Genomic DNA, 56196 nt, shown 5'->3' with positions numbered 1-56196 from the left:
CGTCGAGGTATTTGGTGCGCGCGGCGATGTAGGCGGTCATCGTGTTCAGCCGGGCCGTCACCTGCTCGTCGGCCTTGCCGATGTGGGCCAGCGTCTCCTCGGTGAACGGTGGCTGCCAGCCGGCATCGAGCGCCGCCTCGACGAAGAAGTGCGCGTAAGGGTCGGTGTAGAGCGGACATTCGGCGTCGGATTCTGCGGCCCGCGCCCGCGCCACGGTCAGTGCGGTGGCGCCGACCCCCTCGGTGATATCCCAGGTGTCGTTTTCGCTGCGGCTCACGAGTTGTTCTCCGCCCCTTCGCTGTTGTCCCGCATCTCGTCTGTGGTCAGCAGGTCGTCGCGGATGTTCTGTTCACGGTATGCCAGCTGGCCCACCCGGTGCGCCACCACGGGTGCGGTGATGAGGGTGAAGATCGCGGTCAGGATGATCATGCCGATGTCGACGTTGCCGCGAAGCCGGATCGCCGCGCCGCCGAGAACCAGCAGCAGCCCGAGCACCTGAGGTTTGGTGGCGGCGTGCATGCGGGTCAACGTGTCCGGGAAGCGCACCACGCCGATGGCTGCAGTGAGTGCCAGCGCCGAGCCACCGAGCACCAGAACCGCGGTCACTACGTCCAGAAGTGTGGTCATCGGTTCGGCCGATCCACGTCGGGCACGCGGAAGCGGGCCACGCTCACCGATCCGACGAAGCTGATCAGGGCCAGCGCAGCCAGGCTGTAGGTGACGGTGGTGTCCAGGGTGTAGGCCGCCCAGGTGCCGATACCGCACATCGTGACCGCCACCATCGTGTCGACGGCGACCAGTCGGTCCAGCGTGCTGGGCCCGGCCAGCAGCCGGATCATCGTCACCGCGGCGGCCGCGACCAGCATCGTGCCCGCCAGTACCCACACGATCGTCATGACTGGGCCTCCTCGGATTCGATTGCGGCCGGGCGCCATTCGGAGTCGCGTTCGAATGCCGACACCAGAAGCCGCTCCAGCTTGGCTGCCTGCCCGTAGAAGCGATCTACCGAGCGTTGCGAACCGACGTCGAGCACATGGACGTACAGCAGCCGGCGGGTCTGGTCGATCTCGAGCACGATCGTGCCCGGCGTCAGGTTCATGATGTTGACGCCCAGTGCCAGAACCAGATCCGACTTGCACGCCAATCGAACCCGCAGCACCGCCGACAGCGGCGGGCGTCCCGGCCGCAGCGCCAGCCATGCCACCTGAGTCGAGGACACCACCAGCCACCAGCCGACGTTGGCCGCCAGCCACAGCAGTGACAGCGGATGCAGCCGGCCCTGTACCGGCACCGCGGGCAGCGGCAACAGCACCGTGATCAGCGTCGCCACGGCAAGCCCGGAGAGCACATTGGCCAACGAGATGGTGCCCCACAGCAGAAGCCACACCAGGGTCAGCCAGACCAGCACCCAGATCCGCAGCAGCCACGTCTTCATAGGCGCGTCCCCAATACTGCGGTGACGTACTGGCCGCGGTCCAGGACTTCGTCGGCGGCGCGGTCGCTGTAGCCGAAGATCGGCCCGGCCAGCACCGTCAACGCCAGGCCGACGGCGATCAACGCCATTGTCGGAACGACCATTCCGATAGGCATCCGGCCGACGTCGTCACGATCGACGAAGGCGACGTCCTGCGAGTAGTCATCGAGCAGTGCCGACGGCGCAGAGTCGGCCATATCGCCCTCGGGTGCGTCGACGCGGGCACGCCAGAACGCCTTGGTCCACACCCGGGCCACGACGTAGAGCGTCAGCAGGCTGGTCACCACCGAGCCGCCGACCAGTAGCCAGGCCAGCACCGAGCCGCCCTGCGTGCCGGCTTCGAGAAGGGCGACCTTTCCGATGAAGCCGGAAAACGGCGGTATACCACCGAGATTGAGCGCGGGCACGATGAAGACGAACGCCAGCAGTGGGCTGGCGGCCGCCAAGCCGCCGAGCCTGTGCAGGGTGGACGCGCCGGCCTGCCGTTCGATCAGTCCGACGACGAGGAACAGGGTGGTCTGCACGATGATGTGGTGGGCCACGTAGTAGATCGCCCCCGACATTCCCAGCCGGCTCGACAGCGCGATCCCGAACACCATGTATCCGATGTGGCTGACGAGGGTGAACGACAGCAGACGTTTGATGTCGCTCTGGGCGATCGCGCCGAGGATGCCCACCAGCATGGTGAGCAGCGCCGCGACCAGCAGGACGTTGTCCAGGCCGCCGGCCGGGAACAGCAGCGAATGGGCCCGGATGATCGCGTACACACCGACTTTGGTCAGCAACCCGGCGAACACCGCGGTCACCGGGGCCGGCGCGGTGGGGTAGGAGTCGGGCAACCAGGCCGACAACGGGAACACCGCGGCCTTGATGCCGAACGCCACCAGCAGCACCGCGAACAGGGCGCTGCGGGTACCGCTGCTGATGCCTTCCAGCCGCAGTGAGAGCTCGGCCATGTTCAGGGTTCCGGTGGCGGCGTAGATCAGCGCCAGGCCGATCAGGAAGATCAGCGACGACACCATGGAGACCATCACGTAGGAGATGCCTGCGCGCACCCGCTCCTTGCTGGCACCGATGGTGAGCAGCACGAAACTTGCCGACAGCAGGACTTCGAAGCCGACGTAGAGGTTGAACAGGTCACCGGCCAGGAACGCCGTACACACACCGGCGGACAGCACCAGATAGGTGGGCAGGAAGATCGACACCGGCTGGCGGTCGTCACCGTCGCGAATACCCTGCCCGATGGCGTAGAACACCACCGCCAACAGCACGATCGAGGACACCACGAGCATCAGCGCGGAGAGCCGGTCGGCCACCAGCGTGATTCCCAGCGGCCCCAGGCCGGCGTCGGTCGGACCCCAGCCGCCGACGTGCAGGGCCTGGGTGCCGTCTCGGTCGGTGAGGTAGACCAGCACCGCGCAGACCGCCACCACCGCGCTGAGCGCGACGACGGTGATCAATCGCTGCAGCCGTGGCCTGCGCCCGGCGACCAGCGTCGAGGCCGCGGCCAGCAGCGGGATCAGCACCGGCAGCGGCATGAGGACACCCGAGAGGGTCATCGCGACCCCTGATGGCCGGGCAGCGCGTCGAGCTCGTCGGGCTCGTCGGTGTCGCGGGCCGGCTCGGCGACGGGAACGTCGTCGTCGATCGAGGAGGCCTCCTCGCCGGACAGCTTCGACACCCTGGTGTCTTCGGGGTCGTTCTCGACGTCCTCTTCGGTGGTCAACCGGAACGAGCGGTAGGTCAGGGCGAGCACGAACGCGGCGATGCCCATGGCGATGACGATGGCGGTCAGGATCATGCCCTGCGCCAACGGATCAGCCGTCGTGGTCTTCGACCCGCTGGTGCGCCCGCGCACCGGAGGGTTGCCCGACGGTCCTCCCACGGTGAGGATCAGAAGGTTGACGGCGTTGCCGACGAGCAACAGGCCCAACAACATTCGGGTCAGATTGCGCGACAGCAGAAGGTATACCCCGCAGCTGGTGAGCCCACCGATGATGACGAGTGGAACGAGGTAGGTGTTCACCGCGCCCCCACTTTCGTCGCCGGCGGCGGTGATTCGGCCATCTCGACATCGATGCGCGCACCCAGGCTGCGCAGCACGTCGAGCACCAGCCCCACGACGATCAGGTACACCCCGAGGTCGAAGAACAGGGCGGTGACGAGCTTGACGGTGCCGAGCAACGGCACGTCCAGGGTGATGACCGCCGACGACAATGCGGGCGCGCCCAGCAGCATCGAGCCCACCGCGGTGCCCGCCGACAGCACCAGGCCGAAGCCGAGAATCTTGCCGGCGTCCAGCGGCAGCGTCTCGCCGAGCTCGTAGCGGCCGCCGGCCAGGTAGCGCAGCACCAGGGCCAGCCCGGCGGTGAGCCCGCCCGCGAAGCCACCGCCGGGGGTGTTGTGGCCGGTGAAGAAGAAGTACACCGACAGCACCATTATGAGCGGGAAGATCAGCCGGGTTGCGACTTCCAACACCAGCGAGCGGTAGCGCGGGTCGCGCAGCTCGCTACCCCGCAGCCAGGTGGTGTCGCTGACCGCCGGGCTGTACGGAACTGTCTGCAGCACAGCGACATCGGGCTGGCCCACATCGGAAACCCTTGGCGCCGAACCGAACCGGCGGTTGCGGAACACCAGGGAGGCCACCCCGGTGGCGGCCACCACCAGCACCGAGATCTCGCCGAGGGTGTCCCAGGCGCGGATGTCGACGAGCAGCACGTTGACGGTGTTGGCGCCGTGGCCGCGGAGATAGGCGGCGTCGGGCAGCAGGTCGGCGATCGGGGTGGTGGTGCGGGCCGCCTTGGCGAACACCGCCAGCGTGGTCACCGTCGCCCCGACCGCCAGTGCGAGCAGCACCTTGGGCAGGCGATGGCGCTTGACGTTGGTCTCCTCGGCCTCGGCGGGCAGTGTCCGCAGCACCAGCACGAAGATGACCAACGTCAGGGTCTCCACCAGGAACTGGGTCAGCGCCAGATCCGGGGCGCCGTGCAACGCGAAGATGACACCGCTGCCGTACCCGGTGATGCCAACGAGAAGGACCGCGGCAAGCCGGTTGCGCATCACGGTCGCGGCCACCGCGGCGGCCAGGATCAGCAGGCCGACGACCGGTTGCACCAGCGAGTCCCACAGCCGGAAATCCGGCCGGTCGCGCGACCCGAGGACCAGCACCGCGATCGGTAGCAGCACCAGCGTGGCCAGGATCACCGACTGGGTGACCGGGATCGACCCGCGCTGGGTGGCGGCCGTCAGCCGGACCGACACCACGTCGGCGCCGCGGATGACCGCGTCATAGACCCGGTCGGCGTTGCCCAGCGGCTGATAGCGGCCGATCCGGGCCCGCTGCAACCGGTCGCGGCTGAAGAACGCCGCGGTGCCCGCCGCCAGCACGATCGCCGACAGCAGCACCGGCAGGCCGAACCCGTGCCACAGCTCCAGGGTGTAGGCGCCGTCGGCGACACCCGCGGGGGGAAGGGTGTCGGCGTAGTTGTCGAGGGTGTGGTCCAACGGGCTGGGCACCAGGCCGAAGAACAGCCCGGCCGCGGCGAGGATGGCCGGTGCGACCAGGAACACCGCCGACGGCCGGTGCAGGTTGGCCACCAGAACGGTCGGGCCGTGAGAACCCTTGCGCGCGAAGGCTCCCCACAGGAAGCGCAGGCTGTAGATCGTGGTGAACACCGACCCGGTGACCACGCCGGCCAGAACGACGGGCGCCCAAGGCCCCAGCGATTCGCTGTGCGCGAGGGTTTCGAAATCGGCCTCCTTGGCGACGAAGCCGAGGAACGGCGGCAGGGCCGCCATGCTGGCGGTCGCCCCGGCCGCGATGACGAACAGCGCGGGCATCCGGCGGCCCAGCCAGGCCAGCCTGCGGATATCGCGGGTGCCGGTGGAGTGGTCGATGACGCCGACCACCATGAACAGCGTGGCCTTGAACAGTGCGTGCGCGCAGAGCATGGCCAGCCCGGCCAGCATCATGTCCTGGCCGCCGCCGCCGACCATCACGGTGATGAAGCCGAGCTGGCTGACCGTGCCGAACGCCAGGATCAGCTTGAGGTCGTACTCGCGCACCGCGCGCCATCCCGCGAGCAGCATGGTGACCAGCCCCAGAGTGATGACGGTCGGGCGCCAGCCGGGCGAATCGGCGAAGCCGGGGGTGAGCCGGGCGATCAGGTAGACACCTGCCTTGACCATGGCCGCGGCGTGCAGGTAGGCGCTGACGGGGGTGGGCGCGGCCATGGCACCGGGCAGCCAGAAGTGGAAGGGCACCAGAGCCGACTTGGACACCGCGCCGACGAGCACCAGCACCACGCCGACCCCGACGGCGACCCCGTGGGGTGGGGCGGCCACCAGTTCGGAGAGCAGATAGGTCCCGGAGTAGTGGCCGAGGATGATGATGCCGGCCAGCATCGCCAGCCCACCCGCGGTGGTGACGAGCAGGGCCTGCATGGCGGCGCGGCGGCTGGTGGCCCGCTCCGCGTAGTGGCCGACGAGCAGGAACGACAACACCGTCGTCAGCTCCCAGAAGGTGTAGAGCAGCAGCATGTTGTCGGCGACGACCAGGCCGAACATCGCACCGGAGAACGCCACGAGTTCGGCGGCGAAGCTGGGCAGCCGGTTCTCGGTGTGGCCGTCGCGGTGATGGAAGTACTCGCCGCAGTAGAACAGCACCAGGGCGCCGATGCCGAGTACCAGCACGCTCATGACCGCCGAGAGCGTGTCGAACCGCAGCGTGATGTTCATCGACAGTTCCGGCACCCAGGGCACATCGACTGTCGGGGCGGGCCGGCCAGGTTGCGGCCAGTTCAGCGCCACCCAGGTCAGCGAGGCGGCGGGCACCAGGGCCAGCGGGTAGAAAGCTAGCCGTCCCCAGCGGTGCACGAGGACCGGCGCCAGGGCGGCGGCGATCGCATGCGCGACCAGGATGACGAGCATGGCACTCCGGTCTGTAGGACGCGCGGGCGCGTCGTGATCTATTCCACGCGCCAGCGCGTCGGTGATCTACCGGTCGGTCGGGGTGTCAGCCAAGGTTTTCGGCTAGGTCTTGCCCGTCAGTCTACGTTGTTGACCCGGACCCATACATCTCACCCGGAGGGCGGTTACCGTCAGTCCTTCGGTATCGACGCTGAATCAGGCTGTGCAGCAATCTTTCTCAGCATCCTGCCGACCGTCTAGCGGCAGAAGGTCCGGACCGGGAGGGCGTGGCCGACGACGCCGACGGCCCCGCCGAGGATCGGCCAGATCGGCCAGAAGTACCAGGCGCCTGCGGTGAGTGCGACGGCCAGCCAGACGGTCAGCACGATCGCGACCATGGCCGCGTAGGTGCCCAGGTGCAGACGCACCGAGGCGCGGGCCGCGCTCTTGCGGGCGGCGATCCGGCGCGGGTCGCTACGGCGCAGTTGGGCAACCGGCAGGTCGGCGAGGATGCGGCGCAGGTCGTCGGCGGTCTGTGCGGCGAATGCCGACTGGACGCGGGTCTCGTATTCGGCGAGATCGACGTAGCCCTCGGCGAGGGCCTGGGACAGCAGTTCAGCGGTGGCGGTGCGGTCGTGATCTCCGACGCGGGTGGTGGTGGTGTTCATACCGTCCAACTTTGACATGTCACTATAGGACTGTCAATGGTTGTTGGTTGAATGATCGAGTGTCCGAACAACGAGTGGTCAGTGCCAGCCGTGAGATCGCCGCACCCGCGGCCACGATCTTCGAACTCATCGCCGATCCCGCGCGACAACCGGAGTGGGACGGTAACGACAACCTCGGCCACGCTCCGGCGGGCCAGCGCGTCCGCTCCGCCGGTGCGGTCTTCACCATGACGCTCAACCACGGCGCGGTCCGGGAGAACCACGTGGAGGAGTTCGAGGAGGGGCGGCTGATCGCCTGGCGGCCGTCCGAGGCCGGGGCGACGCCGCCCGGTCACCTGTGGCGCTGGGAACTGCGGCCCATCGACACCGGGCACACCCTGGTCACCCACACCTACGACTGGACCCGGCTGGCCGATCCAGTGCGGCTCGAGCGCGCCCGCAACACCACCGCGGACAATCTGCGGGCCTCGATCGACCGGCTGGCCGACATCGCCGAACGCGCCTAGCGCGCCCCGCCTCCCGAACGCCGAGTGTGCGGTTTCATCCGCAACACGCCGCGTGCAGCGGATGGGGGCGCACACTCGCCGAACGCGCCTAGTGCCCCGCGGCGAACTCCCGAAGCGACGCCACCTGCGCGGGATCCAATGAGGGGCGGACATTCTCGCGGGCCTTGGCCACGTCGGCGGCGGTGACGTCGGCGGCGTCGATGGAGCGGCGCATCGCGGTCAGGGCCGCCTCGCGCAGCAGGGCCACGCAATCGGCGGCGCTGTAGCCGTCGAGTTCGCCCGCCAGCGCTTCGAGGTCGACCTCCTTGGACAGCGGTACCGACTTCCCGGCGGTGCGCAGAATCTCCTTGCGGGCGTCGGCATCCGGCGGCTCGACGAAGACCAGCTTCTCCAGCCGGCCCGGCCGCAGCAACGCGGGGTCGATCAGATCGGGGCGGTTGGTGGCGCCGAGCACCACGACATCGCGCAGCGGCTCGATACCGTCGAGCTCGGTCAGCAGCGCGGCCACCACCCGGTCGGTCACCCCGGAGTCGAAGCTCTGCCCGCGCCGTGGGGCCAACGCGTCGATTTCGTCAAGGAACACCAGTGACGGCGCGGAATCCCTTGCCCGCCGGAACAATTCGCGGACCGCCTTCTCCGAGGAGCCCACCCACTTGTCCATCAGTTCGGCGCCCTTGACGGCATGCACGCTCAGCCGGCCGGAGCTCGCCAGGGCCCGCACCACATACGTCTTGCCGCAGCCGGGCGGGCCGTAGAGCAGAACACCCTTCGGCGGCTCGACACCGAGGCGGGCGAAGGTGTCCGGGTGCTGCAGCGGCCAGAGCACGGCCTCGGTCAGTGCCTGCTTGGTGGCGATCATGTCGCCGACGTCCTCGAGTGTCACCGAGCCGACCGACACCTCTTCGGTCGCCGAGCGTGACAGCGGCCGGATGACGCTGAGCGCGCCCTTGAGGTCGTCCTGGATCAGCGCGGGCGGCTTGCCGTCCTCACTGGCTCGCGCCGCCGCCCGCAGTGCGGCCTCGCGCACCAGCGCCGCCAGATCAGCCCGGACGAATCCCGGTGTGCGCTCGGCGATTTCGTCGAGATTGAGGTCGGCGGCGGGGACGTTGCGCAGCAGCACTTCCAGTAGTGCCTTACGGGTGGCGCCGTCGGGAAGGCTCAGGCCCAGTTCCCGGTCGCAAAGGTCGGGTGCACGCAGCCGGGGGTCCAGGGCGTCTGGCTGCTGGGAGGTCGCCACCAGAGCCACCCCGGGCGCGGCCACCGCTTTGCGCAACTCGGCGAGAACCATCGTCGCGACCGGTTCGGGCGGGGTGGGAAGCAGGGCGTCGATATCAGTGACCAGCAGCACGCCGCCGCCGTCGCACACCGTGGCCACCGCCTCGGCGACCGCCCGCTGGCGATCCTGGGCGGCCAGCGCCCCGGTGTCCGGGCCGTCGAGTTCCACCAGCCGCCGGCCCGCGCACACGGCGCGCACCAGCGTCGCCTTGCCGACACCGGCGGGCCCGGTGACCAGCACGCCCAGATTCGGTTTGGCGCCAAGCTTTTCCAGCAGGGCCGGCTCGTCGAGAGCGAGCTTGAGCCATTCGGTGAGCCGACCGGCCTGCACATGCTGGCCCTTGAGGTCGTCCATCGACACCGGTGGCGCCTCCGGCCACACCATTGGCGGGCTCACCGCGGCAGCATGGCCCGCGGGAACCGGGCCCGGCGTCACTCCGTCGCCCCACGTCACCGACGAATTGGGTTGTACGCTCACCGGTCCCGCGGGATCGGTGCCGGTGACGGTCAGCAACTCCGAGGTCCAGGTGATCCCCACCGACGACGCCAGCGCCGAACTGGCCTCCGAGGTCGACGTGCCGGGCCCCAGGTCGCGGGGCAGCAGCGACACCGTGTCACCGACCGTCATGACCTTGCCCAGCAGCGCCTGGCGCAGCGTCGCCGAGGACACCGACTGGGTGGCCAGCGTCGAGCCCCGCAACGTGACCGACCGCGCCCCGTACACCGTCACCGCCGACACCAACACCGTGGAGTTCTCGCGCAGGCCCGCGTTGGACAGCGTCACGTCATCGAGAAGAGCGGTCCCCGCGGGGGTGTCCGGTGCGGCGACGCCAGCGACCGCAGCGGTGGTGCGAGAACCCGTCAGCGACACCGCATCCCACTCCCGGATACCCAGCGCGGCGATGGCCTCCGGATGCAGGCGCACCACGCCGCGGCGGGAGTCCAGCGCCGAGGTGTTCAGCCGCGCTGTCAGAGCCAGGCTGGAAGCCGGCGGTGGTGGGCCGGTCTCGTCGAGAGTGGACACCGGGTTCAGCCTCCTGGTTTACGCAGGCCGAGTCGGCTGACGGACCGGCGGCGGTTGGGATGCTCCGCGCGGCGAATGGCCCGCCGCGCCGCGCGCCGCTGCCCGGGTTTGGCATCCCAGGTTTCCGGGCGCGCGGCCACCCAGCGCTGGCTGCGCACGGTGAACGGAATGATGATCAGGTACCCGACGATGATCAGCAGGACCAGCACGTAGGGGAACAGCAGCAGCCCGGCGGCGACGATCGCTACCAGCACCAGCAGGATCGGTGCGGCATTGGCAGGCACCGACACGGATTTCAGCGCCAGGGTGGGCACGCGGCTCACCAACAGAATCGAGTTGGCCGCCAGCCACGCGCAGATGAACCATGTCGACGTCCACCAGCCGTGGCCGAACTGCAGCATCGCGGCGAGCGGGCCGATCGCGCCCACCGCACCACACGGTGCTGGCATGCCGACGAAGTACTGCCGGGTGTAAGCCGGGCGGGTGTCGTCGTCGAGGAGTGCGTTGAATCGCGCCAGCCGCAGCACCACGCATACCGCGTAGAGCAATACGAAGATCCAGCCGATCGGCGAGGTCGGAAGCAGCGTCACGTAGACGACCAGCGCCGGCGCGACACCGAAGTTCACCGCATCGGCCAGCGAATCGATCTCGGCGCCCATCGGGGACTGCGCCTGCAGGGCCCGGGCGATGCCACCGTCGATGCCGTCGAGCACAGCCGCCGCGCCGATCAGCGCCAGCGCGACATGCGGGCGCCCGTCGAGGGCGAACTTGATCGACGTCAGCCCGGCGCAGATGGCGAGCACGGTCGTCGCGCTGGGCAGGATGCGCAGTCCCCGGCGGGACTTGATGCGCGGCGTGATCACGGCAGCTGCGCCAATACCGTCTCGCCGGCCAGCGCCCGCTGACCCGGTTCGACCAGAATCTGTGAGCCGGCGGGGAAGTAGGTGTCCAGGCGGGAGCCGAACCGGATCAGCCCGTAGGTGTCGCCGATGGCCACCTTGTCTCCGGGGTGGACGTCGCACACGATGCGGCGTGCCACCAGCCCGGCGATCTGCACGACCACCACGTCCCGTCCTTCCGGCGTGCGGATCAGCACGCTGTTGCGCTCATTGTCCTCACTGGCCGCCGCCAGGTCGGCTGAATGAAATCTGCCGGGTCGGTACTGCACGTCGATGACCTCGCCGCCGACGGGTGTGCGCTGGACGTGTGCGTCCAGCAGCGACAAGAAGATGCTGACGCGCGGGACCGGTCCGGCGGGCAGGCCCAGCTCGGCCGGCGGCTCGGCTTCCTCGACCAGACAGATGAGGCCGTCGGCGGGGGCGACGACCACACCGGCGCGGCTCGGTGGCTGCCGCGCGGGGTGACGGAAGAACCCGGCGTTTGCGGCGGCGGCGGCCAGGCCGGCCCGGCGCAGCCAGCGGTTCTTGCGGCCCAGCGCCGCCACAGCCAGGCCGGCCGAGATGAAGGGCAGGCCGGCGGGATGGACGGGAGGAACTGAGGAACGGACCAGCGCGACCAGCCGTTGCGGGCCGGACTTGTTGGTGTCGTCCGCTGTGCGGGGGCGTCTGGCCATCGGCGTGATTCTACTGATGCGGCAGCAGGTCCGGAGCTAGGTGAGGTCCCAGAGCTGGACCTGCTCGCCTGCGGCCATCTCGGTGACGTCCTCGGCGATCTCCAGTAGGCAGTTGGCCGAGGCCAGCCAGCGCAGGTGATGCGACGCCGGCGGACCGTAGGTGGTGACCGTACCGGCCGCCGCGTCGTACACGCCGCGGCGGAACTGCCGCTTGCCCTTCGGTGAGGTCAACCCCTCGGTCAGCACGGCGTTGCGACGCGGGCGATGCGGATTGGGTAGGCCCATAGCGGCGCGCAATGCGGGGCGAACGAACACCTCGAACGACACCAGCGCACTGACCGGGTTGCCCGGCAGCGTGATGATCGGCGTGCCCAGCCCTGATGTCGCCGGCCTTCCGGCTCCGTTCAGGCGGCCCGCGCCCTGCGGCATGCCCGGCTGCATCGCAACCTTGACGAACTCGACGGCGCTGGAGCCGCTGGGCCGGCGACCGTCGGCCGAGCCTCCGAAGGCGTCCTTGACCACTTCGTAGGCGCCTGCGCTGACCCCACCGGAGGTGATGATCAGATCGGCTTGGCCGGCGTAGCCCTCCAGTACGGCGCTGAACTGGACGACGTCGTCGCTTGAGGTCGGGCTGGCCACCACCTCGCCGCCCGCCTCGCGCACCGCGGCGGCCAGCATGATGGCGTTGGACTCGTAGATCTGGCCGGGCTTGAGGTCGGTGCCCGCCGACACCAGTTCCGAGCCGGTCGACATCACCAGCACCCGCTGGCGCGGCACCACCGTCAGACTGCCCAGTCCCAGCGCCGCAGCCAGTCCGAGGGCGGCCGGGGTCACCACGTGCCCGGCACGCAGCACCGTCGCCCCGGCGGTCACGTCCTCGCCCGCGCGCCGGATGTGCTGCCCCTCCCTGGCCGACGACCGGATCTCCACCGTCTCGGTTCCGCCGTCGGTCAGTTCCACCGCGACGACGGCCGTCGCACCGGCAGGCAGCGGAGCGCCGGTCATGATGCGGTGCGCGGTTCCTGGGGCTAATGTCAGCGGATCGGTGCGGCCAGCCGGAATGTCTTCGGCGACAGGAAGTTTCACCGGATTGTCGGCATCGGCTCCCGTGACGTCCTCGGCGCGCACGGCGTAGCCGTCCATGGCGGAGTTGTCGAAGACCGGCAGCGACAGCGGCGCTGCGACATCGTCGGAGAGCACGCGGCCCTCCGCCTCGGCCAGCCCAACGGTCACCGGTCGTCCCGCCGCGATCAGGTCGGCGACGACGCGTTGATGTTCTTCGACGGTGCGCATCAGATCGGGAACCTTACGCCGGTGAGCTCTTCGGACACCGCCCACAGCCGACGCTGTAGGTCGACGTCGTGGGAGCGGGAACTGGACTCGACGACGACCGGGTGGCCGCGCCGCTCGCCGTTGCCGTCGGGGCCGTAGTACTGGCCGCCGCTGACACCGGGATCGGTGGCGGCACGCAGCAGCACCAGCGCGCCCATCGTGGCGCTCTGCAGGATCAGCGGGCCCACGATCCGGGTGACCGGTTGCAGGATCACCGGAAGGTTGCGACCCAGCTCCGTGAAGGACACCCCGGGGTGCGCCGCCACGGCGATCGTGCTGGAACCGGCCTGTCCGAGCCGGCGCTGCAGCTCGTAGGTGAACAGCAGATTGGCCAGTTTGGAGCGGGCGTAGGCGGCGATGCGGCTGTAGTGGCGGTCGCACTGCAGGTCGCTGAAATCGATGTCCGCCAAGGTGCCGTGGGCGAGGCTGGACACCGTCACCACCCGGGCGGCCGGGGCCGCGAGCACGCTGTCGAGCAGCAGCCCGGTCAACGCGAAGTGCCCCAGATGGTTGGTGCCGAACTGCAGCTCGAACCCGTCCTTGGTGGTCTGCTTCGGCGTCCACGCCACACCGGCGTTGTTGATCAGCAGATCGATTCGCGGATAGTCCGACTGCAGCGCCTGCGCCGCGCGGCGAATCGACTCCAGCGACGTCAGATCCAACTCCTGCACACCGACGTCGGCGCTCGGGCTTGCCGCCAGGATCTGCGCTCTGGCCGCCCGCCCCTTGTCGAGATTGCGCACCGCCAAGACGACTTTGGCGCCGCGGCCGGCGAGCACTGCTGCGGTCTGGTAGCCGATACCGGTGTTCGAACCGGTGATCACCGCGACGCGACCGTTCTGATCGGGTACGTCGGCCGCGGTCCATCTGCTGCCGCTCATGTGTCAGACGATACGTCGGCCCAACTTGCATCCAAGCTGCGGCCGTTTACTGTCGCGGTATGGCGATCGGTGGTGTGTTGTTCGACATCGACGGCGTCCTGGTCACCTCCTGGGAGCCGATTCCCGGTGCGGCCGAGACGCTGGCGGTACTGGCCGACCATCAGGTCGCGCGGTCCTATCTGACCAACACCACCACCCGCACCCGCCAGCAGATCGCGTCGGCGTTGTGCGCCTCGGGGATGGACGTTCGGCCCGACGAGGTCATCACCGCTGCGGTGCTGACCGCCGACTACGTGCGCGCCAACTTCCCCGACGGGCGATGTTTTCTGGTCAACAACGGCCAGATCACCGACGACATGCCTGGCATCGACATCGTCGACTCGGTGGTCTACGACGACGGCGTCGACCCCGGCACACCTGATGTGATCCTGCTCGGCGGGGCGGGACCGGAGTACAGCCACCGCACGCTGTCACGGGTCTACGAGTGGATGGCCCAGGGGGTGCCGGTGGTGGCCATGCATCGCAGCACCGCCTGGGACACCACCGAGGGCCTGCGCATCGACACCGGCATGTACCTGATCGGGATGGAGCAGTCTTCGGGCCGTAAGGCCACCGCGGTGGGTAAGCCCGCACCGGCCGGCTTCCTGGCCTCAGCGGCGCGGCTCGGGGTGGACCCCGACGAGATGTACATGGTCGGCGACGACCTCAACAACGACGTCCTCGCCGCCCAGGTGGTCGGTATGACCGGCGTGCTGGTGCGCACCGGAAAATTCCGCCAGGACACGTTAGACCGTTGGGTCGCAGACGAATTCGCAATGCAGCCCAGTCACGTGGTGGATTCGGTGGCCGACCTTCCGGAGCTGCTGGGGCTCTAGGCTCCGGTGTGATCAACCGGGCCGAGCGGTGAGTCCGCGTACCGCCTCGATCCGCGCCTTGAGCTGATCGCGGGTGGCTGCCGCCACCGGCGGGCCGCCGCATATCTGGCGCAGTTCGTTGTGGATCTGCCCGTGCGTCTTGCCGGTGCGGTGATGGGCCAGCGACACCAGGGTGTTGAGTTCACGTCGCAGGTCCCGCAGCTGGCCGTGGGTGGACGGCCGCGCCACCTCACCGCTGGCGGTACGCCGGGTCAACTGCTCTTCTTGCCTGCGCCGCAACAGATCTCGCATCGATGCCGCATCGAGCAGGCCGGGGATGCCGAGGTAGTCGGCCTCCTCGTCGCTGCCCGCCGGCGTCGCCGTCCCGAACGAGGAGCCGTCGAAGATCACCTGGTCGAGTTCGGCATCGGCACCGAGGTACTCGATCTTGTTGTCCGTGTCGTCGGGCTCGTCGCGCTTCTGCGCGGCCAACTCGGCATCGAGGGGATCGTCTTCGGTTTCGCGGTGCGGCTTGCCCAGCACGTGGTTGCGCTGGGCTTCCATCTCGCTGGCCAGCAGCAGCAGATTGGGCACCGACGGAAGGAAGATGCACGCCGTCTCGCCGGGCCGCCGCGACCGGACGAACCGGCCGATCGCCTGGGCGAAGAACAGCGGCGTCGAGGCACTGGTGGCGTACACGCCGACTGCCAGCCGCGGCACGTCGACGCCTTCGGAGACCATGCGCACGGCCACCAGCCACCGCGACGTGCTCGCCGAGAACTGAGAGATGCGGTCCGAGGAGCCCGGGTCGTCGGAGAGCACCACCGTCGGCGCCTCCCCGGTGATCTTGAGCAGCAGGTCGGCGTAGGCGCGAGCCGCGGTCTGGTCGGAGGCGATGATCATGCCGCCGGCGTCGGGGACATGTTCGCGAAGGCCGCGCAACCGGGTGTCGGCCGCGGCGATCACCGCGGGCATCCACTCCCCGGCCGGGTTCAGGGCGGTCTTCCACGCCCGCGCGGTCTGCTCGGCGGTCAGCGGTTCACCGAGGCGGGCGGCGTGCTCCTCGCCCGCGCTGTCACGCCACCGTGCCTCACCCGAGTACGCCATGAACATCACCGGCCGCACCACGCCGTCGGCCAGCGCCTCGGAGTACCCGTAGACATGGTCGGCCTGCGAGCGGGCGAATCCGTCGGGTCCGGTCTCGTAGGTGACGAAGGGGATGGCGCTGTCGTCGCTGCGGAACGGCGTCCCGGTCAGCGAGAGCCGCCTCGTCGCATCGTCGAACGCCTCGCGCATGGCGTCGCCCCACGTCTTCGCGTCCCCGCCGTGATGGATCTCGTCGAAGACGACAAGGGTCTTGCGGTTCTCAGTGCGCACCCGGTGCCGGGTGGGGTGGCTGGCAACTTGGGCGTAGGTGACGACGACGCCGTGGTAGTCGGTCGAGGTTTGCGAGTTGGAGTTGGAGAACTTGGGGTCCAGGGCGATGCCGTGCCGCGCGGCGGCCTGCGCCCACTGGATCTTGAGGTGCTCGGTGGGCACCACGATGGTGACGGTCTCGACGGTGCCTTCGGCCAGAAGTTCGGCGACGATCCGCAGGGCGAAGGTGGTCTTACCGGCGCCCGGCGTCGCCACGGCCAGGAAGTCCCGGGGTTTGGCGGCCAGGTACTTGACCAACGCCCGCCGCTGCCAGCCCCGCAACGCCTGGGTGCTGGGCGCATCCTCTGCCCGCACCCGTGGGACTCCTCTCTGAACGGAATGGACTCTAACGCAAGCGGATCCGCATCCGCATTTCGATCCGGCGTGTCGTCAGACGAAGAAGTTGTCGTGGCGGATGAAGAACTCTTCGCGCTCGTCGTCGGAAAGTTCGCTCAGCGTGGCCAAGCCCTCGAAGTACCGCTCTCGCGGAGCCCCCGGAGCAAACAACATCAGCACCGACGCCGGGTCGTCGGCCTCGTTGCGGAAGCCGTGGATGCCGCCGGGCGGCACATACAGGAAGTCGCCCGAGTTCCCGTCGACCCAGTCGGTTCCGTTGTAGAGCGACAGGGTGCCCGACAGCACGAAGAACGCTTCGGACATGGCTCGGTGGAAGTGGGGTCCGGGCCCGCCGCCATGTGGCGCGATCTCGACCCGGTACAGCCCGTAGTCGCCGCCGGTGACCGTCTGGCTCGCGAGGTAGTGGTACTTCACCAAGCCGAACGCGTCGTAGTCGGGCGGCTCGGCGCCGCGTTTGAGCCAGGCACTGACCTCTGGCTCGTCGGCGGTGTAGCGGGGCGGCGGGTAGGGCGGCACGATCAGTGACACCCCACCCACTCTGCCCGCCTCAGACCGGGTAGACCACCCCGGTCAGCTCTTCGGAGACCGCCCACAGCCGTCGCTGCGCCACGGTGTCGTGGGACACCGCGCTGGAGCTGACCACCTTGGGGTAGCCGCGTTGCTCGCCGAAGCCGTCGGGTCCGTAGTACTGGCCGCCGAGGACACCGGGATCGGTGGCCGCCCGCAACGTGGGCAGGGCGCCGATGTCGGCCTCCTGGGCGAGCGGTAAAGCTGTGAACACCCGGTCGACGAGCGCTGGCAGGTTGCGAGCCAGTTCGGTCCGCGACGAGCCGGGATGCGCGGCAGCGGCGATCGTCGTGGTGCCGATGAGCCGGCGCTGCAACTCATAGGTGAACATGAGGTTGGCCAGCTTGGCCTGACCGTAGGCGCCGGCCCGGCTGTACCTGCGCTGCGACTGCAGATCGTCGAAGTTGATCCCGCGGCGCGCGAACCTGTGCCCCATGCTGCTGACGGTGACCACCCGCGAGCCGGGCGTCTCGATCAGCCGGTCGATCAGCAGACCGGTCAATGCGAAGTGGCCCAGATGGTTGGTCCCGAATTGCAGCTCGAAGCCGTCCTGGGTGGTGGCCTTGGGCGTCATCATCACGCCGGCGTTGTTGATCAGCAGGTCGATGCGGGGATGCTCGGCGCGCAGCTGCTCGGCGGCGGCGCGGACGGAGTTCAGTGACGTCAGGTCGAGCTCTTGCACCGAGACCTCGGCGCCGGGGGAGCGCCGGGCGATGAGGTCGGCGGCTGCCTTGCCCTTGTCGAGATTGCGCACCGCCAGGACCAGGCGAGCGCCGTGCGCGGCGAGGGCTCGGGCGGTCTCGTAACCCAGGCCGGTGTTGGCGCCGGTGATCACGGCGGTGCGCCCGCTCTGGTCGGGAATGTCGGCGGAAGTCCAGCGGGTCATGCGGTCTCCTCGATTAGAGTGGCTAAGCGGAACGTGCGCCCCGGTTTCTTCGACTATACGGAGCGTGCACTCCGGTTTGTCAATGCAGAGAGGGGGCGACTTGGCTCAACCCGAGCGGCCGTTGCGGGCCGACGCGGCACGCAACCGCGCCCGGCTGCTGCAGGTCGCCTACGACGTCTTCGCCGAGCAGGGGCTGTCGGTGCCGATCGACGTGATCGCGCGCCAGGCCGGCGTCGGCCCGGGCACCGTCTACCGGCATTTTCCGACCAAGGAGGCGCTGTTCGAGGCGGTTGTCGGCGAGCGGGTGCGGCTGATCGTCGCGCACGGGCGGGCACTGTTGGCCGCCGACCCCGCAGGCGCGCTCTTCGAGTTCATCCGCGAGATCGTCCTAAACGGCTCCGCCGACCACGGCATGGTCGAGGCACTGGCCAGCTACGGCATCGACGTGGAATGCGCCGCGCCCGGCGCCGAGGTCGAGTTCCTCGGCGTGCTGGATGAACTGCTCGCGGCCGCGCAGCAGGCCGGCACCGTGCGTACCGACGTCGGCCTGGCCGAACTCAAGGCGCTGATGCTGGTTGGCAAGAGCGGACAGCAGTTCGGCCCGGATGTCGCCGAGCGGATCACCGGGGTGATCGTGGACGGCCTACGCGCCGGGTGAACACCGACCCCTTTTTCTTGCACTCACCATGGTCGAGTGCTAAGAATGACGTTGGCACTCGCGACCAGTGAGTGCTAGGTCGGGACGGTGAGACCGCAGCCGAACACAGCAGCGGTCGTCCGTCGCGGGCACTGCGTCCGGCCAGAAGCGTGTAACCCCCAACCGGAGGATTCACTTCGCAATGTCCAAGATCATTGCTTACGACGAAGAGGCACGCCGCGGCCTCGAGCGGGGCCTCAACGCCCTCGCCGACGCGGTAAAGGTGACGCTGGGCCCCAAGGGTCGCAACGTCGTCCTGGAGAAGAAGTGGGGCGCCCCCACGATCACCAACGATGGTGTGTCCATCGCCAAGGAGATCGAGCTGGAGGACCCCTACGAGAAGATCGGCGCTGAGCTGGTCAAGGAAGTCGCCAAGAAGACCGACGACGTCGCGGGCGACGGCACCACCACCGCCACCGTTCTGGCCCAGGCTCTGGTCCGTGAAGGTCTGCGCAACGTCGCGGCCGGCGCGAACCCGCTCGGCCTCAAGCGCGGCATCGAGAAGGCCGTCGAGAAGATCACCGAGACGCTGCTGAAGAGCGCCAAGGAGGTCGAGACCAAGGAGCAGATCGCGGCCACGGCCGGTATTTCCGCGGGCGACCAGACCATCGGCGACCTGATCGCCGAGGCCATGGACAAGGTGGGCAACGAGGGTGTCATCACCGTCGAGGAGTCCAACACCTTCGGCCTGCAGCTGGAGCTCACCGAGGGTATGCGCTTCGACAAGGGCTACATCTCGGGCTACTTCGTCACCGACGCCGAGCGTCAGGAAGCCATCCTGGAGGATCCTTACATCCTGCTGGTGAGCTCCAAGGTGTCGACCGTCAAGGATCTGCTGCCCCTGCTGGAGAAGGTCATCCAGTCCGGCAAGCCGCTGCTGATCATCGCCGAGGACGTCGAGGGCGAAGCCCTGTCCACCCTGGTGGTCAACAAGATCCGTGGCACCTTCAAGTCTGTGGCCGTCAAGGCTCCGGGCTTCGGTGACCGCCGCAAGGCCATGCTGCAGGACATCGCCATCCTCACCGGTGGCCAGGTCGTCAGCGAAGAGGTCGGCCTCTCCCTGGAGACCGCTGACGTGTCGCTGCTGGGTCAGGCTCGCAAGGTCGTGGTGACCAAGGACGAGACCACCATCGTCGAGGGTGCGGGCGACTCCGAGGCCATCGCCGGTCGCGTGGCGCAGATCCGCGCCGAGATCGAGAACAGCGACTCCGACTACGACCGCGAGAAGCTGCAGGAGCGCCTGGCCAAGCTGGCCGGCGGTGTTGCGGTGATCAAGGCCGGAGCTGCCACCGAGGTGGAGCTCAAGGAGCGCAAGCACCGCATCGAAGATGCCGTGCGCAACGCCAAGGCTGCTGTCGAAGAGGGCATCGTCGCCGGTGGCGGCGTGGCCCTGCTGCAGGCTGCCCCGGCGCTCGAGGAGCTGTCGCTGACCGGTGACGAGGCCACTGGCGCCAACATCGTGCGTGTTGCGCTCGAGGCTCCGCTGAAGCAGATCGCCTTCAACGCCGGCCTGGAGCCGGGCGTTGTCGCCGAGAAGGTCCGCAACTCTCCCGGGGGCACCGGCCTCAACGCCGCCACTGGTGTGTACGAGGACCTGCTCAAGGCCGGCGTTGCCGACCCGGTGAAGGTCACCCGCTCGGCGCTGCAGAACGCGGCGTCCATCGCGGCGCTGTTCCTCACCACCGAGGCCGTCGTTGCCGACAAGCCGGAGAAGGCCGCCGCACCTGCGGGCGACCCGACCGGTGGCATGGGCGGTATGGACTTCTAAGTCCCTGTACGAAAAAGCCCCGGTGCGCTCCGCGCACCGGGGCTTTTCGTTGTCTTGCTCGCGAGTGTGCGGTTTCATACGCAACACGCCGCGATCCGCGTATGGAACCGCACACTCAGCGTGGCTGTGGATGGGCGAAGTCGTGTTTCGCGCGGCACTGCCACCCTTCGCACATGCAGACGCTTCCGTGGCCGTTTCGGGCGGCCGAGGTGTTGGCTGCCGATGCCCTGACATTCCGTCAGTTGCGGCGCTTCCACGAGGCCATCTATCCAGGAGTATGGCTGCCGCGCGGTGTCGACCTAACGGCCGTCGATCGTGCTCGGGCAGCTTGGCTGTGGTCTGGGCGCAAAGGAGTTCTCGCCGGTTTGTCGGCGTCGGCGTTGTTGGGCTCCAAGTGGATTGAGCCTGAACTCCCTGCCGAACTTGTGCACTCCAATCGCCGCCCACCGGCACTGATCACCGTTCGCAGCGATCGGTTGTTTCCGGGCGAATCTCAATCGGTGCTCGGATTACCCGTCACCACGCCGGCTCGTACGGCCTTCGACCTCGGCCGTCGGCTCGCATTCGTCCCGGCCGTGCAGCGGCTCGACGCACTGATGAGGGCCACCGATTTCAAGGTCGACGACGTCCATGCGGTCATCACACGTCACAGTGGCGTGCGTGGGCTCGACCAGCTACGTCGAGTGTTGGAGATAGTGGACGGCGGATCCGAGTCGCCGTACGAGTCGCTGACTCGAATAGTGCTCCTGCGCAACGGATTCCCGCGGCCGGAGACGCAGATCCGCGTATGCGACGAGAATGGATTCGTCGTGGCCAGATTGGATATGGGATGGCCGCAGTGGCGGGTAGGGGTTGACTTCGATGGTGCCCATCATTGGACCGACCCGAAGCAGCGGTCCAATGATGTCGAGCGCTACGCCATGTTGCCCGAATTAGGCTGGATAGACGTCCGACTGACAAGCTCGATGTTGCACAATCGTCCGCACGCCTTCCTCGACCGGGTCGGTCGCGCACTCGAGTCGCGAGGCTGCCGCGGACGTGGTGAGTGTGCATCCTCATACGCCACTGACGGCGGGTCGCGTACGAAACCGCACACTCGGCGCTCAGGAGAGTGAGCGCTCAGGGAATATGACGGGGAGCACACAGGTTGCCGACGACATGCCGTTACCTGCTGCCTCGCCCTCGTCCACCGCAGTCGTGACCGGGGCGTCCTCGGGCATCGGCGCCGACCTCGCCCGCGAACTCGCGGCACGCGGGCACGGCGTCACACTGGTCGCCCGCCGCGAGGACAAGCTCAGAGAGCTCGCCGCCGAACTCGCCGACCAGGTTCGCGTCGAAGTCATTGCGGCCGACGTCGCCGACCCTGCTGCCCGCGCCGCACTGTTCGACGAGGTCGCGGCACGTGGCCTGACCGTCGACATTCTGGTCAACAATGCCGGTATCGGCGTCGTCGGCTCGGTGGCCACCGCCCCGGTGGCCGACGAGATCGCCCAGGTCCGGGTCAACGTCGAGGCCGTCATCGACCTCACCTCGCGGGCCGTCCAGCAGATGGTGCCCCGCGGTCGCGGAGCGATCCTCAACGTCGGGTCGACGGCCGGTTTCCAGCCCTTCCCGGGCCAAGCCGGTTATGCGGCCACCAAGGCGTTCGTCCGCTCCTTCACCGCCGGACTCCGCGGCGAGCTCGCCGGCACCGGCGTCACCGCGGCGGTGCTCCACCCCGGCCCGGTGCGTACCGAGTTCCTCAGCGCCGCCGGGATGGACGAACGCGAATTCGCCGACGCCTTCCCGAAATTCATGTGGATGCCGTCGCGGGCCGTCGCCAAGATCGGTATCGACGCGCTCGCGGAAGACCGGGGCGACGTGATCGCCGGCATCCAGAACGTGATCAGCACCCGAATCTTCCAGCTGCTGCCGCACAAGGTGCTGCTGCCGCTGTTGACCAGTCAGCACCCCGCGCTCAAGCGCGACACGTCACGGCGCTGAACCCGGCCAGGGCCGCATCCACCCGTCGACCGGCAGGTCGAGCCCGTTGCAGAGCGTGCAGACCGTTCGGTACCAGCCGACCGCGATCAGCAGCTCCATCCGCTGCTCGTCGTCGAGGCTCTCGCCGAGCGCGGCCCAGGTCTGCGACGACCACGACCCGGTGTGCTCCAATTCGTCGACAGCGGTGATGAGCGTGCGCTCCTGGGGGCTCCACCGCGGATCGGCGGGATCGCCCACGGCCAAAGCGTCGGCCTCGTCGCCGGACACCCCGGCAATCGGCCCCCAGAACGCGGCCTGCCCGCCCCACTCGTAGGCGCAGTGCACCAGCCCGCAGATCCGCAGGATCGCGATGGTTCGGGTCCGCGGCGGCAGCCGCGTGTCGAGGTAGAGCGATTCGCCGAGCTTGCGCAGTTTCCGGGCCATCGCCGGGTGACGTTGCAGGCAGCGCACCAGCAGCAGCGGCTCATAGGTCCGGTCGGGGTGCCCCCAGCTGCCGATGTCGGCGGCGTCGGAGTCACTCCACGGCGGCGCAAGCGGTGCGACGCGGCTCACCGTGCGTGCGCAGGCAGGGGTGCCGCCTGACGTCCGCGAACCAGCTTGCCCGGCCGCGCCGCCGTGGGCACGCCGTTCTCGGAGATGACCTCACCGGAGACGATCGTCGCGACGTAGCCGTCGGCTGTCTGGTCCAGCCGGCGCCCACCTGCGGGCAGGTCGGCCTTGACCGTCGGCCGGTGCAGCTGCAGTGCGTCGGGATCGATCACGTTGACGTCCGCTTTGTAGCCCACCGCGATCCGACCGCGGTCGGCCAGTCCGGCGATCCGGGCGGGCACCGACGTCAGTTCCTGAATGACCCGTTCCACTGGCAGCCGGCCCGACGGCCTGTCCCGCACCCAGTGCGTCAGCATGTAGGTGGGAAAGCTTGCGTCGCAGATCATTCCGTAATGCGCGCCGCCGTCGCCCAGGCCCAGGACGACATCGTCGCGTTGGATCAGCTCGGCCACCGTATCCAAGGAGTTGTCCCGGAAGTTGGCCAGCGTCACCAGCAACATGGCGTGACCGTCGTCGTCGAGCAGCCGGTCGTATGCCTCCTCGAGCGGGCTGACGCCACGTGCGGCGGCCCGTGCGCCGATCGAATCCTCAGCCGAGGGTTCGTAGTTCGGCGGATCGCCGAGCGGGAACATGTAATTCCACGCCTGTGCCGCGAACATCAGGGGATGACCTTCACTTGACGGTGTGTCGTTCAGGATACGCATCCGCACTTCGGGTTTGCGCATCTCGGCGACGCGCTCGGCGAGGGGAAGGTGAGCGATCTCCAGGTAGCTGGGGTAGAGCACGAACGGGTTGCCGGACAGGTCCAAACCGAGTACCAGACCGATCGGTCGCGGGAAGATCTGGCCCGTGACCTCACCGCCGTTGGCGTTGGCCTTCTCCACCATCCGCAGGGCGTCGAGGTGAATCGGCGGCCCCGCATTGCCGATCGCGAGTGTGAAGGTCACTGGCAACCCAACTTCCGCGGCGACGTCGAACACCGCGGCGAGGGCACCCTCGTAGTCGCCGGCCATCAGGTCCGGCACGAATTGCAGCAGCCCGCCGCCAGCGTCGTCGACACCCCGGGCGATCGCCTCGATCTCCTCGTACTGCGCCTCGTAGCTCGGAATCGGTTGTCCACCAGAGGTTTTATGTAACGTCAGCCGGGATGACGCGAAGCCCAGCGCGCCAGCGCGAATCGCCTCCTCGGCAAGCTTGCGCATCATCGCCAGGTCCTCGGGAGTGGGCAGCTCGCGGTCGACGCCGCGTTGACCCATCACGTACACCCGCAGCGGGGAATGCGGCAGGAACGCGGCGACGTCGATATCCCGCTGCCGCGAATCCAGTGCGTCGAGGAATTCGGGGAAGGTCTCCCACGTCCATGGCAGGCCGTCGACCATCACGACGCCGGGGATGTCCTCGACGCCGGCCATGACATCGACGAGTACGTCGTGGTCCTCCGGGCGGCACGGCGCGAAGCCGACGCCGCAGTTTCCCATTACCGCGGTTGTCACCCCGTGCGCCGACGACGGCGTCATCCGATCCGACCAGATCGCCTGGCCGTCGTAATGGGTGTGCAGGTCGACGAATCCGGGGGTGACCAGCAGATCGGTCGCGTCGATCTCCCGGGCGCCGGCCCCGGCGACGGTGCCGACGGCCACGATGACGCCGTCGGAGACCGCGACATCGCCGGGATATGGTTCGCCTCCCAGCCCGTCGACGATGATGCCATTGCGGATGACCAGGTCGTAGCTCATGGCATCGAGATTACGTCGGAGTCGCCTGCATTATGGAGGCTGTGATCGATCACTTCGGAATCAATTGCGCGGACTACCCGAAATCGCAGGAGTTCTACGACCGGGTGCTGTCCGTCCTCGGATATCTGCGGGTCATGGATGTCGGCCCGGCGGTCGGCTACGGCCGCGACGGCCATCCCGAGTTCTGGATCGCCGACGGTGCCGGGATGGGGCCCAACCGCGAGGTGCACGTCGCGTTCGCCGCTGCGGACGAGGCCGCGGTCCAGGCCTTCTATGACGCCGCACTGGGTCTGGGGGCGGAGTCGCTGCACGCGCCGCGGCTGTGGCCGGAGTACCACCCCGGCTATTACGGTGCGTTCGTCCGCGACCCGGACGGCAACAACGTCGAAGCGGTCTTCCACGGCGCACAACCCGCAGCCCAGACCCCGACCAACTCCGCGTAGCGTCTGAAGGCATGGCCGACTCACCTACGGATGCCGAAGCCGCGCGCGAGCTCCTGCGCGACTCCTTCACTCGCATCATCGAGCACGTCGACGACCTCACCGACGACCTGACCGACGAGGTCTCCTTCTTCCGGCCCACCTCGACGGCCAACAGCATCGCCTGGCTGATCTGGCACAGCGCGCGGATCCAGGACGCCCAGGTGGCGGCGATCGTCGGCGGTGAGCAGGTGTGGTTCAGCGGCGGCTGGGTGGATCAGTTCAACCTCGACCTGCCGCGAGATGCCCACGGCTACGGGCACACTCCCGAAGAGGTCGGCAAGGTGCGGGCCCCGGCCGATCTGCTGGCCGGCTACTACCACGCCGTGCACAAGATGACGCTGGAGTACATCGCCACCATCACCACCGAGGAACTCGCACGCGTGGTCGACGAGAACTGGGATCCGCCGGTGACGGCGAGTGCACGACTTGTCAGCATCTTCGACGACTGCATGCAGCACCTCGGCCAGGCCGCCTACATCCGGGGAATCTCGCGCTGAGGGGCCTGCTGTGGTGGCCGCTGACCGCCACACCGCTGATGGTGGCGCTCGGTGTAGCGGTGGGGGATTCCTCCACTCCGGTCGACGACTGGTTTCAGCAGGCTCACGGTAGTGCGCTGGGCAAGCTGCTGTTCTTTACCGACTTGCGTACCGTCGCTCTGGTTCTGCTGGGTGCGGTGGCAGTGGCGCTGTGGGGCCGACGGTGGATGCTCGCGCTCGTGATGATGGTGAGTCCTGTTGCGGCAGTGATGATTGCGCGCGCGCTCAAGCATCTGTTCGGTCGGCAGAAGGAAGGTGCGCTGGCCTATCCCAGCGGTCATACGACGCTGATGGTGGTCGTACTCGGCATGGTGGTTCTGGCGCTGGGGGCCCGCTGGTGGGTGGTGGTGGGCGCCGCGGTGTGGGCGGTGCTCGGTGTGCTCGGGCAGGCGGTGTCGTATCACTACTTCACCGACGCGGTCGGGGCGGTCTTGCTGGGCAGCTCAGTGGTGTGTATTGCCGCGGCGATTGTGCGTCGGGCGCGCCACCCGTCGTTCACTCCTGCGTCACCTTGACGTTGAACGCGCAAGCTAATTTGCGCGCGTGACACTTGAACTGAACGGCTTCAAGGTTTATGACGACGACGATGACGACCCGGTGCTGCTCGACGCCGCCGGCCTCGCCGTCGACACCTGGCGGGAGAACTACCCGTACGACGAGCGGATGTCGCGCAGCGAGTACGAGGAGCAGAAGCGGCTGCTGCAGATCGAACTGCTGAAGCTGCAGAAGTGGAGCCAGGCCCACGGGCACCGGCACGTGATCGTCTTCGAGGGTCGCGACGCCGCAGGCAAGGGCGGCACCATCAAGCGCTTCATGGAGCATCTCAACCCCCGCGGCGCGCGGGTGGTGGCGCTGGAGAAGCCGACCGAGAAGGAAACCACCCAGTGGTACTTCCAGCGCTACGTCAACCACCTGCCGGCAGCAGGTGAGATCGTGCTGTTCGACCGGTCCTGGTACAACCGCGCCGGAGTCGAGCGGGTGATGGGCTACTGCACGCCCAAGCAGCACGCCGAGTTCGTCCGGCAGGCGCCGCTGTTCGAACAGATGCTGGTCAACGACGGCATCAGCCTGACCAAACTGTGGTTCTCGGTGACTTCCGCTGAGCAGCGCACCCGGTTCACCATCCGGCAGGTCGACCCGGTGCGGCAGTGGAAACTGTCCCCGACAGATCTGGCCTCGCTCGACAAGTGGCATGACTACACCGCCGCCAAGGAAGACATGTTCGCCTGGACGGACACCGAGATCGCGCCGTGGACGGTCATCAAGAGCAACGACAAAAAGCGTGCCCGGATCAATGCCATGCGGCATGTCCTGAGTAAGTTCAACTACGACAACAAGGATCATGAAGTGGTCGGCAATCCTGATCCGTTGATCGTGGGCCGCGCCACGTCTCATTCCGACTGAGCTGAGCGCGTCCCGGAAAGTGGGGACGCGTGCGGTTCGTGGCCACGCTCCTGATGTGGCTTGTCACTACGGTCCTGCTGGCACTCGCTGTGCCCGCGGCGTGGGTGCAGCAGAATCTGGTCGACGGCGACGGGTATGCGGCGCTAGCACAGAAGGCCGCCGCTGACCCTGCCCTGAAGGCGGCGATGGCCGGGGAGTTGACGACGCAGGTTGCCCGGCTGGGTACGGGCGTCAACACCGGCACTGTCAGCCTGGTCGCGTCCACCTACACCGCGAGTTCAGCGTTCCCCGGGCAGTTTGCGCAGGCGAACCGCTTTGCACATCGGTGGCTGTTCACCGATTCGGTGCAGTCCAGCGTCGACTCCCAGGGCCGGTGGGTGATCGACTTCGCGCCGATGCTCTCCGACGTCGCATTCAAGGAGACGCTGAGCGACTACAACATCACTATCCCGACGTCGGTGCCAATTCCGTTGACCGACAACGCCCCGTCGATACTGCGACCGGGTGCCTTGCGGCAGGTGGCAACCTACGGGCCGTGGGCGAGTGTGGGGTTGACCGTGCTGGCCGCGGTGTTCGCTTTGTTGACGCTGTTCATCGCCCGCAGCCGCGGCAAGATGCTGGTGGGTCTGGGTGTCTCGGCACTGCTGGTCGGTGGGTTAGGCTGGGCAGCAATAGAATTCGGCCGCCGGCATTTGAACACCGTGCTGGACAACTCGTCGGGCAATATTCGGCGGATCGCCGAGGCCATGGTGAACACCGCGGTGAACAGCATGCATCAGTGGCTGAACATCTCGCTGGTCGTGGGCGGCGGCTTGGTCGTTATCGGGGTGATCGTGACGCTGCTGGTGGGGTTGGCGAAGTCGAGCTAGTGTCCTGACGTCGCCGATGCTGTACGGACGCGCGGATCCTCGGCTATTCGGCGTCGTCTTGGTCGGCAAGCGCTGGCGGCCGATCGGGACGGCTAGAGGCGCTATAGATCCGACCGTTGATTTTGATGAAAGTCGTCCAGCGGCCAGCGACGGCGGTCAGTGCTAGTGCCAACATGGTCGATCCGAACAGTCCGCGCCCCCAGGCGGGCCATTGCGAGAGGAAAACACACCCAACTGCGAAGACGCAGCACGTCCACCACACTCGCCGTTCGATCGAGTCCGGCGACAATGTGGCGGACTTCCAGAGCGGGAAGCTGCTGAGTATCGCGGCGCAGGCGAGCGCGCCCAGTGTCAGATACCCGAAGATGTCTTGCACCCTCACCACCTCTATCCCCCGCCGCTGCCAGTACCAGAGGCGGTGTCGAATACGGATCCGATTCCACCGCCCAGCTGTTCGCCGCCAACACCGCCGAGAACGCTGGCCGCGACAACAATGGCCGCGGTGGTCCACGGGCCGGTGAACGATCCAGCCAGCGCTGCAGCGCCCCATGCGGCGGCGGAGCCACCTGCCACACCACCGAGCGTGCTGCCAAACTCTTCTGCACTGCCGCCGTGGGCAAAATCGTTCACCGCAGTCCCTAGTTCGATCAGGTCGCCGAATTTTCCTACCTTGCCAGCTATATGAGCCCACTTCGCTGCGTCGGATGGTGACAACAAGTCCTCCGGCATGGCGTGCCGCCCACCGGGTATCCGCTCGGCATAGGCCTCGACGCCCTCGGATACCGGTCCAGTTATTGCGGTGACATCGCCCGCTCGCTTGAGCAAGTCGCCGATCACTAACTTCGCCCCGTCTTCCGACATTCCCTGACTCGTCAGCGCCGTCATCGCCCGGTTCACCGCGACGACACGTCCGAACTGCTCACCTTCGTCGAGCGCCTGCGTCGCCTGATCGGAGGTCATCGGCGGCAAGCCGTAGGTACCCTGCTCGAGCCGCTGCTGCATGTCCAATCTCGATCGTGCCCGACTCCGGGCGTCACCGCCGACGACCGGGTCCATCGGCAACGGTCCGACGAAGTTGGCCATCCGGAAGTCGTCAAGACGTTCACCGGCCAACCGCCGCGCATCCGGAGCAGCAGCAGGATTCCCGGTGGTGGCCAGGTCCCGCAATCGTGCTGCAGCAGCAGCTTTTTCCGGCGTCATCGGACCGCCGCTATTCACCAATGCCTCGTCCTGAGCCCGCCGATTCGCGTCGTACCAATCCGTGGCTTCCCGGCCGCGCTGTTCGGGCCCGAGCTCGCCGTCGCCGTCCACGTCTTCGATCGGTGCCGGGTCGTATCCGTGGTCGGCGCGCAACGCGGTCAGCGATGCGTCGAGCTTGCCCGTGTAATCGTCGCGCAACGCGGTCACCTGGTGAAGAACGTTGGAGGTAGCCGTGATCGCGCTGTCCTCCAACGCCGATATGTCTTGGTCGTTGGCCAGTGCCTGACCGATCAGCGCATCGATGTACTCCAGCTGCGTGTTGAGATTGGCTACCTCCATACCGGAGAACCGTTGTGTCTCAGCCAGAGTCGCCGCAATGCCGGCCAAGTCAGCCCCGATGGCCGGTAGCTGGTCCTGCTGGACCATCAACCTGGTGGTCGCCCGCTGAACTTCTGCACTGTCGTTGATCGGGTGTTCGCCACTCTCCCGATTCCAGGACGCACGAAAGCGCGCTTGCGCCGCCTCGAACTCCTTGTAGGTCTCGGCCGTGCAGGCACCGGCGTCGAAGAAGGCACGTCCCAAATCGGAAATGGCCCCGGGATCGCCGCTCTGAACCGTCGCGTCGACCATCCATGGATCACCACCGGCCTCACCGATCAGCGCGGCGACACTGATATGTGTGAGGCTCGGGTAATCGGTCACAGCACCGAACGCAGCGCCTCGGCGTTGCGCTCCTCCATATCGACGAACGCCGACGCAGTCGTGTGAGCCTTGTCGCCAAGAACCCCCAGCCGGTTCTCGTGATCGCGTAGACGCTGCACGTGGGCGGTATGCGCTTGGTCGAGTGCCCCGCAGAATGACTCGGCTGCGCCGAAGTCGCCGAAGATCCCCGCGGCGACCGTGCCGCGCGCCAGCCGATCGGCGCCCTCCATGGCAAGCCAGGCCGCGCTGTATGCCCGGTTTGCACCCGAACGCATCTCACCGACGTCGACCTGCACCGCTGTACCCCTCCGCAGTTAGCTGTTAGCTAAAGGGTACTACGCGATGTTTGCTGGTCAACTCACCCTCAGTCCAGCATCCGGTGCAGGAACGAGTAGCTCAGCGCCGACTTGAATGCCGTCTGCGCATTGTCGGCCGCCCCGGCGTGCCCGCCCTCGATGTTTTCGTAGTACCAGACGTCGTGGCCGGCCTCTTCCAGCGCGGCGGTCATCTTGCGGGCATGCCCGGGATGCACCCGGTCGTCGCGCGTCGAGGTCGTGATCAGCACTGGGGGATAACGCTTGTCGGTGTTGATGTTCTGATACGGCGAGTACTCGGCGATGAACTGCCAGTCCGCGGGCTCGTCCGGGTCGCCGTACTCGGCGACCCAGGACGCACCGGCCAGCAGCAGATGGAAGCGCTTCATGTCCAGCAGCGGAACCTGGCAGACCAGCGCGCCGAAGTGCTGCGGGTACTTCGTCAGCATGATGCCCATCAGCAGTCCGCCGTTGCTGCCGCCTTGTGCCCCGAGTTGCGCGACGGTCGTGATCCCGCGGTCGACGAGGTCCCGCGCCACCGCCGCGAAGTCCTCGGCCACCTTGTGCCGGCCTTCCCGCATCGCCTGGGTGTGCCATGTCGGCCCGTACTCGCCCCCGCCGCGGATATTGGCCAGCACGTAGGTTCCGCCCCGCGACAACCACAACCGGCCCAGCACCCCGTCATAGCCCGGCGTCCGGGAGACCTCGAACCCGCCGTACCCGCCCAACAGGGTGGGGCCGGGAGCTTCGCGATGCCTGTGGCTGACCACGAAGTACGGCACCGCCGTCCCATCGTCGGATGTCGCAAAGTGCTGTGACACTTCGAGATCCGCTGCGTCGAAGAATGACGGCGCTCGCTTGATCTCGGTCAGTTCACCACCGACCACCCCGTGTAGCAGCCGGGACGGAGTGACGAATCCGCTGGAATCCAAGAAGATTTCGTCACCGTCGCTGTCGGCCGCCACGATGACCGTGTTGGTACTCGACGCGAGTCCGGTCACCGGCTCCCGCGTCCAGGTTCCGGGTGTCACCACCTCGACGTTGCTCGCCACATCGGCGAGCGTCACCATCACGAGTCGATCCCGAGTCCACGAGTACTGATGCAGGCAGGTGTGTTCGTCGGGCTCGAACACGACGGCCACATCAGCTGTGCCGTCGAGGAATTGCTCGTAGTCGGCGGCGAGCAGCGAACCCGCCCGGTACGACCCGCGTCCGGTGTGCCAGTCGGTGCGCAACTCGATGAGCAGCCACTGCCGATGCACCGACAAGGTGGCATCCGTCGGCGCGTCGATCCGAACCAGTTCACCTGAACGGAGTTGGTAGACATCGTCGTTGAAGAAGTCGATGGCCCGGTAGATCAGGGTGCGTTCGTATCCCGGTGTCCGGTCCACCGAGGCCGACACGATCACGTCGGTGACCGGCCCGGTGAACACCGTCGCAGCCTCGCTCAGCGGCTGCCCGCGCTTCCACCGCTTGACCACTCGCGGGTAGCCGGATTCGGTCATCGAATCGGGGCCGAAGTCCGTACCGACCAGGACGGTGTCGTGGTCTTCCCACGTGACGTTGGACTTCGCCTCCGGCAACTCGAAACCACCCGCCACGAATTCCCTTGTCGCCATATCGAACTCGCGTACCACGGCAGCATCAGAGCCGCCGCGGGACAGGCTGATCAGCGCCAGGCTGTGGTCGGGTTCGATGACATCGGCACCGGCCCACACCCAGTTCTCGCCGTCGGCGCGGGCCAGGTCGTCGACATCGAGGATGACGTCCCAGTCCGGAGTCTCGGCGAGGTAGCTCTCCAGGGTGGTGCGACGCCACAAACCTTTCGGGTGCGCGGCGTCGCGCCAGAAGTTGTAGAGGTACTCGCCGCGCCGGCGTACGTACGGAATCCGCGCATCAGTGTCGAGCACCTCCAGCGCCTCGGCGCGCATCTCCTCGAACGCTTCCCCGCTGAATTCGGCGATGGCGGGTTCGTTGTGAGCTCGCACCCAGGCCATGGCCTCGTCGCCGGTGACCTCCTCGAGCCACAGGTACGGGTCGGTAGTTTCAGGCGCGTTGGTCACGTGCTCCATTCTGCGCACCCGGGTCGGTCGAATTCGATCCGGTCGTCGACAACGGAGCCGCTCGGTACCATCGTCCCTGGTGAGGATCGGGGGCTACGGGTGAACCACGTCCGTCAGTGGTGGCGACAACCAGACCGCTACGACTGGCTGTCGGGTTACCTTGCGTCCCGCCACATCCTCGGGATTGTGCGTCGCGCCATGACCGCGATTCTCGCGGTGCTCACCGTCGCCGTGGTGTTGATGTCGATCAGTCCGGCCGGCCAGCACGGTATGGCGCGGGGCGTTGTGCTGATGATCGCGGGCACGTTTGCCGTTATGGCCGTGGCGTACGCCGTGCGTTGGCCGAGCCAGCGACAATCGGTGCTCTTCTCGATCGTCGGCAGTGTGGGTATCGCCGTCGTGGCGCTGACCCAGTCCGATCCGCACACCGGATTGCTCACCTGCTGGGCATTCGCCGGCCTCGCCGCTTATGTGGCCATGGCACATAGCCCGCGGCTCCTCGTGCTCACGGTGAGCGTGGCGCTCGGAACGGCCGGGGCGTGCGTCGTTCGCATGGGGCTGGCCGGTGATGTGGCGATGGCAGTAGGCACGCTCCTGCTTGCCAGCGGTGGCCTAATCTTGGTCCCATTCGGCGGGCAGATCCTGGTGCGACTGCTGTGGAATGACGCGGTATCGACCGATCCGCTGACCGGCCTGGCCAATCGGCGAGGATTCCGCCGCTCGGCCCGTGCGCTCATCGCCGGCGCCGCACGTGGCGGTTTGGCGTCCTTCAGCGTGGTGATGATCGACCTCGACGGGTTCAAGCAGCTCAACGACAGCCTGGGCCACGCCGTTGGGGACCAGGTACTCATCGACGTCGCCACCCGGATTCGGGAAGTCGGCGGTCGGGGCGTGATCGCCGCGCGCGTCGGTGGCGAGGAGTTCCTGCTCGCCCAAGCATCACCGCCACGTCAGGTGGAGATGCTCGCGCGTCGCCTCTGTTCGACGATCGCCGACAACCCGTGGGGTGTCACGGCCAGCCTCGGGATCGCGGGCGCCACTGTGCCGGACACAACCCAGGACTTCCGCACCCTGATCGAGGGCGTGATCGCCGAAGCCGACATGGCGATGTACGAGGCGAAGCGGGCCGGCGGAAACCAGATCCGCCGGTCCACCGCCGTCGCGTGAGCGTCAGCTCAGGTGGTGCACCTCCTGCAAGCCGTACACCGGCGTTGGGATCCCTTCGTAACGCGCCTTGAGCTGAAGGGCCAAATACAGCGAGTAATGCCGTGATTGGTGCAGATTGCCGCCGTGGAACCACAGGTTCTCCTGCTGGGTGGGCTTCCACATGTTGCGTTGCTCGCCCTCCCACGGTCCGGGGTCCTTCGGGGTGTCCGACCCCAACCCCCACACCTTGCCCACCTTGTCGGCGACCTCCTGGCCGATGAGATCGGCTGCCCAACCGTTCATCGAGCCGAACCCGGTGGCGTAGACCACCAGGTCGGCAGGCAACTCCGTCCCGTCGGCCAGCACCACCGAATCCTCGGTGAGCCGCGCGACCTGACCGTGGGCCAGTTTGATCTTGCCGTCGGCCACCAGATCGCAGGCCCCGACGTCGATGTAGTAGCCCGACCCGCGCCTCAGGTACTTCATGAACAGCCCGGAACCGTCTGCGCCCCAATCTAACTCGAAGCCAGCCGCTTCGAGCCGGTCATAGAACTCCTTGTCCCGCTCGCGCATCCGATCATAGAGCGGGATCTGGAATTCGTGCATGATCCGGTAGGGGAGCGAAGCGAACGTCAGGTCGGCCTTCTCGGTGGTCATACCCGCCGCCAGCGCGCGTTCGGAGTACAGGTCGCCCAGGCCGATCTCCATCAGGCTGTCGGACTTGACGATATGCGTCGAGGACCGTTGCACCATGGTCACGTCGACGCCGTTCTCGTAGAGCGCCTTGCAGATGTCGTGGGCCGAGTTGTTGGACCCGATCACGACCGCCTTCTTGCCTACGTACGCGTCCGGCCCGGGATGCGCACTCGAGTGGTGCTGGTCGCCGCGGAAGACGTCCTGCCCGGGCAGGGTCGGAACACTCGGTTTGCCCGACATGCCGGTGGCCAGCACCAGGTGGGTGGGGTGCAGGGTGAGCCGCTCACCGTCGCGGTCGACGTCGACGTTCCACCGCTTGGCGGCCTCGTCGAACGTCGCCGACAGGCACGTGGTCTTCGACCAGTACGGCACCTCCATCACCCGCGTGTAGAACTCCAGCCAGTCACCGATCTTGTCCTTCGGCGCGAACACCGGCCAGTTCTGCGGGAACGGCAGGTACGGCAGGTGGTCGTACCAGACCGGGTCGTGCAGGCACAGCGACTTGTAGCGCTTGCGCCACTGATCGCCGGGCCGCTCGTGGCGGTCGACGACGATGGCGGGCACCCCGAGTTGGCGCAGCCGCGCACCCAACGCGATCCCACCCTGGCCGCCGCCGATCACCAACGTGTACGGCTGCACGGTCCGGCCCAGAGCCGCCTCCTCTTCGGCGCGCTTCTCCGCCCACGACCGCGGATCCGGGTCGCTGCCGTGAACCGCACCCATTACCCGGGAGGCACCCTTGCGCTCTTCGTAGCCCTTGAGTTCCTGCAGTGCGGTCAGCAGCGTCCACGCCTGATCGCCCTTGAGGCGAAGATGTCCGGTTCCCCGGCCCACCGCGGTGTCGAACTCGATGAACGCCGAGGTGACGTCCCCCTCGGCCGTCGGCTCCTCGCGGGTGCGGAATCCCGACGGGTCGGTGTCGTCGAGCCGGGCGGCGAGCATGCCGGCGATGGCGTCGCGGCCCTCGACGGTCTTGATGTTCCAGGTGAACGACACCAGGTCGCGCCAGAAGCTGTCGACGGCGAACATGCCGGCGACCCGCTCGATGTCGCGGGCAGCCAGTGCGGCTTCGAAGTCGGCCAGCCAGGCGTCGACCCGCTGCTGCGGCGTCAGGTCGGTCTGTGGTTCCAGTGTTGATGTCATGTGAGCCAGGACACACCCGCCCCCAGCCGCCCGACAAGAGTTGCGAGGAGTTGCAACCCGGGGCTGCAACCCCCTGCAACTCTTTCGGGGTGTGGTCGCCGTCACATAGAACTGCGATATGAAAGCAGCTGTCTACTACGGGCCCAACAAAGTCGAGATCGACGACGTCGCCGAACCCCAGCCGGCGCCGGGCAGCGTGAAACTCAAGGTCGGATTCAACGGAATCTGCGGCACCGACCTCCACGAGTACTACGCGGGCCCGATCTTCGTGCCCACCGAACCGCACCCGCTGACGGGGCAGCAACTGCCGCTGACGATCGGCCACGAGTTCTCCGGGACCATCACCGCGCTGGGCGACGGCGTCACCGGCTGGGCCGAGGGTGACCGGGTGGCGGTCGAACCCATCTACAAATGTGACCACTGTGGACCGTGCCGGGCCGGCAACTACAACGTCTGCCATCAGATCGGCTTCCACGGCTTGATGTCCGACGGCGGCATGGCCGAGTACACGACCGTCCCGACGTCTATGCTGCATAAGCTGCCCGACAACGTCTCTCTCGAACTCGGCGCTCTCGTCGAGCCGATGTCGGTGGCCTACCACGCCGCCACCCTCGGCGACGTGCACCCCGGCGACACCGCCATGGTGTTCGGGGCCGGACCGATCGGGATCGGTCTGTGGTTCGCGCTGCGCGGCAAGGGGATTGACGACGTCCTTGTCGTCGAGCCGTCACCGACGCGGCGCGCGGCCATCGAAGCGCTCGGCGCCCGCACGCTCGACCCCGCCGCCGTGGACGTACCCGCCTTCATCGCCGACCACACCGGGGGAGGCGGAGCCGGCGCGGTGTTCGACGCCGCGGGCGTCACCCCGGCAGTCGCGACAGCGCTGGCGTGTGTGGGATCGCGCAAACCGATGATCAGCGTCGCGATCTACGAAAAGCCATTGGAGACACCACTTCTCAACCTGGTGATGAACGAGAGCCGCATCCAGGGCTCGCTGTGCTACACCGGCGCCGACTTCGAAGCCGTCATCGCACTGATGGCCAAGGGTGCCTATCACACCACCGGCTGGGTCACCACCATCCCCATCGACGACGTCGTCGACGAAGGATTCGAGGCACTGCACGCCGGCAAGAAGATGAAAGTGCTCGTCGACCCCACCATCTGAACGGAGCATCGCATGACATTGGAAGGCAAAGTAGCCCTGGTCACCGGGGCGGCCCGCGGCATCGGACGAGGGATCGCACTACGGCTGGCCCGCGACGGCGCTGACGTCGCACTCGTCGACCTCCGCACCGACGGCGTCGACTCGGTGGCTGCCGAGATCGCCGAAATCGGCTGCAAAACATCGACATTCGCCGCCGACGTGAGTGACCGTGATCAGGTGTTCGCCGCCGTCGACCACGCCACCGTGGCTCTCGGCGGTTTCGACATCATGGTCAACAACGCCGGAATCGCCCTGGTCGGCCCCATCGCCGAGGTCACCCCCGAGGAGACGGCCCGAGTCTGGGCGATCAACGTCAACGGAGTGCTGTGGGGTATCCAGGCGGCCGCCGCGAAGTTCAAGGAACTCGGCCGCCCCGGAAAGATCATTAATGCCTCCTCGATTGCCGGCCACGACGGCTTCGCGATGCTCGGCGTCTACAGCGCATCGAAGTTCGCGGTGCGGGCACTGACCCAGGCCGCCGCCAAGGAACACGCCGCCGACGGGATCACCGTCAACGCCTACTGCCCGGGTGTCGTCGGCACCGACATGTGGGTGGAGATCGACAAGCGCTTCGCCGAACTGACCGGTGCCGCCGAGGGCGAGACCTACGACAAGTTCGTCGGCGGTATCGCGCTCGGCCGTGCCGAGACCCCCGACGATGTGGCCGGATTCGTGTCCTATCTGGCCGGCCCCGACGCCGACTACATGACCGGCCAGTCCGGCCTAATCGACGGCGGCCTGGTTTACCGCTGAGATGCAGAGCACAATCGGCAGTGATGCAAGGGACGTACGTGCCTGAGCCCGCGGTCGCGGTCGGCGAAGACCCACGTAGCTACGCGCGGTTGATGTCGGCTGTCTATGACGCGACGATGTCAGGCCACCGCGCCCCGGCGCGGCCCCGTGACGTCATCGGCGAATCCTGGCGCCGCCTCATCTCTGCCGGTGTCGACCCCGACAGCCGCACCCCACCCGTCGTCGAATCCGGCGGCGTGGAGGCGTTGCGCCGGGCGTCGGGCCTGATGGCGGTGCTCGACGAGGTGTCCCGCGGCCTGGAATCGATCGTCGCCGACGGGACCAACATCCTCGTCGTGGCCGACGCGCAGGGCCGCGTGCTGTGGCGCTCCGGTTCGCCCGCGGTGCTGGGCAACGCTGACCGGCTCGGCTTCGTCGAAGGTGCGCGCTGGTCGGAAGGCGAGGTCGGCACCAACGCAATCGGCACCGCCTTGGTCTCCAACCGTGCCGTTCAGGTGTTCTCGGCCGAGCACTTCGTCCGCAGCCACCACTCCTGGACCTGCGCGGGTGCACCCATCCGCGACCCGCGGACCGGGCACGTGATCGGGGTGGTGGACGTGTCGGGGCCCGCCGCGACCGTCCACCCCACGACCGTCGCCCTGGTCGACGCGGTGGCCCGGCTGGCCGAATCGCATCTGCGCGCGCAGCACGACCGCACCCTGAACCGGCTGCGCATGGTGGCCGCCCCGATCCTGGCCCGCATCGGCAAACCGGCGCTGGCCGTCGATCCGGAGGGCTGGGTCGCCGCGGTCGACTCGCTGCCGCTGCACAACCGCATCCTGCTGCCCGAACTCGTCACCCCGGGCCGGCTCTGGATTCCCACCTTCGGTATGTGCGACGTCGACCTGCTCCCCGGCGGGTGGCTGGTGCGGCCCACCGAAGACGACGACGCACCGGCGTTGGCGCAGGTATCGCTTGACCTCAGCATTGCCGGCGCTCCAGCGATGGACATGACGGGACAGTTCGGGCGGTGGCGTCACGACATCTCGTTGCGCCACGCCGAGATCCTGCTCATCCTGGCGCGCAACCCTCAGGGCCGGACGGCGCCTGAACTGGCTGACGAGCTGTACGGTGACCGATCCCGTGTGGTCACCGTTCGCGCCGAACTGTCTCGGCTGCGCAAGCACTTCGCCGGCTTGCTGGCCGCACAGCCGTACCGATTCGCAGGCGGAATCGATGTGACCGTCCGCTATCCCGCGGACATGTCAATGGTGTTGCCCGCGTCCACCGCACCCGCGGTGCGTGCTATTCGTTTGCAAGCAAAGTGTCTCGAAGAGGAGGACTTATGACAGTGTTCGCACGGCCGGGTTCGGAGGGATCGTTGATGTCCTTCCAGTCGCGTTACGAGAACTTCATTGGCGGGCAGTGGGTGCCGCCGGTGGGTGGGCAGTATTTCGAGAACCGCACGCCCGTAACCGGTGAGGTGTTCTGCGAGGTGGCCCGGTCGACCGAGGCCGATATCGAGCTGGCGTTGGATGCCGCGCACGCCGCGGCCCCGGCCTGGGGCAAGACCTCGGCGGGGGAGCGGGCGGTGATCCTGAACAAGATCGCCGACCGTATCGAGGCGAACCTGGAGTCGATCGCGCTGGCTGAGTCGTGGGATAACGGCAAGCCGATCCGCGAGACGTTGGCGGCCGATATTCCGTTGGCAGTGGACCATTTCCGGTATTTCGCGGCCGCGATCCGCGCGCAGGAGGGCTCGCTGTCGCAGATCGACGAGGACACCGTGGCGTATCACTTCCACGAGCCCCTCGGTGTGGTCGGGCAGATCATCCCGTGGAATTTCCCGATCCTGATGGCGGTGTGGAAGCTGGCGCCGGCGTTGGCTGCCGGTAATGCGGTGGTGCTCAAGCCGGCTGAGCAGACCCCGGCCTCGGTGCTGTATCTGGTGTCGTTGATCGCCGACCTGTTGCCGGCCGGGGTGATCAACGTGGTCAACGGGTTTGGCGTCGAAGCCGGCAAGCCGCTGGCCTCGAGCAACCGGATCGCCAAGATCGCGTTCACCGGGGAGACCACCACGGGCCGGTTGATCATGCAGTACGCCTCCCAGAACCTCATCCCCGTCACCCTCGAACTCGGCGGCAAGAGCCCCAACATCTTCTTCTCCGACGTCCTCGCCGCCAACGACGAGTACCAGGACAAGGCGTTGGAGGGCTTCACGATGTTCGCCCTCAACCAGGGCGAAGTCTGCACCTGCCCGTCGCGCAGCCTGATTCAGGCCGATATCTACGACGAGTTCCTGGCGATGGCGGCGATTCGCACCAAGGCGGTGCGCCAGGGCGACCCGCTGGACACCGAGACGATGATCGGCGCCCAGGCTTCCAACGATCAGCTCGAGAAGATCCTGTCCTACATCGAGATCGGCAAAAGCGAAGGCGCCCAGGTGCTTACCGGCGGTGAACGCGCTGAGCTCGGCGGCGACCTCAATGGCGGCTACTACGTCCAGCCGACGATCTTCACCGGGCATAACGCCATGCGGATCTTCCAGGAGGAGATCTTCGGACCTGTTGTGGCCGTCACGTCGTTCGCCGACTACGACGACGCCATCAGCATCGCCAACGACACCCTCTACGGCTTGGGTGCGGGGGTGTGGAGCCGTGACGGCAACACCGCCTACCGCGCCGGACGCGATATCAAAGCCGGCCGGGTGTGGACCAACTGCTACCACGCCTACCCCGCGCATGCGGCGTTCGGCGGCTACAAGCAGTCCGGTATCGGCCGCGAGAACCACAAGATGATGCTCGACCACTACCAGCAGACCAAGAACCTGCTCGTCTCCTACAGCAACAAGGCCCAGGGCTTCTTCTGATGAGCGATTTCGGCGCGGCTGTCACGGGTGAGCGGTCACAACCGCGCCGACATCACGAGGCGCCGCCGCGGGCATTGATCACCGCGGCGGCGGCCGACCTTTTGCATCGACTCCAGCAACGGCACGGCCCGGTGATGTTCCACCAGTCCGGCGGATGCTGCGACGGCTCGTCGCCGATGTGTTACCCCGACGGCGACTTCATCGTCGGGGACCGCGACGTCCTACTCGGGGTCCTCGAAGGCGCGCCGGTGTGGATCTCCGGCCCGCAGTTCGAGACGTGGAAACACACCCAGCTCGTCATCGACGTGGTGCCGGGCCGCGGCGGCGGCTTCAGCCTCGAAACCCCCGAGGGGATGCGCTTTCTCAGCCGCGGGCGGGCGTTCACCGATGCGGAGAACGCGTTGCTGACCGCCGCCCCGCCGCTGACCGGAGCCGACTATGAACGGGGCGCGCGGCCGCCCGAACGCACCGATCTTGTGGTGGCCGAGGCCGCTGACGCGTGTGCAATCCCAGGTCGGCGCGCCGGAGCCGTTCAGCCGTAGTCGGCGTCTGGGCACGTATCGTCACAAGGGTGATACCCCTGCCTAGGGCATGGCTGCTCACAAGCGCGTTGCTGGTCGGTTGTGTGACTGGCCTGGTCGCCGCCGTCGTCACCACACTGCTGGTCAACGCCTCGATTCGTCCCGACCTCGTGGTCGCATTGGTGATTGGCGTGCCAGGGGCGATCGGGATGCTGACCATCCTGCTCTCCGGTCGCCGCTGGCTTACGACGGTCGGTGCATTCGTCCTGGCGATGGCCCCGGGCTGGCTCGCGACGCTGGTCCTCATTCAGGTGGTGTCCGGTGGCTGAACAAACGTCCCTGCCCTCGACCGAACCGCACCACGCGCCGATCTTCGACACCGGCCCGCACCCCGACCCGCTGCGAGCACTCGGCGAGCCGGCGCCGCACGCGTTCAGCGAGCTGGAGAACTTCGACACCGACGCCTTCATGCAGCCGCTCAACGGATTGGTGCACGCCGAACCGGTCGTCGTGCCGCCCGCGCCGGCCGCGGTCGACGGTACCTACCAGTATGTGAAGCGCTGGCAGTTCGTGTTCATCGTGGCCGCCGTCTGGATCCTGGCCGCCGCCGGTGGCCTGGGCTTCTACTTCTGGTGGTACACCTCGCTGCACAAGACGCCCGCCGTCTTCGGAGTGCTGCTGTATCTGATCGCCTGCGCGGTGGCCAGCATGCTGGTCTCGATGGTGCCCAATCGGCCGGCGATCACCGCCCTGGCCATCGCATTGATGTCGGCGCCGATGGCTTCGGTGGCGGCCGCGGCCTTCTTGCACGGCGCCTACTACTTCGAATGGATCGCGCGGCCTGTGATCGGCTGACCACCTGCCTCGCCGCCGCGCTAGGGTTATCTGCGTGACCCACTATGACGTCGTTGTTCTCGGAGCCGGACCCGGTGGATACGTCGCGGCGATCCGCGCGGCCCAACTCGGGCTGAACACCGCCATCGTCGAGCCCAAGTACTGGGGCGGGGTGTGCCTCAACGTCGGCTGCATCCCGTCGAAGGCGTTGCTGCGCAACGCCGAACTGGCGCACATCTTCACCAAGGAAGCCAAGACCTTCGGCATCACCGGTGAGGCCACCTTCGATTACGGTGCCGCCTTCGACCGCAGCCGCAAGGTCGCCGACGGCCGCGTCGCCGGCGTGCATTTCCTGATGAAGAAGAACAAGATCACCGAGGTCGCCGGCTACGGCACGTTCACCGACGCCAACACCCTGTCGGTCAAGCTGAACGACGGCGGAACCGAGACCCTCACCTTCGACAATGCGATCATCGCCACCGGCAGCAGCACCCGGCTCGTGCCCGGCACCTCGCTGTCGAAAAACGTCGTCACCTACGAAGAGCAGATCCTGTCCCGGGACCTGCCGAAGTCCATCGTCATCGCCGGCGCCGGCGCGATCGGCATGGAGTTCGCCTACGTGATGAAGAACTACGGCGTGGACGTCACCATCGTCGAGTTCCTGCCCCGCGCCCTGCCTAACGAGGACGCCGAGGTCTCCAAGGAGATCGAGAAGCAGTACAAGAAGCTGGGCGTCAAGATCCTCACCGGCACCAAGGTCGAGTCCATCACCGACGACGGCTCGACGGTGACGGTCGTCGTCAGCAAGGACGGCAAGACCGAGGAGATCAAGACCGAAAAGGTCATGCAGGCCATCGGGTTCGCGCCCAACGTCGAGGGCTACGGTCTGGAGGCCACCGGGGTCGCGCTGACCGACCGCAAGGCCATCGCCATCGACGACTACATGCGCACCAACGTGCCGCACATCTACGCCATCGGCGATGTCACCGCCAAGCTTCAGCTTGCCCACGTCGCCGAAGCCATGGGTGTGGTGGCGGCCGAGACCATCGCCGGCGCCGAGACGCTGGCGCTGGGGGACTACCGGATGATGCCGCGCGCGACGTTCTGCCAGCCGCAGGTCGCCAGCTTCGGCCTCACCGAGGAGCAGGCGCGTGACGAAGGCTATGACGTCAAGGTCGCGAAGTTCCCGTTCACCGCCAACGGCAAAGCGCACGGCCTGGCTGATCCCACCGGCTTCGTCAAGGTCATCGCCGACACCAAGTACGGCGAACTGCTCGGCGCCCACCTGATCGGACCCGACGTCTCTGAGCTGTTGCCCGAGCTCACCCTGGCGCAGAAGTGGGATCTGACGGTCAACGAGCTGACCCGCAACGTGCACACTCACCCGACGCTGTCGGAGGCACTCCAAGAATGCTTCCACGGCCTCGCCGGCCACATGATCAACTTTTGAGCCCGTCGACAATCGTCGCCGCGATCGGCGGTTTCGTGATCGGCCACATCCTGTGGCTGGTCGGTATCTCCATCGCGACGTCGGCCTACCGGGTGAACTTCTGGGTGCTGGTCCTCGCGGCACTGATTGCGGTCGCGTCGGCCGCGGTCGGCTGGCTGGCCTGGCGGATGTATCAGCGAAAGCGCTTGGTACCGGCGGCTTTTCTGGCCTGTCTACCGATCTCGCCGGTGGTGTTCACCCTGATCGTGCTCGGCGTCACCTACCTGTAGGCGTCCAGGCATCCGGTAGCCCTGTCACAGGCTGTCCCCAGCATCGGCGGGTCCACTCAAAGCTGACCGGGGATGACGCCAGCCCCGGGAAGTGAAACGGGGGGACGTCAATGGCTCGACTTTCGACTGCGCGAGGCACCAAGCTCGCGCTGGCCGTTCTCGGCAGTGGGGCGGTGATCACAATGATCGGATTGTCCGTGGTTACCGAAGACAGCATGACCACCGAACTGCCGCCGGCGGCCGCTCCGGTGCTTCCCGGCCCGATGACCCAGGGCGACACGGTGACCACCACTATCCCGCCGTCGACATTGGCGACCGAGAAGGCCGCACCGGCGGTCAAGGCGAAGCCGTACGGCAAGGGCTGATCGCGTTCCGCCGCGACCGCTGGTGGGGATGGTCAGTCGCGGAAGTCCATCGGCACTCGCAGCGTCGCCAGGATCGCGGCGATGGTGTCGTAATGGCCTGCCAGTGCGCATAATTCGATGATCTGCTGGCGGTTGAGATGCCGCGACAGCTCCGCGAACGTCTCGTCGGTCAGATCCCGGTTGAGGATGAACTCGTCCACCGCCGTCAGTAGTATCCGCTGCCGCTCGGTGAGCCCGTCGGCGTCAGGACCGGCAAAGATCCTCTCCTGCACCGCCGTATCGAGCCCGCGTGAGCGCGCGAGCCGACGGTGCTGCTGCAGTTCGTACTCCGAACCCCGCAGGTGTCCCACCCGCAGGATGACCAACTCCTTGTCCTTCTTGGACAGCTTGCCGCCGTTGAGCAGCACGTGGGAGTACGGCAGGAACGACAGAAACAGCAGCCGGTGCTGCCCCAGAACATCGAACAGGTGCATCCGCGGCGCCCGAATCGCACGGGCCCCGGCCCGGGCGATCGCCCAGTTGACCACGCCGAGTTCGCGACGGCCGCCGGGCGGAATGCGTTCTGCCATCAGGACTCCTTGACCAGGTAGGGAGATACGGTACTGCGGTGCTCGTCGAGATCCAGCGCCCGCCCCAGCGCGGGGAACGCCCGCTGGGCGCAGTTGTCGCGTTCGCATACCCGGCACCCCGCGCCGATGGGGGTCGCGCTGTCCGAGGACAGATCCAGGCCCTTCGAGTAGACCAGCCGGTTGGCGTGGCGCATTTCGCAGCCCAGCCCGATCGCGAAGGTCTTGCCGGGTTGTCCGTATCGCGACGCGCGGCGCTCGATGGTGCGGGCCACCCACATGTAGTTGCGGCCGTCGGGCATCTGCGCGATCTGCACCAGGATCTTGCCCGGGTTGGAAAACGTCTCGTAGACGTTCCACAACGGGCAGGTACCGCCCGAAGAGGAGAAATGAAAACCGGTGGCGGACTGGCGTTTCGACATGTTGCCCGCCTTGTCGACCCGGACGAACGAGAACGGCACCCCCCGCATCGACGGGCGCTGCAGTGTCGAAAGCCGATGGCAAATGGTCTCGTAGCTGACCTGATAGAACGCCGAGAGCCGCTCGATGTCGTAGCGGAAGCTCTCGGCGACGCCGTGAAACTGCCCGTAGGGCAACACCGTTGCGGCCGCGAAGTAGTTCGCCAGGCCGAGTCGGGCCAGCCGCCGCGATTCGTCGCTGGTGAATGTTCCGGCCGCGACCATAGTGTCGATGAGGTCGCCGAACTCGAGATAGGCCAACTCGGCGGCCATCTTGAACACCTGCTGTCCGCCGGAGAGATGGGCGCTCATCTCCATCGTCTTGGTCTCGGGGTCGTAGCGGTGCAGCACTGTGTCGCCGAGGTCGACGCGCCGCACGATGCGCACGCCGTGCACCTGCGCGAGTCGCTGGCCGATGTCGCCGGCCAGGTCGCCGCGGTGCAGGCGCATCCGCACGGTCAGGTCCTCTGCGGCGGTGTCGAGCTCGTGAAGATAGTTCTGCCGTTGGTAGAAGTAGTCGCGAACTTCCTCGTGCGGCATGGTGATCGAACCCGAGCCGCTGCCTCCGATGTTGTCGTTGAACCGGTCCTCGGTCACCGCGGCCAGTTGCGTCGTGGCCATCCGGTAGCGCCGGTGCAGGTTGACCATCGCCTTGGCCAGATTGGGGTGGGCGCCGACCATGTCGGCGACCTCGGCGGGGTCGACGTCGGCGTCCAGGTCGCGATCGAGCAGGACCTCCCGGAGCTCGGCGATCAGCCGGGTGTCATCCTGCGAGGCGAAGAACGTCGCGTCCACACCGAACACCTCGGTGATGCGCAGCAGCACGGCGACGGTCAGCGGCCGGACGTCGTGCTCGATCTGGTTGAGGTAGCTGGGTGAGATCTCCAGCATCTGGGCCAGCGCCGCCTGGCTGAATCCGCGTTCGCTACGGAGTTGACGCACGCGGGAGCCGACGAACGTCTTGGACACCTGCCCAGGGTACCGGCGCTGCGAAGGCCTGCTTAGCAGGATTGGCAACGACGTTGGTTGGCATTCGTTGGGGCCTTTGGCATGATCGCGCTGGGCGGGGAAAGCTTCGGCCTGGGGAGAAGGCGCCATGAGTACCACTGAGAAGGACACGGCCGGAACCGGTCTGGCCAAGGTGCTGATGCCCGTGCCCGATCCGCACCCCGACGTCTTCGACCGGGAATGGCCGCTGCGGGTCGGTGACATCGACCGGGCCGGGCGTCTGCGCCTGGATGCGGCGTGCCGTCACATCCAGGACATCGGCCAGGATCAGCTGCGCGAGATGGGTCACGAGGAGACCCACCCGCTGTGGATCGTCCGTCGCACAATGGTCGACCTGATCCGCCCGATCGAGTTCCAGGACATGCTGCGGATGCGCCGCTGGTGTTCGGGAACCTCCAACCGCTGGTGTGAGATGCGGGTGCGGGTCGACGGCCGCAAGGGCGGGCTGATCGAGTCCGAAGCGTTCTGGATCAACATCAACCGCGAGACCCAGGGGCCGGCCCGTATCGCCGACGACTTCCTGGAGGGGTTGAAGAGAACCACCGAAGTCAGCCGGCTGCGCTGGAAGGCCTACCTCAGTCCGGGTTCGCGTGAAGACGCCACCGAGATCCGCGACTTCCCGATCCGGGTCAGCGACATCGACTTCTTCGACCACGTCAACAACTCGGTGTACTGGAAGGTGGTCGAGGAGTTCTTCGCCCCGCACCCCGAACTGTTCGAGTCACCGCTGCGGGTGACCATCGAACACGACGCACCGGTGGCGCTCGGCGACAAATTGGAGATCCTGTCGCACGTCTACCCGCCCGGTTCCACCGACAAATTCGGCCAGGAGCTGACCGAGCGCACTGTTAGAACGCTCACATACGTTGTCGGCGACGAGGTCAAAGCCGTCGCGTCGATCTTCGGACTCTGACCGACGAGTTTTAACAGTACAAGCGTACTGACCTGCGAAAATCTGCTACCCGCCAGTAACTTCTGAACCGGTTCAGCTGAATCGCGCCTTCGCAAACTTCGCAAGATAAGCGTACTGCTTGGCGAAAATTGGCAATCGCAACGGCTTGAAGTGCACTAATAGAGCGAGGCATGCTCGAGGGCAGCACATCAGCCAAGCTGTACCAGAGTTAGCAAAAGGAGCAGGCCCCTCATGACTGTGTCCAACGTCGGCAAGCCGAAGACCGCAGAAGAGATCCAGCGCGACTGGGACACCAACCCCCGGTGGAAGGGTCTCACCCGCACCTACACCCCGGCCGACGTCGTCGCGCTGCAGGGCAGCGTCGTCGAGGAGGCCACCCTGGCCCGCCGCGGCGCCGAGGTGCTCTGGAACCAGCTGCATGACATGGAGTTCGTCAACGCACTGGGCGCCCTGACCGGCAACATGGCCGTCCAGCAGGTTCGAGCTGGCCTCAAGGCCATCTACCTGTCCGGTTGGCAGGTCGCCGGTGACGCGAACCTCTCCGGCCACACCTACCCCGACCAGAGCCTGTACCCGGCCAACTCGGTGCCGCAGGTCGTGCGCCGGATCAACAACGCGCTGCTGCGCGCCGACGAGATCGCCAGGGTCGAGGGTGACACCTCGGTCGAGAACTGGCTGGCCCCGATCGTCGCCGACGGCGAAGCCGGCTTCGGTGGCGCGCTCAACGTCTACGAGCTGCAGAAGGCCATGATCGCCGCCGGTGTCGCCGGTTCGCACTGGGAAGACCAGCTGGCCTCGGAGAAGAAGTGCGGCCACCTCGGTGGCAAGGTGCTGATCCCCACCCAGCAGCACATCCGCACCCTGACCTCGGCTCGCCTGGCGGCCGACGTCGCCGACGTCCCGACCGTCGTCATCGCCCGCACCGACGCCGAAGCGGCCACCCTGATCACCTCCGACGTCGACGAGCGGGACCGTCCGTTCATCACCGGTGAGCGCACCTCCGAGGGCTTCTACCGGGTCAAGAACGGCCTGGAGCCCTGCATTGCCCGCGCCAAGGCCTACGCGCCGTACTCGGATCTGATCTGGATGGAGACCGGCACCCCGGACCTGGAGCTGGCCGCCAAGTTCGCCGAGGGCGTCAAGAGCGAGTTCCCCGACCAGATGCTGGCCTACAACTGCTCGCCGTCGTTCAACTGGCGCAAGCACCTCGATGACGCCACGATCGCGAAGTTCCAGAAGGAGCTCGGCGCGATGGGCTTCAAGTTCCAGTTCATCACCCTCGCCGGCTTCCACGCGCTGAACTACTCGATGTTCGACCTGGCCTACGGCTACGCCCGCAACCAGATGACCGCCTACGTCGAGCTGCAGGAGCGCGAGTTCGCTGCCGAGGATCGCGGCTACACCGCGACCAAGCACCAGCGTGAGGTCGGCGCCGGTTACTTCGACCGGATCGCCACCACGGTGGACCCGACTTCGTCGACCACCGCTCTTGCAGGTTCGACCGAAGAGGGCCAGTTCCACTAAGTCTCAGGCCGCGAGCGTGCGTGTCTGCACGGTGACACGCCGCTGCCAGCGTCGCTGAGCGCACGCTCGCGGTGAGAGCCGCCGTTTGTGACATCAGGCCCCGTCCTTATATTGGGCGGGGCCTGATGCGTGAGGAGATCAAGTGAGCATTCAACGGGTAGGTGTGGTCGGCGCCGGGCAGATGGGCTCCGGGATCGTCGAGGTGGCCGCCAAGGCCGGCGCCGACGTCATCGTCTTCGAGCCGACGGACGAGTTGCTCAACGCCGGGCGCAGCCGCCTCACCGGCTCACTGGAGCGCGCGACGAGCAAGGGCAAGCTGTCCGAAGCCGACCGCGACGCCACACTGGCCCGGCTGACGTTCACCACCGACCTCGCCGACATGGCAGACCGCCAGCTCGTCATCGAGGCCGTCGTCGAAGACGAGACCGTCAAGGGCAAGATCTTCGCCGAACTCGACCGCATCATCACCGATCCAGACGCCGTGCTGGCCTCCAACACCTCCAGCATTCCGATCATGAAAATTGCTGCGGCAACAAAGAATCCGAGCCGAGTGATCGGCCTGCACTTCTTCAACCCGGTGCCGGTGCTGCCGCTGGTCGAACTGGTCAACACCTTGGTCACCTCCGAAGAGGCGATCGCCAGGGTCGAGCAGTTCGCCGGTGAGGTGCTGGGCAAGAAGGTCGTTCGCTGCGCCGACCGCTCCGGATTCGTCGTCAACGCTCTGCTGGTGCCCTATCTGCTGTCGGCGATCCGGATGGTCGAGGCCGGCGTCGCCACCGTCGAGGACGTCGACACCGCGATCGTGGCCGGGCTCTCGCACCCGATGGGCCCGTTGCGGTTGTCCGACCTGATCGGGCTGGACACCATGAAGCTCATCGCGGACTCGATGTACCAGGAGCTCAAGGACGCCCACTACGCGCCGCCACCGTTGCTGCTGCGCATGGTCGAGGCCGGGTTGCTGGGTAAAAAGTCCGGGCAGGGCTTCTACAGCTACTGACCAAGCTCCTGACGACCTGCGCTTTGTGCGAATCCCGGTTTCATTGACTAGGCTGCACGCCGGTGGGCCGGTGGGCCCAGGTCGGGGGACCGTTTGTAGCGACCCCCGCTGTCCACGGCCCGACCTAGCGAGCGGAAACCTGAAGGGCTTTTGTTGATGGCGAACGTGGATGCTGACCTGACTCCTTACTACGAGGAGTCACAGTCGATCTACGACGTATCCGACGACTTCTTTGCCCTGTTCCTGGGCTCGACGATGGGCTACACCTGCGGCTACTACGAGCGCGAGGACATGACCCTCGACGAGTCGCAGACCGCCAAGTTCGACCTGGCCCTCGGCAAGCTGAATCTCGAGCCGGGCATGACTTTGCTCGACGTCGGCTGCGGTTGGGGCGGGGCATTGGAACTGGCCGTCCAGAAGTACGACGTGAACGTGATCGGTATCACGCTGAGCAAAAACCAGTCGGAGTACGCCCGCAAACGGCTGGCAAAGGTGGACACCACCCGCTCGGTCGAGGTCCGGCTGCAGGGCTGGGAAGAGTTCAACGACCCGGTCGACCGCATCGTCAGCATCGGCGCCTTCGAAGCCTTCAAAGTCGAGCGGTACCCGGTGTTCTTCGAGAAGGCCTACAACCTGCTGCCCGACGACGGCCGCATGCTGCTGCACACGATCCTGGCGCACACCCAGAAGTTCTTCCGCGACAACGGGATCAAGGTCACCATCAGCGACCTGAAGTTCATGCAGTTCATCGAAGCCGAGATCTTCCCAGGTGGCCGGCTGCCCGCGGTCGAGGACATCGCGGAGCTCGCCGCGAATTCGGGCTTCACGCTGGAGCGCACCCACCTGCTGCGCGAGCACTATGCGCGCACCCTGGACATGTGGGCGGCCAACCTGCTAGCTGCGCGCCAGGAGGCGATCGCCATCACCTCCCCGGAGGTCTACGACCGCTATATGAAGTACCTGGTCGGCTGCGCGGACTTCTTCCGCCGCGGCATCACCAACATCGGCCAGTTCACCCTGGTCAAGGGCTGACAAGCCGCCTCAAGCCTGCGCCAGCTTCTTCTGCTCGGCCGCCACGTCGAAGTCGGCGGGTGGCCACGTGAGCTTCATGCCCTTGAGTGCTTCGATGAGCAGTTCGGTGATCGCCAACCTGCTGTACCACTTCTTGTCGCACGGGATGACGTACCAGGGTGCGTAGTCGGTCGAGGTCCGGTCCAGAACAGCCTGGTAGGCCTCCTGGTAGGCCGGCCACAACTTGCGCTCATCCAGATCGCCGGGGTTGTACTTCCAATACCTGTCCGGGCGCTCCAGACGTTCGGAGAGCCGGCGCTTCTGCTCGTCGAGGGAGACGAACATGGCGCACTTGACCACCGTCGTCCCGGAGTCGACGAGCTCCTTCTCGAACGCGTTGATCTCGTCGTAGCGCGGTTCCCAGACTTCGCGGGGCACCAGTTCATGGACCCGCACGACCAATACGTCCTCGTAGTGCGACCGGTCGAACACGCCGATGTGGCCCGCCGAGGGCAGGGCCTTGCGGATACGCCACAGGTAGTGATGGGCGCGCTCCTCCTCGGTGGGCACCCCGAAGCTCGTGTACTGGATGCCCATCGGGTTTCCGGCGCCCACCACGTGCTTGACGATGCTGCCCTTGCCCGCGGTATCCATGCCCTGCAGCACCAGCAGCAGCGAGCGGCTGTCCCCGGCTTTGCCGTTGGCGTAGAGCATCTCCTGCAGGCCGGCGAAGCGCTCGTTGCGTTCGGCCTGGACCTCAGCTGAGCCGTTCTTGTCGCCGGTATAGCCGGGGCTGGAGTCCGCGTCGATGCCGGCGATCTTCTCGCCGGGGCGGAACTGGAGGATCTTGCGCGGTTCGTGAGTCCACTGCGACGGCAGGTCGGCCATAGCCGAAGAGCCTAGCTAGCGGGTGCGCCGCAGCGCGGGTGGCAGCACCGGAGACGGGTGCGGATCTGAGTTGAACTTGTCCAGCGAACCGCCGACCTCGACGATTCCGCACAGCGCGTTCCAGCACAGCATGGTCAGGTAGTCGATCAACTCGCTGCTGGTCATCCGCGGGTTCGACATCCACGAGTGCGTCGCCAGCTGGACCCCGCCGACGATCAGGTAGGCCCACGGCTCGACGCCGCTGGTGTCCATCCCCGCGCGTTGCATACGCCGGCGCAGCACGACCGCAAGCATTCGCGCGATGATCTGTTCCGAATCGGCAATGACTTTGTTTTTGCTGGCCGAACTGTTTGCCATGACGAATCGGTAGGGCTCGGGCTCGGCGGCGACGGTCTCGACATACACCCGGATGATCTCGTGCGTGAGGTCGAATCCGTCGAGATCCGACGACAGCGCACCGGCCATGTTGGGGATCAGAGTGGTCTGCGCGAAGCGCATCATCACCGCGGTGGTGAGGTCGTTCTTGTCGACGAAGTAGCGGTATAGAACCGTCTTGGAGACGCCGATTTCCGCAGCTATTTCGTCCATGCTGACGTCGCGACCCCGCTGGCGGATGGCTTCGAGGGCGCCGTCGACCAACTCGGTGCGGCGTTCCACCTTGTGTTGATGCCAGCGTCGCTTGCGACCATCGGTCTTGGCGACCCCGTCGCTCATCTGCTGTGCCACTATCGCGGAGTCCGTTCCCCTTGTTCTCGACGATTCTACGGTCTGTTCTGATGGCAAGGTCACATTAACTGGCCCTGCACATAGCGGATGATGGTGGAGTGGTTACCGAACCTGACCGCCAGGCGTTGCCGGCGGCTGTAGTGCGCGCCGGGGCGTCGCTGGCGGAGTCGTTTGCCGGTGCTGACCCGCAGGCCGATGCCGAACGGGCGCGCTCGCTGCGCCGGATGAAGGCGGTGGCGCTGAGTTTTCTGCTCGGTGCCACGGTGTTGTTCCTGGTCTGCCGCTGGGGCCAGGCTCAGGGTTGGCCGGCCTGGATCGGCTACGTCGGCGCTGCGGCCGAGGCCGGCATGGTCGGCGCGCTGGCCGACTGGTTCGCCGTCACCGCGCTGTTCCGCCATCCGCTGGGGCTCAAGATCCCGCACACGGCGATCATCAAGCGCAAGAAGGACCAGTTGGGTGAAGGCCTGGGCACCTTCGTGCGGGAGAACTTCCTGTCGCCCGCCGTCGTGGAGACGAAGTTGCGTGACGCCGACGTCGCCGGGCGGCTGGGCAAGTGGCTCTCTGAACCCGCCCACGCCGACCGGGTCGCCGGTGAGGCTACGTCGGTGCTGCGCGTCGTGGTGGAGCTGCTCAACGACGACGACATCCAGCACGTCATCGACCGCACCATCGTCAAACGTCTGGCCGAACCGCAGTGGGGACCGCCGGTGGGCCGGGTGCTGGGGCAGCTGCTTGCCGAGAACCGTCAGGAAGCACTCATACAGCTGTTGTGCGACAGGGCTTTTGAGTGGGCGCTGAATGCGGGGGAGACCATCGAACGGGTGGTGACCCGGGATTCGCCGAGCTGGTCGCCGCGGTTCGTCGACCATCTGGTCGGCGACCGGATCCACCGTGAGCTGATGGACTTCACCGACAAGGTGCGCCGCAACCCGAATCATGAACTGCGCCTGTCGGCTACGCGTTTCCTCTTCGAGTTCGCCGATGATCTGCAGAACGACGACGCCACCATCGCGCGGGCCGAGGCGGTCAAGGAACAGCTGATGGCTCGCGACGAAGTGACCCGCGCAGCCGAGACGGCGTGGAAGACGTTGAAGCGCTTGGTTCTTGACGGTGTGGACGACCCGTCGAGTGCCTTGCGCACCCGGGTCGCGGACTCCGTCGTGCGTATCGGCGAGTCGCTTCGAGACGACGTCGAGCTACGCGACAAGGTGGACAACTGGATCGTGCGCGGGGCGCAGCATCTGGTCGGTCAGTACGGCGCCGAGATCACCACGATCATCACCGACACCATCGAGCGATGGGACGCCGAGGAGGCCAGCCGACGCATCGAATTGCACGTCGGACGCGACCTGCAGTTCATCCGGATCAACGGCACCGTAGTGGGTGCTCTCGCCGGCCTCGTCATCTATACAGTGGCGCAAATCATATTCTGACCTGCGCTAACTAGTGCTTGCAAAAGTTAGCACCCCCGCGTAATGTGAGCTCCGTACGCACCGGAACAGCACTGCGCGGGGAGGTAGTCATGGCACAGGATGCAGACATCCAGGCTGTGGTTTCCAATGCCGCGCACGACATCGGTGGCTTCATCAGGGCGCAGCGTGAAGCCGCTCAGGTTTCGGTGCGGCAGTTGGCCGAGAAGGCCGGCGTCAGCAACCCGTACCTCAGTCAGATCGAACGGGGACTACGCAAACCTTCTGCGGAGGTGCTGAGCCAGATCGCCAAGGCGCTTCGGTTGTCGGCGGAGGTGCTCTATGTGCGCGCCGGAATCCTGGAGCCCAGTGAGGGCAGCCAGGTGAACGACGCGATCATCGGGGATACCGCCATCACCGAACGCCAGAAGCAGGTTCTGCTCGACATCTACATGTCGTTCTGTCAGCAGAACGAAGCTGCCCGTGAGGAGTTGACGTCTGAATAGTCGCATCTCCACATCCGCTGAAAAACCGTCAACCACAATCGATTTGAAACGTACGAAAGGAGCCATTCACATGGCCGAGAACCCCACTATCGAGGACCTGAAGGCCCCGCTGCTCGCTGCGGTCGGTGCTGCCGACCTGGCCCTTGCCACCGTCAACGAGATCCTGGCCAACCTGCGTGACCGTGCCGAGGACGCCCGCACCGAGGCTGCCGAGCGCGTCGAAGGACGTCGCGCCAAGCTGACCAAGCTGCAGGAAGACCTGCCGCAGCGCGCCGAGGAAATCCGCGGCAAGCTGAGCTCCGAAGAGCTGCGCAAGGCGGCCGAAGGCTTCGTCGAGGACGCCACCGCGACCTACAACACCCTGGTCGAGCGTGGCGAGGCCGCCCTGGAGCGGCTGCGCAACCAGCCCGACTTCAAGGATGCCGCCGCGCAGGTCGAGGGCTACGTAGACCAGGCCGTCGAGCTGACCCAGGAGGCTCTGGGCAGCGTGTCGTCGCAGACCCGCGCCGTCGGTGAGCGTGCCGCCAAGCTGGTCGGCGTCGAGCTGCCCGCCAAGGCCGCCCCCGCCACCAAGGCCCCGGCCAAGAAGGCCGCCGCCAAGAAGGCTCCGGCCAAGGCTGCCGCCAAGAAGGCCCCGGCCAAGAAGGCTCCGGCCAAGAAGGTCACCCAGAAGTAAGGGTCACCCAGAAGTAAATCGACGTTCGGGACAACACCCGCCTACCCTATAGCTGTGATGCTCCAAGGTGTGGCGGGTGTTGTTCTTCAGGTCGTCTTCTGGGCGGTGACCGTTGTCGCCATTTACGCGTTCGTCCACGCGGCGATGCAACGCACCGATGCCTACACGGCAGCCGACAAGCTCACCAAGCCGGTCTGGCTGGTGATCCTGGGTGCCGCCATCCTGCTGTCGTTCGTGCTGGGCGTGACCGGGGTCGCGATCGCGGCGGTCGCCGCAGGCATCTACCTCGTCGACGTCCGGCCCAAGCTGCTCGAGGTCCAGGGGAAGTCCCGCTGACCACCCGACACCGACTGGCCGGCGTCCTCGCCGTCGTCCCGGTGGCCCTGTGCCTGGCCGTTCCTGCGGCCGCCGACACCACCCCGGCCCCGCCCTTCATCGACCACGCCGAATGGCAGCACTGGGGCGACCTGTCCAGTCTTCGTGTCTATCCCACCCCGGCCGGCCGGCAGGCGGGCGCGCAGATGTTCAAACCGCCGTGGGAGATCGACGAGGCCTGGAGCGAGGTGCTCGCCCTTGCCCCCGATGCAGCCAGCCCTGGTATGCGCGAGCAGTTCGTCTGCCACTTCCGCTTCGCCGAGATCGTCGAACCCGGCAAGACCAGCTGGAACCTCGAGCCGTGGCGGCCCGTGGTCGACGACAACACCATGACGGCCGCCGGCTGCAACCCCGGCGGTTCCCAGGAGCCGTTCTGATGACCCGCCGGCGGGCAGGAGCGGAGCGGCTCGGGGATATCTGGCGCAGAGCCGATGTGGCCGCGCTAGTCGACCACACCCTGCTCAAACCCGAAGCCACCGATGCCGACGTCGCCGCCCTGGTCGACGAGGCCGCCGAGCTGGGGGTGCTGGCCGTCTGTGTCTCGCCGTCCATGGTCGCCACCGCGCACAAGGCCGCCAGCGGGCATCCGGAACGCCTGCTGATCGCCACCGTCGCCGGTTTTCCGTCGGGCAAGCACCTGCCGACGATAAAAGCCACCGAGGCGGCGCTGGCGGTCGACTTTGGGGCCGACGAGGTCGACATGGTGATCGACGTCGGTGCCGCCATCGCCGGTGACCTGGCCGCCGTCGCCGCCGACATCGCCACCGTGCGTGCCGCGGTACCCGACGCCGTGCTCAAGGTCATCGTCGAGTCGGCGGCACTGCTGAGCCTCGCCGGTGACGGCATACTGATCGCGGTCTGCCGGGCCGCTGAAGAATCCGGCGCCGACTTCGTCAAGACCTCGACCGGATTCCATCCCTGCGGCGGGGCGTCGGTGGCGGCCGTGGAACTGATGGCCGCGACGGTAGGCGGCCGGCTCGGCGTCAAGGCCAGCGGCGGTATCCGCACCGCGCAGGACGCGCTGGCCATGCTGGACGCCGGCGCGACCCGGCTCGGATTGTCCGGGACCCGCGCCGTACTCGACGGTCTGGACTAAACCCCTGCGAAGCAGGGATCCTGCTGACCGTTGGGGATGGTCGCGTTCCTGGTGATGAACTTGGCGGTGACGCCGGTATCGGTGACGGCGACGCTGTCGGCGTGGATCCCCATCGGCAGGTTCTTGGTCAGTGCCGTCGTGAAGGCGTCCAACGCCGGCTGGATGGTCTCCCGGGGCAGGCTGAAACCCAGCCCGGTCAAGCTGACCACCTGCAGGTTCAGTCCGCCGTTGGACACCTCGGGCTTGGCTGTCACCGTGCCGAGACCACCCTTGAGCTCGATCGTTCCCTCCGACGGGCTGGTGGCCACCGAGGTGACCAGACCGCCTAGCAACGGGATGATGTCGGCGACGGTCTGCTGGATGCCGTCGTTGGACCAGGTGATCGTGGCGTCCAGCGCCCCCAGAGTGCCCGCCGAATCCGCGGTCTTGTTGATCTTGATGTCGTTGAGCAGCAGGTCGAGTTTCATGCCCTTGGCTTCGCGGATCTGGTTGCCCGCGGTCTCGACCCGGATGTCGTTGTAGCTGCCGGTGAGGTGCTGCAGCAGGAACGGCCGCATGCCGAACGACACCGTCGCGGAATCTTTGACCACACACTCGACCGCGCTGGCCACAACGGTGGTGGCCCGGTGCCGCACGTAGAGCTCGGTGCCGACCAGGGCGGCGATCGCCAGCGCGATGACGGTGACGAGCACCAGTGCGATCGACAGCGGGTCGCGCAGGAAGCCGGACTTGGATTCCTCGGGCGGCTCGGCGGGCGGTGGCGCGCTCGGCGGGCCCGCCTGCGGGATGT

General features: G+C 67.0%; 60 protein-coding genes (1 of these 60 only partly in view). 32 read left to right on the top strand and 28 right to left on the bottom strand.

Features of this window, described 5'->3' with window-relative positions; all coding sequences use genetic code 11:
- The 8 genes from HBE64_RS21570 to HBE64_RS21535 form a co-directional block, all read right to left on the bottom strand.
- Window positions 1-277, bottom strand: the beginning of a protein-coding gene (locus HBE64_RS21570) for an SAM-dependent methyltransferase (RefSeq protein WP_167106892.1). 656 nt of this gene lie to the left of the window's left edge; only the first 277 of its 933 coding nucleotides appear in the window; it begins with the start codon at window positions 275-277; its stop codon lies off the left edge, out of view.
- Window positions 274-627: a monovalent cation/H(+) antiporter subunit G gene (mnhG, locus tag HBE64_RS21565; RefSeq protein ID WP_167106889.1), complete on the bottom strand. Its 354-nt coding sequence runs from the start codon at window positions 625-627 to the stop codon at window positions 274-276. The genes HBE64_RS21570 and mnhG overlap by 4 nt, the downstream gene beginning before the upstream one ends.
- Window positions 624-896: a monovalent cation/H+ antiporter complex subunit F gene (locus HBE64_RS21560; RefSeq protein WP_167106886.1), complete on the bottom strand. Its 273-nt coding sequence runs from the start codon at window positions 894-896 to the stop codon at window positions 624-626. The genes mnhG and HBE64_RS21560 overlap by 4 nt, the downstream gene beginning before the upstream one ends.
- Window positions 893-1435 carry a Na+/H+ antiporter subunit E gene (locus tag HBE64_RS21555; RefSeq protein ID WP_167106883.1) on the bottom strand — a complete coding sequence of 181 codons (543 nt, stop codon included), beginning with the start codon at window positions 1433-1435 and terminating at the stop codon, window positions 893-895. The genes HBE64_RS21560 and HBE64_RS21555 overlap by 4 nt, the downstream gene beginning before the upstream one ends.
- On the bottom strand, window positions 1432-3033 hold the full coding sequence (locus HBE64_RS21550) for a Na+/H+ antiporter subunit D (RefSeq protein ID WP_167106880.1): 1602 nt from the start codon (window positions 3031-3033) through the stop codon (window positions 1432-1434). Before HBE64_RS21550 ends, HBE64_RS21555 begins: the two co-directional genes overlap by 4 nt.
- Window positions 3030-3500, bottom strand: a complete 471-nt coding sequence (locus tag HBE64_RS21545) for a Na(+)/H(+) antiporter subunit C (RefSeq protein WP_167106877.1) — start codon at window positions 3498-3500, stop codon at window positions 3030-3032. Before HBE64_RS21545 ends, HBE64_RS21550 begins: the two co-directional genes overlap by 4 nt.
- The gene (locus tag HBE64_RS21540; protein ID WP_167106874.1) at window positions 3497-6403 is read right to left on the bottom strand and encodes a Na+/H+ antiporter subunit A; all 2907 of its coding nucleotides are present in this window, start codon (window positions 6401-6403) and stop codon (window positions 3497-3499) included. Before HBE64_RS21540 ends, HBE64_RS21545 begins: the two co-directional genes overlap by 4 nt.
- Window positions 6404-6639: 236 nt before the next feature.
- Entirely contained in the window at window positions 6640-7050 is a 411-nt protein-coding gene (locus HBE64_RS21535; RefSeq protein WP_167109541.1) for a DUF1707 domain-containing protein, read from the bottom strand.
- 59 nt (window positions 7051-7109) lie between these two features.
- Here HBE64_RS21535 and HBE64_RS21530 point away from each other — a divergent pair, with 59 nt between their 5' ends.
- Complete coding sequence (locus HBE64_RS21530; protein WP_167106871.1) at window positions 7110-7556, top strand: SRPBCC family protein; 447 nt, start codon at window positions 7110-7112, stop codon at window positions 7554-7556.
- A gap of 88 nt (window positions 7557-7644) precedes the next feature.
- Here the strand turns inward: HBE64_RS21530 and HBE64_RS21525 are convergent, their stop codons facing one another.
- From HBE64_RS21525 to HBE64_RS21505, 5 genes are read right to left on the bottom strand one after another with little or no spacing between them, the layout of a single operon-like run.
- Window positions 7645-9855: an AAA family ATPase gene (locus tag HBE64_RS21525; RefSeq protein WP_371744026.1), complete on the bottom strand. Its 2211-nt coding sequence runs from the start codon at window positions 9853-9855 to the stop codon at window positions 7645-7647.
- A gap of 5 nt (window positions 9856-9860) precedes the next feature.
- Window positions 9861-10715 (bottom strand): phosphatidylcholine/phosphatidylserine synthase, encoded by an 855-nt coding sequence (locus HBE64_RS21520; RefSeq protein ID WP_167109536.1) that lies wholly within the window; start codon window positions 10713-10715, stop codon window positions 9861-9863.
- Complete coding sequence (locus HBE64_RS21515; RefSeq protein ID WP_167106868.1) at window positions 10715-11428, bottom strand: phosphatidylserine decarboxylase; 714 nt, start codon at window positions 11426-11428, stop codon at window positions 10715-10717. The genes HBE64_RS21520 and HBE64_RS21515 overlap by 1 nt, the downstream gene beginning before the upstream one ends.
- Before the next feature lie 36 nt (window positions 11429-11464).
- Window positions 11465-12721: a gephyrin-like molybdotransferase Glp gene (gene glp, locus HBE64_RS21510; RefSeq protein ID WP_167106865.1), complete on the bottom strand. Its 1257-nt coding sequence runs from the start codon at window positions 12719-12721 to the stop codon at window positions 11465-11467.
- Window positions 12721-13641, bottom strand: a complete 921-nt coding sequence (locus HBE64_RS21505; protein WP_167106862.1) for an SDR family NAD(P)-dependent oxidoreductase — start codon at window positions 13639-13641, stop codon at window positions 12721-12723. Before HBE64_RS21505 ends, glp begins: the two co-directional genes overlap by 1 nt.
- 59 nt (window positions 13642-13700) lie before the next feature.
- On the opposite strand from HBE64_RS21505, the gene HBE64_RS21500 reads away from it, so the two are divergent.
- Window positions 13701-14516, top strand: coding sequence for an HAD-IIA family hydrolase (locus HBE64_RS21500; protein ID WP_167106859.1), 816 nt, complete (start codon window positions 13701-13703; stop codon window positions 14514-14516).
- Between the two features lie 12 nt (window positions 14517-14528).
- Here HBE64_RS21500 and HBE64_RS21495 read toward each other — a convergent pair whose 3' ends face one another.
- The 3 genes from HBE64_RS21495 to HBE64_RS21485 all read right to left on the bottom strand — a co-directional run bounded on the left by HBE64_RS21495 (window position 14529) and on the right by HBE64_RS21485 (window position 17721).
- Entirely contained in the window at window positions 14529-16226 is a 1698-nt protein-coding gene (locus tag HBE64_RS21495; protein ID WP_167106856.1) for a DEAD/DEAH box helicase, read from the bottom strand.
- A 75-nt stretch (window positions 16227-16301) separates the two neighbouring features.
- A complete protein-coding gene (locus HBE64_RS21490) occupies window positions 16302-16796 on the bottom strand; it encodes a cupin domain-containing protein (protein WP_167106853.1) in 495 nt (164 codons plus the stop codon).
- A 19-nt stretch (window positions 16797-16815) separates the two neighbouring features.
- The gene (locus tag HBE64_RS21485; RefSeq protein ID WP_167106850.1) at window positions 16816-17721 is read right to left on the bottom strand and encodes an SDR family NAD(P)-dependent oxidoreductase; all 906 of its coding nucleotides are present in this window, start codon (window positions 17719-17721) and stop codon (window positions 16816-16818) included.
- A 100-nt stretch (window positions 17722-17821) separates the two neighbouring features.
- On the opposite strand from HBE64_RS21485, the gene HBE64_RS21480 reads away from it, so the two are divergent.
- From HBE64_RS21480 to HBE64_RS21465, 4 genes are all read left to right on the top strand, one after another.
- Entirely contained in the window at window positions 17822-18379 is a 558-nt protein-coding gene (locus HBE64_RS21480) for a TetR/AcrR family transcriptional regulator (protein ID WP_243841414.1), read from the top strand.
- A 181-nt stretch (window positions 18380-18560) separates the two neighbouring features.
- Window positions 18561-20186, top strand: a complete 1626-nt coding sequence (groL, locus tag HBE64_RS21475) for a chaperonin GroEL (protein WP_167106844.1) — start codon at window positions 18561-18563, stop codon at window positions 20184-20186.
- Window positions 20187-20359: 173 nt separating this feature from the next.
- The gene (locus tag HBE64_RS21470; RefSeq protein WP_243841413.1) at window positions 20360-21301 is read left to right on the top strand and encodes a hypothetical protein; all 942 of its coding nucleotides are present in this window, start codon (window positions 20360-20362) and stop codon (window positions 21299-21301) included.
- 43 nt (window positions 21302-21344) lie between these two features.
- Window positions 21345-22169, top strand: a complete 825-nt coding sequence (locus HBE64_RS21465) for an SDR family oxidoreductase (protein ID WP_167106840.1) — start codon at window positions 21345-21347, stop codon at window positions 22167-22169.
- Here HBE64_RS21465 and HBE64_RS21460 read toward each other — a convergent pair.
- Together HBE64_RS21460 and HBE64_RS21455 are read right to left on the bottom strand one after the other, a co-directional pair.
- A complete protein-coding gene (locus HBE64_RS21460) occupies window positions 22158-22721 on the bottom strand; it encodes a carboxymuconolactone decarboxylase family protein (protein ID WP_167106837.1) in 564 nt (187 codons plus the stop codon). The genes HBE64_RS21465 and HBE64_RS21460 overlap by 12 nt on opposite strands.
- Window positions 22718-24454, bottom strand: a complete 1737-nt coding sequence (locus HBE64_RS21455; RefSeq protein WP_167106834.1) for an amidohydrolase family protein — start codon at window positions 24452-24454, stop codon at window positions 22718-22720. The genes HBE64_RS21460 and HBE64_RS21455 overlap by 4 nt, the downstream gene beginning before the upstream one ends.
- 41 nt (window positions 24455-24495) lie before the next feature.
- On the opposite strand from HBE64_RS21455, the gene HBE64_RS21450 reads away from it, so the two are divergent.
- From HBE64_RS21450 to HBE64_RS21430, 5 genes are read left to right on the top strand one after another with little or no spacing between them, the layout of a single operon-like run.
- On the top strand, window positions 24496-24897 hold the full coding sequence (locus HBE64_RS21450) for a VOC family protein (RefSeq protein ID WP_167106831.1): 402 nt from the start codon (window positions 24496-24498) through the stop codon (window positions 24895-24897).
- Window positions 24898-24908: 11 nt separating this feature from the next.
- Entirely contained in the window at window positions 24909-25433 is a 525-nt protein-coding gene (locus HBE64_RS21445) for a mycothiol transferase (RefSeq protein WP_167106828.1), read from the top strand.
- A 59-nt stretch (window positions 25434-25492) separates the two neighbouring features.
- On the top strand, window positions 25493-25987 hold the full coding sequence (locus HBE64_RS21440; protein WP_371744025.1) for a PA-phosphatase: 495 nt from the start codon (window positions 25493-25495) through the stop codon (window positions 25985-25987).
- Window positions 25988-26015: 28 nt separating this feature from the next.
- Window positions 26016-26876 carry a polyphosphate kinase 2 gene (gene ppk2, locus HBE64_RS21435; RefSeq protein WP_167106825.1) on the top strand — a complete coding sequence of 287 codons (861 nt, stop codon included), beginning with the start codon at window positions 26016-26018 and terminating at the stop codon, window positions 26874-26876.
- A 29-nt stretch (window positions 26877-26905) separates the two neighbouring features.
- Entirely contained in the window at window positions 26906-27745 is an 840-nt protein-coding gene (locus HBE64_RS21430; protein ID WP_167106822.1) for a hypothetical protein, read from the top strand.
- A 43-nt stretch (window positions 27746-27788) separates the two neighbouring features.
- On the opposite strand, the gene HBE64_RS21425 is transcribed toward HBE64_RS21430, so the two are convergent.
- The 4 genes from HBE64_RS21425 to HBE64_RS21410 form a co-directional block, all read right to left on the bottom strand.
- Window positions 27789-28121, bottom strand: coding sequence for a hypothetical protein (locus HBE64_RS21425; protein ID WP_167106819.1), 333 nt, complete (start codon window positions 28119-28121; stop codon window positions 27789-27791).
- 11 nt (window positions 28122-28132) lie between these two features.
- Window positions 28133-29647, bottom strand: coding sequence for a hypothetical protein (locus tag HBE64_RS21420; protein ID WP_167106816.1), 1515 nt, complete (start codon window positions 29645-29647; stop codon window positions 28133-28135).
- Window positions 29644-29943 carry a DUF2563 family protein gene (locus HBE64_RS21415; RefSeq protein ID WP_167106813.1) on the bottom strand — a complete coding sequence of 100 codons (300 nt, stop codon included), beginning with the start codon at window positions 29941-29943 and terminating at the stop codon, window positions 29644-29646. Before HBE64_RS21415 ends, HBE64_RS21420 begins: the two co-directional genes overlap by 4 nt.
- A gap of 68 nt (window positions 29944-30011) precedes the next feature.
- A complete protein-coding gene (locus HBE64_RS21410; RefSeq protein ID WP_371744024.1) occupies window positions 30012-32024 on the bottom strand; it encodes a prolyl oligopeptidase family protein in 2013 nt (670 codons plus the stop codon).
- A gap of 198 nt (window positions 32025-32222) precedes the next feature.
- Between HBE64_RS21410 and HBE64_RS21405 the strand changes: the two genes are divergently transcribed.
- A complete protein-coding gene (locus tag HBE64_RS21405; protein WP_167106807.1) occupies window positions 32223-33191 on the top strand; it encodes a diguanylate cyclase in 969 nt (322 codons plus the stop codon).
- A 3-nt stretch (window positions 33192-33194) separates the two neighbouring features.
- Here HBE64_RS21405 and HBE64_RS21400 read toward each other — a convergent pair whose 3' ends face one another.
- Window positions 33195-35009: an NAD(P)/FAD-dependent oxidoreductase gene (locus tag HBE64_RS21400; RefSeq protein ID WP_208300521.1), complete on the bottom strand. Its 1815-nt coding sequence runs from the start codon at window positions 35007-35009 to the stop codon at window positions 33195-33197.
- Between the two features lie 118 nt (window positions 35010-35127).
- On the opposite strand from HBE64_RS21400, the gene HBE64_RS21395 reads away from it, so the two are divergent.
- The 10 genes from HBE64_RS21395 to HBE64_RS21350 all read left to right on the top strand — a co-directional run bounded on the left by HBE64_RS21395 (window position 35128) and on the right by HBE64_RS21350 (window position 43253).
- A complete protein-coding gene (locus HBE64_RS21395) occupies window positions 35128-36174 on the top strand; it encodes a 2,3-butanediol dehydrogenase (protein WP_167106801.1) in 1047 nt (348 codons plus the stop codon).
- Window positions 36175-36186: 12 nt separating this feature from the next.
- Complete coding sequence (locus HBE64_RS21390; protein WP_167106798.1) at window positions 36187-36966, top strand: acetoin reductase; 780 nt, start codon at window positions 36187-36189, stop codon at window positions 36964-36966.
- A 23-nt stretch (window positions 36967-36989) separates the two neighbouring features.
- Complete coding sequence (locus tag HBE64_RS21385; protein ID WP_167106795.1) at window positions 36990-38294, top strand: GAF domain-containing protein; 1305 nt, start codon at window positions 36990-36992, stop codon at window positions 38292-38294.
- On the top strand, window positions 38291-39814 hold the full coding sequence (adh, locus tag HBE64_RS21380) for an aldehyde dehydrogenase (RefSeq protein ID WP_167106792.1): 1524 nt from the start codon (window positions 38291-38293) through the stop codon (window positions 39812-39814). Before HBE64_RS21385 ends, adh begins: the two co-directional genes overlap by 4 nt.
- Window positions 39814-40356 carry a DUF779 domain-containing protein gene (locus HBE64_RS21375; RefSeq protein WP_243841412.1) on the top strand — a complete coding sequence of 181 codons (543 nt, stop codon included), beginning with the start codon at window positions 39814-39816 and terminating at the stop codon, window positions 40354-40356. The genes adh and HBE64_RS21375 overlap by 1 nt, the downstream gene beginning before the upstream one ends.
- Before the next feature lie 29 nt (window positions 40357-40385).
- Entirely contained in the window at window positions 40386-40664 is a 279-nt protein-coding gene (locus HBE64_RS21370) for a putative holin (RefSeq protein WP_167106789.1), read from the top strand.
- Window positions 40657-41190: a hypothetical protein gene (locus tag HBE64_RS21365; RefSeq protein ID WP_167106786.1), complete on the top strand. Its 534-nt coding sequence runs from the start codon at window positions 40657-40659 to the stop codon at window positions 41188-41190. Before HBE64_RS21370 ends, HBE64_RS21365 begins: the two co-directional genes overlap by 8 nt.
- A gap of 34 nt (window positions 41191-41224) precedes the next feature.
- Window positions 41225-42619 (top strand): dihydrolipoyl dehydrogenase, encoded by a 1395-nt coding sequence (lpdA, locus tag HBE64_RS21360; RefSeq protein ID WP_167106783.1) that lies wholly within the window; start codon window positions 41225-41227, stop codon window positions 42617-42619.
- Window positions 42616-42888, top strand: a complete 273-nt coding sequence (locus HBE64_RS21355) for a hypothetical protein (protein WP_371744023.1) — start codon at window positions 42616-42618, stop codon at window positions 42886-42888. The genes lpdA and HBE64_RS21355 overlap by 4 nt, the downstream gene beginning before the upstream one ends.
- Before the next feature lie 215 nt (window positions 42889-43103).
- Window positions 43104-43253: a hypothetical protein gene (locus HBE64_RS21350; RefSeq protein ID WP_167106777.1), complete on the top strand. Its 150-nt coding sequence runs from the start codon at window positions 43104-43106 to the stop codon at window positions 43251-43253.
- Window positions 43254-43285: 32 nt separating this feature from the next.
- Here the strand turns inward: HBE64_RS21350 and HBE64_RS21345 are convergent, their stop codons facing one another.
- The gene (locus HBE64_RS21345) at window positions 43286-43822 is read right to left on the bottom strand and encodes a carboxymuconolactone decarboxylase family protein (protein WP_167106775.1); all 537 of its coding nucleotides are present in this window, start codon (window positions 43820-43822) and stop codon (window positions 43286-43288) included.
- Window positions 43822-45246 (bottom strand): acetate metabolism transcriptional regulator RamB, encoded by a 1425-nt coding sequence (gene ramB / locus HBE64_RS21340; RefSeq protein ID WP_167106772.1) that lies wholly within the window; start codon window positions 45244-45246, stop codon window positions 43822-43824. Before ramB ends, HBE64_RS21345 begins: the two co-directional genes overlap by 1 nt.
- 127 nt (window positions 45247-45373) lie before the next feature.
- Here ramB and HBE64_RS21335 point away from each other — a divergent pair, with 127 nt between their 5' ends.
- The 4 genes from HBE64_RS21335 (at window position 45374) to HBE64_RS21320 (ending at window position 49751) form a co-directional block, all read left to right on the top strand.
- Entirely contained in the window at window positions 45374-46198 is an 825-nt protein-coding gene (locus HBE64_RS21335) for an acyl-[acyl-carrier-protein] thioesterase (RefSeq protein ID WP_167106769.1), read from the top strand.
- A gap of 237 nt (window positions 46199-46435) precedes the next feature.
- Window positions 46436-47722, top strand: coding sequence for an isocitrate lyase (gene aceA / locus HBE64_RS21330; protein WP_167109530.1), 1287 nt, complete (start codon window positions 46436-46438; stop codon window positions 47720-47722).
- Window positions 47723-47903: 181 nt separating this feature from the next.
- A complete protein-coding gene (locus HBE64_RS21325; RefSeq protein ID WP_243841709.1) occupies window positions 47904-48719 on the top strand; it encodes a 3-hydroxybutyryl-CoA dehydrogenase in 816 nt (271 codons plus the stop codon).
- 156 nt (window positions 48720-48875) lie between these two features.
- Window positions 48876-49751 carry a cyclopropane mycolic acid synthase family methyltransferase gene (locus HBE64_RS21320; RefSeq protein WP_167106762.1) on the top strand — a complete coding sequence of 292 codons (876 nt, stop codon included), beginning with the start codon at window positions 48876-48878 and terminating at the stop codon, window positions 49749-49751.
- Between the two features lie 9 nt (window positions 49752-49760).
- Here the strand turns inward: HBE64_RS21320 and HBE64_RS21315 are convergent, their stop codons facing one another.
- Window positions 49761-50618: a polyphosphate kinase 2 family protein gene (locus HBE64_RS21315; RefSeq protein WP_167106759.1), complete on the bottom strand. Its 858-nt coding sequence runs from the start codon at window positions 50616-50618 to the stop codon at window positions 49761-49763.
- Window positions 50619-50633: 15 nt separating this feature from the next.
- Window positions 50634-51332: a TetR/AcrR family transcriptional regulator gene (locus HBE64_RS21310; protein ID WP_371744022.1), complete on the bottom strand. Its 699-nt coding sequence runs from the start codon at window positions 51330-51332 to the stop codon at window positions 50634-50636.
- 110 nt (window positions 51333-51442) lie between these two features.
- Between HBE64_RS21310 and HBE64_RS21305 the strand changes: the two genes are divergently transcribed.
- The 6 genes from HBE64_RS21305 to deoC all read left to right on the top strand — a co-directional run bounded on the left by HBE64_RS21305 (window position 51443) and on the right by deoC (window position 55406).
- Window positions 51443-52777 (top strand): DUF445 domain-containing protein, encoded by a 1335-nt coding sequence (locus HBE64_RS21305; protein ID WP_243841411.1) that lies wholly within the window; start codon window positions 51443-51445, stop codon window positions 52775-52777.
- Between the two features lie 89 nt (window positions 52778-52866).
- The gene (locus tag HBE64_RS21300) at window positions 52867-53259 is read left to right on the top strand and encodes a helix-turn-helix domain-containing protein (RefSeq protein WP_167106753.1); all 393 of its coding nucleotides are present in this window, start codon (window positions 52867-52869) and stop codon (window positions 53257-53259) included.
- 70 nt (window positions 53260-53329) lie between these two features.
- Window positions 53330-53935 (top strand): heparin-binding hemagglutinin, encoded by a 606-nt coding sequence (locus tag HBE64_RS21295; protein ID WP_167106750.1) that lies wholly within the window; start codon window positions 53330-53332, stop codon window positions 53933-53935.
- Window positions 53936-53992: 57 nt separating this feature from the next.
- A complete protein-coding gene (locus HBE64_RS21290; protein ID WP_208300711.1) occupies window positions 53993-54271 on the top strand; it encodes a DUF2516 family protein in 279 nt (92 codons plus the stop codon).
- 41 nt (window positions 54272-54312) lie between these two features.
- Window positions 54313-54687: a DUF2599 domain-containing protein gene (locus tag HBE64_RS21285; RefSeq protein WP_243841410.1), complete on the top strand. Its 375-nt coding sequence runs from the start codon at window positions 54313-54315 to the stop codon at window positions 54685-54687.
- The gene (gene deoC / locus HBE64_RS21280) at window positions 54687-55406 is read left to right on the top strand and encodes a deoxyribose-phosphate aldolase (RefSeq protein WP_167106744.1); all 720 of its coding nucleotides are present in this window, start codon (window positions 54687-54689) and stop codon (window positions 55404-55406) included. Before HBE64_RS21285 ends, deoC begins: the two co-directional genes overlap by 1 nt.
- Here deoC and HBE64_RS21275 read toward each other — a convergent pair.
- The gene (locus HBE64_RS21275; protein ID WP_167106741.1) at window positions 55403-56194 is read right to left on the bottom strand and encodes a DUF2993 domain-containing protein; all 792 of its coding nucleotides are present in this window, start codon (window positions 56192-56194) and stop codon (window positions 55403-55405) included. The two genes, deoC and HBE64_RS21275, sit on opposite strands and share 4 nt — an antisense overlap.
- Window positions 56195-56196 lie beyond the last annotated feature (2 nt).

Origin of the sequence: Mycobacterium sp. DL592, from assembly GCF_011694515.1 — a bacterium.
Lineage (GTDB): Bacteria > Actinomycetota > Actinomycetes > Mycobacteriales > Mycobacteriaceae > Mycobacterium.
The sequence above is the reverse complement of the archived record's forward strand: the minus strand, read 5'-3'. Positions and strand labels throughout refer to the sequence as shown.

Coding starts and splice junctions, on each gene's coding strand:
- mnhG (WP_167106889.1), bottom strand. CDS start 627: ATGACCACACTTCTGGACGTAGTGACCGCGGTTCTGGTGCTCGGTGGC.
- HBE64_RS21560 (WP_167106886.1), bottom strand. CDS start 896: ATGACGATCGTGTGGGTACTGGCGGGCACGATGCTGGTCGCGGCCGCC.
- HBE64_RS21555 (WP_167106883.1), bottom strand. CDS start 1,435: ATGAAGACGTGGCTGCTGCGGATCTGGGTGCTGGTCTGGCTGACCCTG.
- HBE64_RS21550 (WP_167106880.1), bottom strand. CDS start 3,033: ATGACCCTCTCGGGTGTCCTCATGCCGCTGCCGGTGCTGATCCCGCTG.
- HBE64_RS21540 (WP_167106874.1), bottom strand. CDS start 6,403: ATGCTCGTCATCCTGGTCGCGCATGCGATCGCCGCCGCCCTGGCGCCG.
- HBE64_RS21535 (WP_167109541.1), bottom strand. CDS start 7,050: ATGAACACCACCACCACCCGCGTCGGAGATCACGACCGCACCGCCACC.
- HBE64_RS21515 (WP_167106868.1), bottom strand. CDS start 11,428: ATGGCCAGACGCCCCCGCACAGCGGACGACACCAACAAGTCCGGCCCG.
- glp (WP_167106865.1), bottom strand. CDS start 12,721: ATGCGCACCGTCGAAGAACATCAACGCGTCGTCGCCGACCTGATCGCG.
- HBE64_RS21505 (WP_167106862.1), bottom strand. CDS start 13,641: ATGAGCGGCAGCAGATGGACCGCGGCCGACGTACCCGATCAGAACGGT.
- HBE64_RS21500 (WP_167106859.1), top strand. CDS start 13,701: ATGGCGATCGGTGGTGTGTTGTTCGACATCGACGGCGTCCTGGTCACC.
- HBE64_RS21485 (WP_167106850.1), bottom strand. CDS start 17,721: ATGACCCGCTGGACTTCCGCCGACATTCCCGACCAGAGCGGGCGCACC.
- groL (WP_167106844.1), top strand. CDS start 18,561: ATGTCCAAGATCATTGCTTACGACGAAGAGGCACGCCGCGGCCTCGAG.
- HBE64_RS21470 (WP_243841413.1), top strand. CDS start 20,360: ATGCAGACGCTTCCGTGGCCGTTTCGGGCGGCCGAGGTGTTGGCTGCC.
- HBE64_RS21465 (WP_167106840.1), top strand. CDS start 21,345: ATGCCGTTACCTGCTGCCTCGCCCTCGTCCACCGCAGTCGTGACCGGG.
- HBE64_RS21455 (WP_167106834.1), bottom strand. CDS start 24,454: ATGAGCTACGACCTGGTCATCCGCAATGGCATCATCGTCGACGGGCTG.
- HBE64_RS21445 (WP_167106828.1), top strand. CDS start 24,909: ATGGCCGACTCACCTACGGATGCCGAAGCCGCGCGCGAGCTCCTGCGC.
- HBE64_RS21405 (WP_167106807.1), top strand. CDS start 32,223: ATGACCGCGATTCTCGCGGTGCTCACCGTCGCCGTGGTGTTGATGTCG.
- HBE64_RS21400 (WP_208300521.1), bottom strand. CDS start 35,009: ATGACATCAACACTGGAACCACAGACCGACCTGACGCCGCAGCAGCGG.
- HBE64_RS21395 (WP_167106801.1), top strand. CDS start 35,128: ATGAAAGCAGCTGTCTACTACGGGCCCAACAAAGTCGAGATCGACGAC.
- HBE64_RS21390 (WP_167106798.1), top strand. CDS start 36,187: ATGACATTGGAAGGCAAAGTAGCCCTGGTCACCGGGGCGGCCCGCGGC.
- HBE64_RS21385 (WP_167106795.1), top strand. CDS start 36,990: ATGCAAGGGACGTACGTGCCTGAGCCCGCGGTCGCGGTCGGCGAAGAC.
- adh (WP_167106792.1), top strand. CDS start 38,291: ATGACAGTGTTCGCACGGCCGGGTTCGGAGGGATCGTTGATGTCCTTC.
- HBE64_RS21375 (WP_243841412.1), top strand. CDS start 39,814: ATGAGCGATTTCGGCGCGGCTGTCACGGGTGAGCGGTCACAACCGCGC.
- HBE64_RS21350 (WP_167106777.1), top strand. CDS start 43,104: ATGACCACCGAACTGCCGCCGGCGGCCGCTCCGGTGCTTCCCGGCCCG.
- HBE64_RS21345 (WP_167106775.1), bottom strand. CDS start 43,822: ATGGCAGAACGCATTCCGCCCGGCGGCCGTCGCGAACTCGGCGTGGTC.
- HBE64_RS21335 (WP_167106769.1), top strand. CDS start 45,374: ATGAGTACCACTGAGAAGGACACGGCCGGAACCGGTCTGGCCAAGGTG.
- HBE64_RS21325 (WP_243841709.1), top strand. CDS start 47,904: ATGGGCTCCGGGATCGTCGAGGTGGCCGCCAAGGCCGGCGCCGACGTC.
- HBE64_RS21320 (WP_167106762.1), top strand. CDS start 48,876: ATGGCGAACGTGGATGCTGACCTGACTCCTTACTACGAGGAGTCACAG.
- HBE64_RS21315 (WP_167106759.1), bottom strand. CDS start 50,618: ATGGCCGACCTGCCGTCGCAGTGGACTCACGAACCGCGCAAGATCCTC.
- HBE64_RS21310 (WP_371744022.1), bottom strand. CDS start 51,332: ATGAGCGACGGGGTCGCCAAGACCGATGGTCGCAAGCGACGCTGGCAT.
- HBE64_RS21300 (WP_167106753.1), top strand. CDS start 52,867: ATGGCACAGGATGCAGACATCCAGGCTGTGGTTTCCAATGCCGCGCAC.
- HBE64_RS21295 (WP_167106750.1), top strand. CDS start 53,330: ATGGCCGAGAACCCCACTATCGAGGACCTGAAGGCCCCGCTGCTCGCT.
- HBE64_RS21290 (WP_208300711.1), top strand. CDS start 53,993: ATGCTCCAAGGTGTGGCGGGTGTTGTTCTTCAGGTCGTCTTCTGGGCG.
- deoC (WP_167106744.1), top strand. CDS start 54,687: ATGACCCGCCGGCGGGCAGGAGCGGAGCGGCTCGGGGATATCTGGCGC.